General features: G+C 74.5%; 47 protein-coding genes and 2 pseudogenes (1 of these 49 cut by a window edge). 27 read left to right on the top strand and 22 right to left on the bottom strand.

Translation table 11 applies throughout. The annotated features are described in order from the left end of the window. Positions 1-174: the 5' portion of a sensor histidine kinase gene (locus OU787_RS27710; protein ID WP_268660989.1), read on the bottom strand. It extends 1083 nt beyond the left edge of the window; only the first 174 of its 1257 coding nucleotides appear in the window; the start codon lies at positions 172-174; its stop codon lies off the left edge, out of view. Positions 175-278: 104 nt separating this feature from the next. On the opposite strand from OU787_RS27710, the gene OU787_RS27705 reads away from it, so the two are divergent. Beyond that, positions 279-1448: a hypothetical protein gene (locus OU787_RS27705; protein WP_051818135.1), complete on the top strand. Its 1170-nt coding sequence runs from the start codon at positions 279-281 to the stop codon at positions 1446-1448. Positions 1449-1452: 4 nt separating this feature from the next. On the opposite strand, the gene OU787_RS27700 is transcribed toward OU787_RS27705, so the two are convergent. Beyond that, a complete protein-coding gene (locus OU787_RS27700) occupies positions 1453-1719 on the bottom strand; it encodes a hypothetical protein (RefSeq protein ID WP_030464335.1) in 267 nt (88 codons plus the stop codon). Between the two features lie 125 nt (positions 1720-1844). Here OU787_RS27700 and OU787_RS27695 point away from each other — a divergent pair, with 125 nt between their 5' ends. Beyond that, complete coding sequence (locus OU787_RS27695) at positions 1845-2276, top strand: hypothetical protein (RefSeq protein ID WP_268660988.1); 432 nt, start codon at positions 1845-1847, stop codon at positions 2274-2276. A gap of 89 nt (positions 2277-2365) precedes the next feature. Here the strand turns inward: OU787_RS27695 and OU787_RS27690 are convergent, their stop codons facing one another. Then, on the bottom strand, positions 2366-3148 hold the full coding sequence (locus OU787_RS27690; RefSeq protein ID WP_268660987.1) for a DeoR/GlpR family DNA-binding transcription regulator: 783 nt from the start codon (positions 3146-3148) through the stop codon (positions 2366-2368). Between the two features lie 188 nt (positions 3149-3336). Here OU787_RS27690 and galK point away from each other — a divergent pair, with 188 nt between their 5' ends. After that, on the top strand, positions 3337-4482 hold the full coding sequence (gene galK / locus OU787_RS27685) for a galactokinase (RefSeq protein ID WP_268660986.1): 1146 nt from the start codon (positions 3337-3339) through the stop codon (positions 4480-4482). A 160-nt stretch (positions 4483-4642) separates the two neighbouring features. Here the strand turns inward: galK and galT are convergent, their stop codons facing one another. From galT to OU787_RS27655, 6 genes are all read right to left on the bottom strand, one after another. After that, a complete protein-coding gene (gene galT / locus OU787_RS27680; RefSeq protein WP_268660985.1) occupies positions 4643-5725 on the bottom strand; it encodes a galactose-1-phosphate uridylyltransferase in 1083 nt (360 codons plus the stop codon). Between the two features lie 188 nt (positions 5726-5913). Then, positions 5914-7557, bottom strand: a complete 1644-nt coding sequence (gene pgm / locus OU787_RS27675) for a phosphoglucomutase (alpha-D-glucose-1,6-bisphosphate-dependent) (RefSeq protein WP_268660984.1) — start codon at positions 7555-7557, stop codon at positions 5914-5916. A gap of 188 nt (positions 7558-7745) precedes the next feature. Further along, positions 7746-8345, bottom strand: a complete 600-nt coding sequence (locus OU787_RS27670) for a hypothetical protein (protein WP_268660983.1) — start codon at positions 8343-8345, stop codon at positions 7746-7748. Next, positions 8338-9591 carry a hypothetical protein gene (locus OU787_RS27665; RefSeq protein ID WP_051818006.1) on the bottom strand — a complete coding sequence of 418 codons (1254 nt, stop codon included), beginning with the start codon at positions 9589-9591 and terminating at the stop codon, positions 8338-8340. The genes OU787_RS27670 and OU787_RS27665 overlap by 8 nt, the downstream gene beginning before the upstream one ends. Then, positions 9588-10325 carry an ATP-binding cassette domain-containing protein gene (locus tag OU787_RS27660; RefSeq protein ID WP_035957352.1) on the bottom strand — a complete coding sequence of 246 codons (738 nt, stop codon included), beginning with the start codon at positions 10323-10325 and terminating at the stop codon, positions 9588-9590. The genes OU787_RS27665 and OU787_RS27660 overlap by 4 nt, the downstream gene beginning before the upstream one ends. A 354-nt stretch (positions 10326-10679) precedes the next feature. Next, positions 10680-11471, bottom strand: coding sequence for a LysR family substrate-binding domain-containing protein (locus OU787_RS27655; RefSeq protein ID WP_268660982.1), 792 nt, complete (start codon positions 11469-11471; stop codon positions 10680-10682). Positions 11472-11585: 114 nt separating this feature from the next. Here OU787_RS27655 and OU787_RS27650 point away from each other — a divergent pair, with 114 nt between their 5' ends. Both OU787_RS27650 and OU787_RS27645 read left to right on the top strand, forming a co-directional pair. After that, entirely contained in the window at positions 11586-12026 is a 441-nt protein-coding gene (locus OU787_RS27650; RefSeq protein WP_268660981.1) for a DUF5997 family protein, read from the top strand. 182 nt (positions 12027-12208) lie between these two features. Continuing rightward, positions 12209-13774 carry an adenosine deaminase family protein gene (locus OU787_RS27645; RefSeq protein ID WP_442788568.1) on the top strand — a complete coding sequence of 522 codons (1566 nt, stop codon included), beginning with the start codon at positions 12209-12211 and terminating at the stop codon, positions 13772-13774. Positions 13775-13852: 78 nt separating this feature from the next. Here OU787_RS27645 and OU787_RS27640 read toward each other — a convergent pair whose 3' ends face one another. The 4 genes from OU787_RS27640 to OU787_RS27625 form a co-directional block, all read right to left on the bottom strand. After that, entirely contained in the window at positions 13853-16795 is a 2943-nt protein-coding gene (locus OU787_RS27640) for a tetratricopeptide repeat protein (RefSeq protein WP_268660979.1), read from the bottom strand. After that, entirely contained in the window at positions 16795-18684 is a 1890-nt protein-coding gene (locus tag OU787_RS27635) for an HSP90 family protein (RefSeq protein ID WP_268660978.1), read from the bottom strand. Before OU787_RS27635 ends, OU787_RS27640 begins: the two co-directional genes overlap by 1 nt. Positions 18685-18770: 86 nt before the next feature. Next, complete coding sequence (locus tag OU787_RS27630; RefSeq protein ID WP_268660977.1) at positions 18771-19763, bottom strand: hypothetical protein; 993 nt, start codon at positions 19761-19763, stop codon at positions 18771-18773. A 179-nt stretch (positions 19764-19942) separates the two neighbouring features. After that, complete coding sequence (locus OU787_RS27625; protein ID WP_268660976.1) at positions 19943-22342, bottom strand: tetratricopeptide repeat protein; 2400 nt, start codon at positions 22340-22342, stop codon at positions 19943-19945. A gap of 224 nt (positions 22343-22566) precedes the next feature. Here OU787_RS27625 and OU787_RS27620 point away from each other — a divergent pair, with 224 nt between their 5' ends. Beyond that, positions 22567-22950 (top strand): hypothetical protein, encoded by a 384-nt coding sequence (locus tag OU787_RS27620; RefSeq protein WP_157852450.1) that lies wholly within the window; start codon positions 22567-22569, stop codon positions 22948-22950. A 74-nt stretch (positions 22951-23024) separates the two neighbouring features. Here the strand turns inward: OU787_RS27620 and OU787_RS27615 are convergent, their stop codons facing one another. From OU787_RS27615 to OU787_RS27605, 3 genes are all read right to left on the bottom strand, one after another. After that, the gene (locus tag OU787_RS27615) at positions 23025-24404 is read right to left on the bottom strand and encodes an NAD(P)/FAD-dependent oxidoreductase (RefSeq protein ID WP_268660975.1); all 1380 of its coding nucleotides are present in this window, start codon (positions 24402-24404) and stop codon (positions 23025-23027) included. A gap of 118 nt (positions 24405-24522) precedes the next feature. Next, the gene (locus OU787_RS27610; RefSeq protein ID WP_268660974.1) at positions 24523-26163 is read right to left on the bottom strand and encodes an amidohydrolase; all 1641 of its coding nucleotides are present in this window, start codon (positions 26161-26163) and stop codon (positions 24523-24525) included. A 46-nt stretch (positions 26164-26209) separates the two neighbouring features. Then, complete coding sequence (locus tag OU787_RS27605) at positions 26210-27730, bottom strand: APC family permease (RefSeq protein WP_268661937.1); 1521 nt, start codon at positions 27728-27730, stop codon at positions 26210-26212. A 332-nt stretch (positions 27731-28062) separates the two neighbouring features. Here OU787_RS27605 and OU787_RS27600 point away from each other — a divergent pair, with 332 nt between their 5' ends. The 4 genes from OU787_RS27600 to OU787_RS27585 all read left to right on the top strand — a co-directional run bounded on the left by OU787_RS27600 (position 28063) and on the right by OU787_RS27585 (position 30958). Next, the gene (locus tag OU787_RS27600; RefSeq protein ID WP_030461845.1) at positions 28063-28761 is read left to right on the top strand and encodes a TetR/AcrR family transcriptional regulator; all 699 of its coding nucleotides are present in this window, start codon (positions 28063-28065) and stop codon (positions 28759-28761) included. Positions 28762-28942: 181 nt separating this feature from the next. Further along, positions 28943-29332: a VOC family protein gene (locus tag OU787_RS27595; RefSeq protein WP_268660973.1), complete on the top strand. Its 390-nt coding sequence runs from the start codon at positions 28943-28945 to the stop codon at positions 29330-29332. Between the two features lie 79 nt (positions 29333-29411). After that, on the top strand, positions 29412-30257 hold the full coding sequence (locus OU787_RS27590) for a hypothetical protein (protein ID WP_268660972.1): 846 nt from the start codon (positions 29412-29414) through the stop codon (positions 30255-30257). A 23-nt stretch (positions 30258-30280) separates the two neighbouring features. Next, complete coding sequence (locus OU787_RS27585; protein WP_268660971.1) at positions 30281-30958, top strand: hypothetical protein; 678 nt, start codon at positions 30281-30283, stop codon at positions 30956-30958. Positions 30959-30965: 7 nt separating this feature from the next. Here OU787_RS27585 and OU787_RS27580 read toward each other — a convergent pair whose 3' ends face one another. Continuing rightward, positions 30966-31838 (bottom strand): alpha/beta fold hydrolase, encoded by an 873-nt coding sequence (locus OU787_RS27580; RefSeq protein ID WP_268660970.1) that lies wholly within the window; start codon positions 31836-31838, stop codon positions 30966-30968. Positions 31839-31884: 46 nt separating this feature from the next. On the opposite strand from OU787_RS27580, the gene OU787_RS27575 reads away from it, so the two are divergent. The 4 genes and pseudogenes from OU787_RS27575 to OU787_RS27560 all read left to right on the top strand — a co-directional run bounded on the left by OU787_RS27575 (position 31885) and on the right by OU787_RS27560 (position 35326). Further along, positions 31885-32493 carry a TetR/AcrR family transcriptional regulator gene (locus OU787_RS27575; RefSeq protein ID WP_268660969.1) on the top strand — a complete coding sequence of 203 codons (609 nt, stop codon included), beginning with the start codon at positions 31885-31887 and terminating at the stop codon, positions 32491-32493. A gap of 150 nt (positions 32494-32643) precedes the next feature. Continuing rightward, the gene (locus tag OU787_RS27570) at positions 32644-33306 is read left to right on the top strand and encodes a hypothetical protein (protein WP_030461851.1); all 663 of its coding nucleotides are present in this window, start codon (positions 32644-32646) and stop codon (positions 33304-33306) included. Positions 33307-33346: 40 nt separating this feature from the next. Next, positions 33347-33877 (top strand): NUDIX hydrolase, encoded by a 531-nt coding sequence (locus OU787_RS27565; RefSeq protein WP_268660968.1) that lies wholly within the window; start codon positions 33347-33349, stop codon positions 33875-33877. Positions 33878-34205: 328 nt separating this feature from the next. Then, a pseudogene (locus OU787_RS27560) lies at positions 34206-35326 on the top strand (IS630 family transposase). Between the two features lie 22 nt (positions 35327-35348). On the opposite strand, the gene OU787_RS27555 reads toward OU787_RS27560, so the two are convergent. Both OU787_RS27555 and OU787_RS27550 read right to left on the bottom strand, forming a co-directional pair. Next, the gene (locus tag OU787_RS27555) at positions 35349-35780 is read right to left on the bottom strand and encodes a hypothetical protein (protein WP_268660967.1); all 432 of its coding nucleotides are present in this window, start codon (positions 35778-35780) and stop codon (positions 35349-35351) included. 177 nt (positions 35781-35957) lie between these two features. Further along, positions 35958-36722 (bottom strand): GNAT family N-acetyltransferase, encoded by a 765-nt coding sequence (locus tag OU787_RS27550; protein WP_268661936.1) that lies wholly within the window; start codon positions 36720-36722, stop codon positions 35958-35960. A gap of 219 nt (positions 36723-36941) precedes the next feature. Between OU787_RS27550 and OU787_RS27545 the strand changes: the two genes are divergently transcribed. Further along, the gene (locus OU787_RS27545; RefSeq protein WP_268660966.1) at positions 36942-37484 is read left to right on the top strand and encodes a hypothetical protein; all 543 of its coding nucleotides are present in this window, start codon (positions 36942-36944) and stop codon (positions 37482-37484) included. A gap of 125 nt (positions 37485-37609) precedes the next feature. Here OU787_RS27545 and OU787_RS27540 read toward each other — a convergent pair whose 3' ends face one another. Next, complete coding sequence (locus OU787_RS27540; RefSeq protein ID WP_268660965.1) at positions 37610-38839, bottom strand: hypothetical protein; 1230 nt, start codon at positions 38837-38839, stop codon at positions 37610-37612. A 554-nt stretch (positions 38840-39393) separates the two neighbouring features. Between OU787_RS27540 and OU787_RS27535 the strand changes: the two are divergent. The 12 genes and pseudogenes from OU787_RS27535 to OU787_RS27485 all read left to right on the top strand — a co-directional run. Continuing rightward, a pseudogene (locus OU787_RS27535) lies at positions 39394-40485 on the top strand (AMP-binding protein); the annotation flags it as partial. Positions 40486-40691: 206 nt separating this feature from the next. After that, complete coding sequence (locus tag OU787_RS34910) at positions 40692-40949, top strand: AMP-binding enzyme (RefSeq protein WP_442788656.1); 258 nt, start codon at positions 40692-40694, stop codon at positions 40947-40949. A gap of 346 nt (positions 40950-41295) precedes the next feature. After that, the gene (locus OU787_RS27530; RefSeq protein WP_268660963.1) at positions 41296-41583 is read left to right on the top strand and encodes a phosphopantetheine-binding protein; all 288 of its coding nucleotides are present in this window, start codon (positions 41296-41298) and stop codon (positions 41581-41583) included. Next, on the top strand, positions 41580-43103 hold the full coding sequence (locus tag OU787_RS27525; protein ID WP_268660962.1) for a flavin monoamine oxidase family protein: 1524 nt from the start codon (positions 41580-41582) through the stop codon (positions 43101-43103). The genes OU787_RS27530 and OU787_RS27525 overlap by 4 nt, the downstream gene beginning before the upstream one ends. Positions 43104-43208: 105 nt before the next feature. Further along, positions 43209-44978 (top strand): class I adenylate-forming enzyme family protein, encoded by a 1770-nt coding sequence (locus OU787_RS27520; protein WP_268660961.1) that lies wholly within the window; start codon positions 43209-43211, stop codon positions 44976-44978. Then, the gene (locus OU787_RS27515; RefSeq protein ID WP_268660960.1) at positions 44978-46402 is read left to right on the top strand and encodes a KamA family radical SAM protein; all 1425 of its coding nucleotides are present in this window, start codon (positions 44978-44980) and stop codon (positions 46400-46402) included. The genes OU787_RS27520 and OU787_RS27515 overlap by 1 nt, the downstream gene beginning before the upstream one ends. After that, positions 46399-47397, top strand: coding sequence for an ATP-grasp domain-containing protein (locus tag OU787_RS27510; RefSeq protein WP_268660959.1), 999 nt, complete (start codon positions 46399-46401; stop codon positions 47395-47397). Before OU787_RS27515 ends, OU787_RS27510 begins: the two co-directional genes overlap by 4 nt. Then, on the top strand, positions 47394-48611 hold the full coding sequence (locus tag OU787_RS27505; protein ID WP_268660958.1) for a phenylacetate--CoA ligase family protein: 1218 nt from the start codon (positions 47394-47396) through the stop codon (positions 48609-48611). Before OU787_RS27510 ends, OU787_RS27505 begins: the two co-directional genes overlap by 4 nt. 11 nt (positions 48612-48622) lie before the next feature. Further along, complete coding sequence (locus OU787_RS27500; protein ID WP_268660957.1) at positions 48623-49936, top strand: MFS transporter; 1314 nt, start codon at positions 48623-48625, stop codon at positions 49934-49936. After that, positions 49933-50772: an SDR family NAD(P)-dependent oxidoreductase gene (locus OU787_RS27495; RefSeq protein ID WP_268660956.1), complete on the top strand. Its 840-nt coding sequence runs from the start codon at positions 49933-49935 to the stop codon at positions 50770-50772. Before OU787_RS27500 ends, OU787_RS27495 begins: the two co-directional genes overlap by 4 nt. Positions 50773-50784: 12 nt before the next feature. Next, positions 50785-52047, top strand: a complete 1263-nt coding sequence (locus OU787_RS27490; RefSeq protein WP_268660955.1) for a phenylacetate--CoA ligase family protein — start codon at positions 50785-50787, stop codon at positions 52045-52047. 44 nt (positions 52048-52091) lie between these two features. Further along, on the top strand, positions 52092-52583 hold the full coding sequence (locus OU787_RS27485; RefSeq protein WP_268660954.1) for a DinB family protein: 492 nt from the start codon (positions 52092-52094) through the stop codon (positions 52581-52583). Between the two features lie 3 nt (positions 52584-52586). On the opposite strand, the gene OU787_RS27480 is transcribed toward OU787_RS27485, so the two are convergent. After that, the gene (locus tag OU787_RS27480; protein WP_327059428.1) at positions 52587-53297 is read right to left on the bottom strand and encodes a ferritin-like domain-containing protein; all 711 of its coding nucleotides are present in this window, start codon (positions 53295-53297) and stop codon (positions 52587-52589) included. A 186-nt stretch (positions 53298-53483) separates the two neighbouring features. After that, a complete protein-coding gene (locus tag OU787_RS27475; RefSeq protein WP_268660952.1) occupies positions 53484-57539 on the bottom strand; it encodes a bifunctional nitrate reductase/sulfite reductase flavoprotein subunit alpha in 4056 nt (1351 codons plus the stop codon). Between the last annotated feature and the right edge of the window lie 132 nt (positions 57540-57671).

The raw sequence follows: 57671 nt of genomic DNA, 5'->3' as shown, positions 1-57671 counted from the left end.
GACGCCGAGCACCGACAGCCCGACCCCGACCAGCAGCCCGGCCGCCAGCGCGACCAGCACCAGCGCCCCCTGCACCGCGCCCGTCACCAGCAGCGCCCACACCCGCCACGGCCACCACGACACCAGGAACCGCACCGGCCGCCGCCGCACCGCCGCCCACACCGCGACACCCATCCGTCCACCCCCTCCGCGCTCCCGACCCTATAACCGGTGGCAGGGCCGGGGGTTCATCCCCTACGGTGCGACCGCGATCGGATCACGAACGACCTGGAGGTCGGATGCGGGTGGCGGACTTCACCTCCTGGAAGCGGGAGTTCCCGCTGCGGTACCTGCTGGTGCGGGACGTCGGCGACGAACAGGACTGGCAGGCCGTCGAGTTGCTGGCGCGCTGCGCCGACGCCGAGGGCCTGTACCTGCCGCGCGAGTACTCGGACCGGACGGTGCTGGTGCTGGAGGGCTGCCCGGCCGACAGCCCGCTGGCGGTCACGGCCGCCGGGCCGGGCGGGCGGCAGTTGGGCGACCTGGAGCTGGAGGTGCTGGGCCGCAACGGCGACTGGCCGCCGCACGTGTTCGAGCTGATCGGCGTCTCGGTGGTCGCCGTGCGGCCGACGGCGGGCGCTCCCGGCCTGGTCGACCTGGTCCTGGGCACCGGCCTGCGCGACGACTGGGAGTACGGCCGCCCCCGTCCGCCCGCGCAGCCGTACTTCGAGGTCCGGTCGAAGGACCGGCGGATCACCGCACCGCTCACCCACTGCGGGAGCATCGGCGGCCTGTACGACCGGTACCCGCTCCCCCGGCCCGTGCAGTTGATCGGCTGCGAGCCGTCCCGCGCGCTGCTCGACGGCCTGGCGGCATCCGGTGGGAGGAACGACGGCTGGGGACAACTGGTCAGCCTCGACCGCTTCGGCGGCGTCCTGCGCACCGAGAACTTCCCGCTGCCGATCACGGAGGCCCGCCCCTCCGTCCTCGGCGGCGCGCTGCTGGACCTCACCTTCGAGGACGGTAGCCCCGATCGCCCCACCCCGGACTGCCGGAGGGTGCGCGAGCTCTGGTTCGAGGGGCCGCCGAGCGAGCCCGGCGGGTGGGTCGGGTTCGACACCCCGGGCCGCGACGAGTGGCTGGCCCTGTGCCGCCCCACCCTCCTGTCCGCTTCCCCGCGCGGCGGGGGCGAGCACCACCTCGACGGCCGGTACGCCACCGACGTTCCCGGCCTGCACCTGGCCCTCGGCGAGGCGCTGCTCGGTCCGGGAATGTCCCTGGGCTTCGACCTGTACTGGCTGCGCGAACGCCTGGACGGGGATGCCCCCCGCACCCTGGTCTGGCACGACGCCGGGACCGCCCGGCGCTCGCTCGCCCCGCACGTGGTCGGGAGCGACCCGGCGCACAGTTACTTCGACGCGGTGCTGGAGGTCCTGGCCGAGCGCGGAGTGACGGTCGTCCTGGACTGAACCGTCAGCTGCGGCTGCGGTTCTTCAGTTCCCGGTACTCGGCGATTCCGTCCACGAACCTGCAGGCTCCGGTCTCCACGTCGACCACGACCGGGAAGGCGCCTCCCAGGCGGCCCTCCCTCGCCAGGTACGAGACCACGTACGCGCCCTCGATCGTGATCTCCGGGTGGATGACCAGGTAGCAGTTCATGGATTCCCAGCCGGGGAACCGACGCTCGCAGAACTCCTCGGCGGAGGCGAGCGCTGCTGCGGAGTCGGGGATCCTCATCATTCGGGTGCTCCTTCGGAGTCTCGGAGCCGGGGCCCGCCCTCCGACGTCAGGAGCGTATCCCGGGACGACCGATCGGCTGCGGGCCGTCCTGGACCGGGTGGGCCGACGCCGGTGATGATGCCCGCGTGACGCACCACGACCTCCCCTGCGCTCCCCCGGCCGTGATCCCCGGTTACGACGGCGGGCCGTACCGGCGCCGGCCCGAGCTGCTGGGCGAGCACCTGTTCCGGGTGGGGCACCTGCACAACTGGTGCGCGGAGTTGGAGGAGGTGGAGGAGTTCGTCGACGAGGCGGAGGACCTGGCGGCCGGGCGGTTGCGGGCGGGGCTGCTGGGCGGGGAGCAGTGGCCGGTGTTCACGGTGCCGCTGGGTGGCGGGCACCTGCTGCACGTGGTGTACCGGGCGTTCGCCGAGGACGAGGGGATCGACTACCTGCTGCACCACCCGGAGTGGGCGGCGGCCGAGCCGCTGGCCGCCGCGCCCCGTCCGGGCCCAGGGGCCGTGCGGCGCGCCGCGCTGGCACCTGGGCCCGGAGGGGGCGCGGGTCAACGACGGTGAATACTCGCCGCGGCACGCCGACGCGCTGCCGGCCGTCCGGCAGCAGCGGATCACGGCGGCGCCGGCCGCCCGCTGAGGGGGCCGCCGGGTCAGACGAGCAGGAGGGCGCCGCAGGATTCGGTGAGGACGGTCTGGGCCTCGGCGGGGAGGGCCTGGTCGGTGATGAAGCAGTCGAGGTCGGTGAGGGCGGCGAAGCTGCTGAGGCCGACGACGCCCCACTTGGTGTGGTCGGCGATGGCGACGGTGCGGTGGGCGGAGGCGATCAGGGCGCGGTTGGTCTGGGCCTCGGCGAGGTTGGGGGTGGTGAGGCCGGCGCGTTCGCTGACGCCGTGGGCGCCGATGACCAGGAGGTCGACGTGCAGGGAGCGGATGGCCTGGTCGGCGAGCGGGCCGACCAGGGCGGCGGAGCGGGTGGGGGCGCCGCCGGTGAGCAGGAGGGCGGGGCCGTTGTCGCCGCGGGTGCGGACGAGTTCGGCGACCGGGAGGGAGTTGGTGACGATGGTGAGGCCCGGGACGTCGAGCAGGCGGGCGGCGACCGCGTAGGCGGTGGTGCCGGCCGAGACGGCGACCACGGTGCCCGGCTGGACCTGGGCGGCGGCGGCCTCGGCGAGGGCGGCCTTGGTCTCGGGCGCCAGGGCCGACTTGGTCTCGAAGGCCGGTTCGTCGGCGGCGGCGGTGCGGGCGACGGCCCCGCCGTAGACCTTGCGGACCGCGCCGGTGCGGGCGAGGGCGTCCAGGTCGCGGCGGACCGTCATGTCGGAGACCCCGAGCTGGTCGACCAGTTCGGCGACCTTGACCGCCCCGTCCCGGCGGACCAGGTCGAGGATCAGGGCCCGGCGCTGGTCGGCGAGCAGTCCGCCGTCGGTGGTCACTGTGGTCCTCCACGGGATGGTGGGAGCGGAAGAGCGGGAAAGCGAGCGTGGGAGCGGGAGAGCGAGCGGGACAGCGCCTCAGCATAGTTCGGCGGGGGCCGAACGGGGCCTGTTTGGATGTGGGGTTGTGTGTTTGAATGTGTTGACTATGCCACCCGCTCGTCCGTGAACGCCTGCTGGAGCACCCGATGACCACCGATACCGCCGCCGTTTTCGCCTCCGCCTTCGGCGACTCCCCCGACGGCGTCTGGGCCGCCCCCGGCCGGATCAACCTGATCGGCGAGCACACCGACTACAACGAGGGCTTCGTGCTGCCCGCCGCGCTCCCGCACGCCACCCGGGTCGCGGCCCGCCGCCGCTCCGACGGCCTGGTGCGGCTGGTCAGCGCGCAGGGCGACGGCGGGGTGGTGGAGTTCGCCCTGGACGGGCTGGCCCCCGGGTCGGTGCCCGGCTGGGCGGCGTACCCCGCCGGGGTGTTCTGGGCGCTGGCGGAGGCCGGGCACCCGGTGGGCGGGGCCGACCTGGCCTTCGCCTCGGACGTGCCGACCGGGGCCGGCCTGTCCTCGTCCGCCGCGCTGGAGTGCGCCACCGCCCTCGCCCTGGACGAGCTGTACGGCCTCGGCCTGGACGCCCCCGGCCGGGCGCTGCTCGCCCAGCGCGCCGAGAACGCCTACGTCGGGGTGCCGTGCGGCGCGCTCGACCAGATGGCGTCCAGCTGCTGCGTCGCGGGCCACGCCTACTTCCTGGACACCCGGACGCTCACCGGCCGCCAGGTGCCGCTGGACCTGCCCGCCGTCGGCCTGTCCCTGCTGGTGATCGACACCCGGGTCAAGCACGACCTCGGCGACGGCGCGTACGCGGACCTGCGGGCGGGCTGCGAGCGGGCCGCCGACCTGCTGGGGGTGCGGGCGCTGCGCGACGTCGAGGCCGAGGAGCTGGCCTCGGCGGAGGAGAAGCTGCCGGCCGAACTGCGCCCGCTGCTGCGGCACGTGGTGACGGAGGACCGGCGCGTGCTGGACGCCGTCGCGCTGCTGGACGCGGGCGACCCGCGGGCGCTGGGGCCGGTGCTGACCGCCGGGCACGCCTCGCTGCGCGACGACTACCGGGTCTCCTGCCCCGAGACGGACCTGGCGGTGGCCACCGCCAACGCGGCGGGCGCGCTGGGCGCCCGGATGATGGGCGGCGGCTTCGGCGGCTCGGTGCTCGTCCTGGTGGAGAGCGGGCGGCTGGCGGAGGTCGAGCAGGCCGTCCGGGAGGCGTTCGCGGCGGCCGGGTACGGCGCCCCGCACGCGTTCCCGGCGGTGCCCTCGCAGGGCGCGCACCGGGTGCAGTAGTCGGAGTAGCGGAGTAACGGCGAGAGCCCGTCCGGGAGGTTTCCCGGGCGGGCTCTCCGCCTGTCCGGCGGGCGGGAAGAGGCGGGGAAAGGGAGAACCCGCCCGGGGGGGTCGGGCGGGTTCTCGGCGCAGGGGGTGGGGCGTGGCGGGGGCGGGGGGATTACAGCTCGCGGAGGGTGCGGGCGGCGGTTTCGGGGTTGATGTCGTTCATGAAGGCGCCCATGCCGGATTCGGTGCCGGCCAGGTACTTGAGCTTGTCGCCGGTGCGGCGGAGGGTGAACAGCTCCAGGTGGAGGGCGAGTTCGGTGGGGGCGGGGCGGGGGGTCTGGTGCCAGGCGGCGATGTAGGGGGCGGGGACGGGGAAGAGGCGGTCGAAGCGGCGCAGCAGGTCGAGGTAGACGCGGGGGAACTCGGCGCGGGCGTCGGCGTCGAGGGTGGTGAGGTCGGCGGTGCGGCGGTTGGGGTAGAGGTGGACCTCGTAGGGCCAGCGGGCGGCGAACGGGACGAAGGCGGTCCAGTGCTCGCCGGCCAGGACGACCCGGGAGTCGGGCTTGCCGGCGGTGGCGCGTTCGGCGGCGAGGACGTCGTCGTAGAGGTTGCGGCCGGTGGCGGCGAGGTGGGCGGCGGCGCGGTCGAGGGCGAGGGCGGTGCGCGGGGTGGTGAACGGGAAGGCGTAGATCTGGCCGTGCGGGTGGCCGAGGGTGACGCCGATGTCGGCGCCGCGGTTCTCGAAGCAGTAGACCTGGCGGACGCCGGGGCGGGCGTACAGCTCGGCGGTGCGGTCGGTCCAGGCGTCCAGGACGAGGCGGGCGCGTTCTTCGGTGAGGTCGGCGAAGGCGGCGTCGTGGTCGGAGGTGAAGCAGACCACCTCGCAGCGGCCGGTGCCGGGGGTGAGCGCGTAGGGGCCGTCGGACCAGGGGGCGACGTGGGCGGTGGAGGAGTCGGCGAGGGACGGGAAGCGGTTCTCGAAGACCGCGACCTGGTAGTCGGCGGCCGGGATCTCGCTGAGCCGGCCGTCCCGGGACGGGCAGAGCGGGCACTCGTCGGCCGGCGGATGGTAGGTGCGGCCCTGGCGGTGCGCGGCGATGGTGACCGCGTCGCCGGTGAGCGGGTCGATCCGGACCTCGGAGGCGCTCGCGGCCGGTTCCAGCGGGCGCCGGTCGACGGCGTCGCGGGGGGTGGGCGCGGCGTCGTAGTAGATCAGTTCGCGGCCGTCGGCCAGTTCGGTCACCGTCTTGTGCACGGCGGCACACTCCTCATGGTTCACGTCGCGGCTCGGGGCAGGGCGGGCTGGGTGAGCCGACACAACGAACATCTTCGAACAGAGGGCATCACAATGCAACACCCCTCCGGTCCGACGGACCGGAGGGGTGGTGGCGCGGGGAGGCCGAACGGGCCTCGGCGGGGCCGATCGGGCCTCGGCGAGGACGATCAGGCCTTGGCGAGGACGTCGCCGACCAGCTCGCGGGCCTCGGACTGGACCTGGGCGAGGTGCTGTTCGCCGTGGAAGCTCTCGGCGTAGATCTTGTAGACGTCCTCGGTGCCGGAGGGGCGGGCGGCGAACCAGGCGTTCTCGGTGGTGACCTTGAGGCCGCCGATCGCGGCGCCGTTGCCGGGGGCGTGGGTGAGGACGGCGGTGATCGGCTCGCCGGCCAGGGTGTCGGCGGTGACCTGGGAGGCGTCCAGCGCGGCCAGGGCGGCCTTCTGCGCGCGGTCGGCGGGGGCGTCGACCCGGGCGTAGACCGGGTCGCCGTGCCGGGCGACCAGCTCGCGGTGCAGCGCGGAGGGGGTGCTGCCGGTGACGGCGGTGATCTCGGAGGCGAGCAGGGCCAGCAGGATGCCGTCCTTGTCGGTGGTCCACGGCGAGCCGTCGCGGCGCAGGAAGGACGCGCCGGCGGACTCCTCGCCGCCGAACGCGACGCTGCCGTTCAGCAGCCCGTCGACGAACCACTTGAAGCCGACCGGGACTTCGAGCAGCTCGCGGCCGAGCCCGGCGACCACCCGGTCGATCAGCGAGGAGGACACCAGGGTCTTGCCGACCGCCGCCGTCGCGGGCCAGCCCTCGCGGTGCCGGTACAGGTAGTCGATGGCGACGGCCAGGTAGTGGTTGGGGTTCATCAGCCCGCCGTCGGGGGTGACGATGCCGTGCCGGTCGGCGTCCGCGTCGTTGCCGGTGGCCAGCGCGTAGGCGTCGCGCTTGTCGATCAGCGAGGCCATCGCGTACGGGGAGGAGCAGTCCATCCGGATCTTGCCGTCCCAGTCCAGCGTCATGAAGCGCCAGGTCGGGTCGGTGAGCGGGTTGACCACGGTGAGGTCGAGGCGGTGGGTCTCGGCGATCCGGCCCCAGTAGGCGACCGAGGCGCCGCCGAGCGGGTCGGCGCCGATCCGCAGGCCGGCGTCCCGGACGGCGTCCAGGTTGAGGACGGCGGGCAGGTCGTCGACGTACGCGCCGAGGAAGTCGTAGCGGCCGGTGGTGTCGGCGGCCAGCGCCCGGGCGTACGGGACGCGGCGCACGCCCTCCAGGCCGGCCGCGAGCAGGGCGTTGGCGCGGCGCTCGATCCAGCCGGTGGCGGTGGAGTCGGCCGGGCCGCCGTGCGGCGGGTTGTACTTGAAGCCGCCGTCGGCGGGCGGGTTGTGCGAGGGCGTCACCACGATGCCGTCGGCGAGCGCAGCGGGGCGGGTGCGGTTGTGGGTGAGGATCGCGTGCGAGACGGCCGGGGTCGGCGTGTAGCCGTCCGCGGTGTCCAGCAGCACGGTGACGCCGTTGGCGGCCAGCACCTCCAGCGTGGTGGCGCGGGCCGGCTCGGACAGCGCGTGGGTGTCGATGCCGAGGAACAGCGGGCCGGTGGTGCCCTGCTCGGCCCGGTAGTCGCAGATCGCCTGCGCGGTGGCGGCGATGTGGTCCTCGTTGAAGGCGGTGCGCAGCGACGAGCCCCGGTGGCCGGAGGTGCCGAACGCGACCCGCTGGCCGACGTCCTCCGGATCGGGGTGCAGCGCGTAGTAGTCCGTCACCAGGCGGGCGACGTCGATCAGGTCCTGCGGCTGGGCCGGCTGGCCGGCCCGTGCGTGCACCATCGTGGTTCTTCCCCTCGGTCGGTACGGCAAGGATGCCCGTCGACCATCATGCGGGCCACACCGCCCCGGCGGTGGGAACGCCGGGGAGCGCGCGGGCGGCGGGACGCCGGCCGGGGCCTGAACCCCCGGACGGGGCGGCCTCTCCCCCGTTCACCGACGGCGGGTCAATTCCCGCCACCGCCACGGCGTCAGCCACCACGCCGCCGCGCCGAGGGCGAGTGCCGCGGCAGCCAGCAGGGCGTGCTGTGCCAGCCCTGCCAGGGCCAGTTCCACCAGCGCACCGCACCGGCCGCGTCCCAGCCCAGGTAGCTGAGCGGAAAGAGCGTCACGACCGGGAGCACCCAGACCTGTTGGCGGCCCCACAGCCGCCCGGACAGGACCGCGAGCCCCCACCAGATCAGCAGGGCCCGCCCCACCGCGACCGCGCTCGCCGGGCCCGCGACGACCGCCTCCGCGCCACCGGCCAGGCCCACCGCGCACGCCCCGGCAGCCAGCGGCTGGACGCGTTCGGCCCGCCGCAGCCGGGGGCCGCCCGCCGCCTCCCAGCCGTGCATGCCGCTGTGCAGCGACCCCGCCGCCAACGCGGCCCACGCCACGGCCAGCACCATCCGCAGCCGCAGCGTGCTGTCGCCGCCGTGGCCGCCGGGCAGCACGACCGCGACCGAGCCGAACCAGAGCTGGATCCCCGTCAGCGCCACCGCCCCGGCCGCCGCCCACCCGAGGCGGCGGGGCCGCGCGTACAGCGCCGCGTGCGAGGCCGCGTGCGACGCCGTCACCGGTTCAGCCACAGTCGCCGCCGTGCGGCAACCGCTGGTCCACCCAGGCGAGTTGGACGTCCTCGGGCTGGGCGACCAGCCGGCCGATCGCCGCCTGGTCCACCCCGGGCGGCCCGCCGTGGACGCTCGCCGGGACGCCGCCGCCCGCGACCCGGGCGATCAGCCAGGAGATCAGCTCCCAGTGCCCGCGCTCGGCGTCCCGGCAGGACGGCGGGATCGTGGCCTCGGCGGTCAGGATGCCGATGCTCGTCGCCGCCTCCCAGGTCTCGCCCTCCCGGAGGTAGAACCCGTTCCCGGAGTCGAGCGGCTTCCCGTCCAGGCCCTCCTCCAGGAACCGGGCCGGTACCTTGAACCGTCCCGCGGGCAGGGCCGCCACCCGGTCCGCCATCGCCTGCAGCGCGGGCAGGTACTGCCGGCTCTCCGGCCACACGCAGATCACCGGCGTCCCGGTGGTGCACAGCGGGCGGGCCGGCACCGGCCGCTGCACCAGCAGCGGCCCGGCGAGCGCCCACAGCGCCACCGCTCCGGCCAACGCCAGCACTGCGCCGACCGTGCCGAACGGGCGGCGGCGCCACTCCGGCCCGTACCCGCCGATCCGCACCTGCCGACCGGCGGCCACCGCGAGCCCGGCCAGCGCCAGCGCGGTGGCGGCCCGGGCGAGCAGCGGCCAGGGCGCGACCGTCCGGCTGGGGTACCCGGCCAGCACGGCGAGGCCGACGCCCGTTTCGGTGCCCTGCGGCACGAACCCGAACAGGCCGAGGAACACCAGGCATCCCAGCGTGCACACCACCGGTACCGCGAGCCGCGACCGCGTCCCGCGCCCCGCCAGGTGCCCCAGGGCCGTGCACCCGGTGATCAGCACCGCGCCCAGCAGCACGTAGCCGGGCCACCGGAAGGCCGGCCCGCCGTCCGGCACGGTCACCGCGGCCGCGGCCACCACCCCGACCGCGTACGCCGCCAGGCCGTACGTCAGCGCCGCCGCGAACTGCGCGGCTTCGATCCGCCACCCCGGTCGGGCCGCCGCGAACCCGGCCGGCACCCCGGCGCGGCGGTGGGAGGCCGCGGCCCAGGCCGCCGCGCCCGCCATCGCCGGGCCGAGGTAGAACGCCGGGATCTGCGCCGCCGCGCTCGCCTGCGACCACACGCCGATCCAGGACCGGCTGCGCCCGAACAACACCAGCAGCACCACCGCCACCAGCACCGGGAACACCCACCGCAGCGGCGAACGCCGCAGCTCCGTCCGGTACGCCCAGTTCATCGGCGCACCGCCGGCCGCCCGTCGAGGGCCCGCATGTAGCCGCGCTCCAGCGGGGTGTCGCCGGGGTCACTCTCCCGGGCCAGGGCGGCCAACTCCTCGGCGGTGCCCAGGAAGACGACCCGTCCCTCGTTCATCACCGCGACCTGGTCGCACACCGCGGCGACGTCCTCGACCAGGTGGGTGCTGAGCACCACCGCCGTCCCGCGCAGCGAACGGACCAGGGCGCGGAACTCCAGCCGCTGCGCCGGGTCCAGGCCGACGGTCGGCTCGTCCAGCAGCACCAGCCGGGGCTCGCCGACCAGCGCGGCGGCGATCCCGGCCCGGCGCAGCATGCCGCCGGACAGCGACTTCATCCGGGTCCGGGCCCGCTCGGCGAGTCCGACCGCCTCGACGGCCCGCCGGGCGGTGTCGGCGGCCTGTCCGGCGGGCACCTCGCGCAGCCAGGCGCAGTACCGGACGAACTCCTCCACCGTGTAGCCGGGGTGGTGGCCGAAGTCCTGCGGCAGGAAGCCGATCCGCCGCCGCGCGAGCCGCGCCGACCGCTCCGAGCCGATCCGCTCGCCGCACACCTCCAGCGCCCCGCCGAGCGGCGGCGCGACGGTGGCCAGCGTCCGCAGCAGGGTGCTCTTCCCCGCGCCGTTCGGCCCGAGCAGGCCCAGCACGCCCTCCCCGACCGCCAGGTCCAGCCCGTCGATCACCGTCCGGCCCCGATACCCCTGCACCAGACCAGCCACCCGCACTACCGGCTCCACGCCACGCCTTCCGGTCCGGGCCGTGCGGCGGCGCGCCGGTGCCGTCCCAGCCCGAGCAGCAGTCGTCGAGGGGCGCGCTCCGAGCGGCGCGCCGGCGGGCGGCCAGGTGTCCGGCACGGCCGCCGTGTCGGGAGCCTTCCGTACACCTCCGGTTCGGGCAAGGGCGGTCGGCGGCGGCCCGGGCCCGTTTCCTCCCGAAATCCGGCCCGCCGGCGCCGCCGGAGGTGACGGTGCGTCACCCGGGGCGGCGCTGCTCCGGCGTTCGGCCCGGTCGGTGACTGCGGAGCGCGATGTCACAGTCACGCAACAGACGCGCCCCGGCCGGGGGCGGGGCGGCTACTTCTTGCGGCCGCCGCCGCCGCGCTTGGGCTGGGCGGTGCGGCCGCCGGCGGTGCGCTGGCCCGGCTTGGGCCTGCCGGTGCGCTGCTGGGACTGGGGCTGGCCCTTGGGCTGCGGGCGGGCGGGCTTCTTGGCGGACGGGCGGCGCTGCTCCTCGGCGGCGGCGGTGCGGCCGCGGGAGCTGTTGGCGGTGCGGCCGCGGACGATGCCGATGAACTCCTCGACCAGGTCGGTGGTGGCGTCCTCCGGCCAGGCGAGGGCGACCTGGGACTGCGGGGCGTCGACCAGGGTGCGGTAGGTGAGGTCGCGGCGGTGGTGCAGCCGGGCGAGGGACTGCGGGACGGCCAGCACGCCGACGTTGGCGGCGACCAGTTCGATCGCGTCGCCGGTGGTGGCGGGGCGTTCGAAGGCCGGGCGGCCGGGCAGTTCGGGCCAGTCGAGGGTGTCGTCCTGCGGGTGGAAGACGACCTCCTCGGCGAGGTCGGCGGCGGTGACCTCCTCGGCGGCGGCCAGCCAGTGGTCCTTGGGGAAGACCACCACGGTGGTCTCGGTGTACAGCGGGATGGCGCTGAGCACCGTCCGGTCCACCGGCAGCCGGACCAGGCCGGCGTCCGCCCCGCCGGACAGCAGCAGGGCGCGGCCGTCGGCGGGGGCGTGCTGGAGCAGTTCGACCGGGACGTCCGGGAGCCGCTCCTCCCACACCCGCAGCCACTTGGTGGGCGTCACCCCCGGCACGTACACCAGGCGGAAGGGGGCGGGGGACTGCTCGGGCTGCTCGGTCTCGGTCACGGGTTCCAGGCTAGCGGGCCGCGGGGCGGGGTCGGCCCGGCGGCGGGCGGTGGCGGGGAGGCGGCGGGAGCGGCCGTGACCTGGGCAGGGGTGCGTTCCCTATACCCTTGTCGCATGACTACGCCCAAGCCCAAGACCTCCCAGACCATGAAGCCCGCGACCGCGGCCAAGAAGCTGGGGATCTACCTGGCGGCGACCCCCGCCGAGTTCCAGGCGGGCGTCGTCTCCCGCGACGAGCTCAACGCGATGCAGGCCGAGCCCCCGCAGTGGCTGGTCGACCTGCGCCGCAACGGTCCGCACCCGCGCCAGGTGGTGGCGGCCCGGCTCGGCGTCTCGGTCACCGGCCTCGGCCGCGCCGGGATCTCCGAGGCGCTGACCACCGAGCAGATCGACGCGCTGCGCGAGGAGGACCCGGAGTGGCTGCGCCGCGAGCGCGCCACCCAGGCCGAGGTGCGCAAGGAGGCGCAGCGGGTGAAGGACGCGGAGGCGAAGGCCGCGTCGGTGAAGGCCGCCCGGGAGGCGGGCAAGGCCGCGCACAAGTCCGGCCGGAAGTAGCACGGTCCGGAGGGGCGCGCCCGGAAGCAGCACGGTCCGGAGGAGCACGGTCGGAAGCAGTGCGGTCGGAAGTAGCACGATCCGATCGTTTCTGGGCCGTTTCCGCGCGGCGACACCCGTTCGGATGATGTGCGCACGACATGAACGGCTTTGCGGCGTACGGGAGCTGACGATCCGTCAGCATGGCGGGCATGACGTCGCTACGCCGTTCCGGCACCGCCGCACTCGTCGCCTGCGCGGCCCTGCTGCTGCCGCTCGCTCCCACTGCCCAAGCCGCCGACCGGGCCGGCTCCCGTCCGACCGAGGCCGCCGTCGCCGGCCTGCTGGACGGGATCCGGCAGGACCCGGCACGGCTGGACGCCTTCCTGCGGGCCATGCCCAAGGGCGGTGACCTGCACAACCACCTGTCCGGCGCGGTCACCACCGAACTGCTGATCAAGCTGGCCGCGCAGGACGACCTGTGCATCGACTCGGTGACCTTCACCTCGGCCACCGGCCCCTGCCAGGGCACCCTGCGCCCGGCCCAGGACGCGCTGGCCGAGGGCGAGTTCCGCACCCAGGTGATCCGGGCCTGGTCGATGCAGGACTTCACCCCCGGCACGGAGTCCGGCCACGACCACTTCTTCGCCACCTTCGGCAAGTTCGGCGAGGCCAGCTGGCGCCACCCCGGCACGATGATCGCCGAGGTCACCGACACCATGGCCGCCCAGCACCAGAGCTACCTGGAGACCATGCTGACCCCGGCCTCCGGCGGGGTCGCCGCGCTGGCCGCCAAGGTCGGCTTCGACCCGGACCTCGCGGCGCTGCGCCAGAAGCTGCTGGCCGGCGGCCAGATGCAGGCCCTGGTGGACAGCGCCCGCGCGGACCTGGACACCGCGATGGCCGAGTACCAGACCACCGAGCAGTGCGGCACCCCGCAGGCCCGGCCCGGCTGTTCGGTGACGGTGCGGATCCAGTCCCAGGCCTCCCGCGCCTCCACCCCGGCCCGGGTCTTCGCCCAGTTGCTGATCGGCATGGAACTCGCTTCCCAGGACGACCGGTTCGTCGCGGTGAACCTGGTCCAACCGGAGGACTACCAGTCCTCGCTGGACAACTACCAGCTCGAAATGCAGATGCTGGACTTCCTGCGCCCGCTCTACCCGAAGGCCCACATCAGCCTGCACGCGGGCGAGTTGGTGCCCGGCCTGGTCAAGCCGGAGGACCTGACCTTCCACATCCGGCAGGCCGTGCTGACCGGCCACGCCGAGCGGATCGGCCACGGCGTGGACGTCACCCACGAGGACGACGCGGCGGACCTGCTGCGCACCCTGGCCGAGCGCAAGGTGCTGGTCGAGGTGCCGCTGACCTCCAACGCGCAGATCCTCCAGGTGCAGGGGCAGCAGCACCCGTTCCCGCTGTACCGCAAGTACGGGGTGCCGACCGCGCTGGCCACCGACGACCCGGGGGTGGAGCGGATCGACATCACCCACGAGTACGTCCGCGCGGCGCAGACCTACCGGCTGAGCTACCAGGACCTGAAGGACCTGGCGCGCAACTCGCTGGAGTACGGCTTCGTCTCCGGCCGGAGCCTGTGGCGCGACCGGGACGGCTTCAAGCCGGTGCCGGAGTGCCAGGGCCGGGCCCTCGGGTCGGAGAACCCGACGCCGAAGTGCGCGGCGCTGCTGGCCTCCAGCCCGAAGGCGGCGCTGGAGTGGAAGCAGGAGGGGGCGTTCCGCACCTTCGAGACCTCGGTGCTGAACGTGAAGTAGTGCGTGGAGCAGGTGTGTTGACGGCCCGTCGGGGGTGCTCCCCCGGCGGGCCGCCGGTGTGCGGGGCGGTCGGTGGTGTCAGTGGCGGGTGAGGTGGGCGCGCAGTTCGGTGAGGGGCTGGGCGGCGTCCTCGGCGTCGGCGGCGCGGAACTCGGCGACGGCGGCGTCCAGCCGGGCCAGCGCGGCGTCCCGGCGGTCGAGGCGGTTGGCCTCCAGGATGGCGGCGACCCGGATCGACTCGGCCCGGCCGTGCTGGGCGCCGGGGCCGTAGGCGGCGAACGCGGCGATGGCGAGTTCCATCTCGGCGAGGGCCTCCTCGTCGCGGCGCAGGGCGCTCAGGGTGCGGGCCCGGGTGTCGTGCAGGGTGCCGTCGGGGCAGCCGCTGGAGAAGTCCTGGCCCTCGCGTTCGGCGGTGCGGGCCACTTCGGCGGCCTCGTCGAGCCGGGCCAGGGCCTGGTCGGCGGCCTCGGGGTGGTCGGGGCCGTGCCGGTCGGCGGTGTGCCGGGCCTGGCGCAGCAGCATGTCGAAGACCGCGTCGGCGTGCGGGGCGGTGCGGTGGCTGTCCAGGGCGCGCTGCCGGGCGAGGTCGGCGGCGGGCCACTGCTCGGCGGCGGCCAGGGCGGCGGCGGCCTCGGCGGCGACCATGGTGAGGATGTGCCGCTCCTCGAACCCGGCGACCTGGTCGGCGAGCAGCAGGTACTCCTCGGCGGCGGCCCGGGGTTCGTCGAGTTCGCGCAGGCCGCGGGCCAGGTTGAGCCGGGCCTGGGCCTGTTCGCGGACGTCGAGTTCGGTGAACGCCGGTTCCAGCAGCACGGATTCGAGGACGGCGACGCCGTCGTCGGCGCGGCCGGAGCCGCACAGCACCTGGCCGAGCATGATCCGCGCGGAGGCCGCGTCGTCGGCGTCGCCGTTGCGGTCGTAGCGGGCGGCTGCCTCGGTGAACGCCCTGGCCGCCTCGGCGGGGCGGTCCAGTCCGAGGTAGGTGCGGGCGAGGCCGTCGTGCACCCGGGCGGTGCCGGCCGAGCGGTCGCCGTACTGGGCGGCGGTCTCGGCGGCCTGCCGCAGGAAGCGTTCGGCGGCCGTCAAGTCGCCGGTGTACATGGCGAGTTCGCCGCGCTGGCCGTACACCTGGGCGAGCCGCCACGGGGCGCCGGCCCGGTCGACCAGCTGTTCGGCCTCGGTGATCAGCCGGTCGGCGGCGGCGAAGGCGTCGCTCTCGTCCCGGTGGCGGTCGGCCAGGAAGCGGGCCCGGGCGCCGAGCAGCCGGGCGTTGGCCTGGCGGTGCGGGAAGCCGTGGCGTTCGGCCTCGGTGTACAGCCGCTCCAGGGTGGCCTCGGCCTCGGCGAGGGCGGCCGGGTCCGGCCCGGGGCCGTCCGGGCCGCCCGCCTCGGCGGTGGCCTCGAAGAGCGCCCGCAGTTCGGCGTTGGCCTGCAGTTGCAGGACGGCGACCAGTTCGCGGCCGCCGTACGGGGTGCCGTCCTCGGCCAACTCGGCCAGCCGGCCGCAGAGTTCGCGGATCGCCGGGAGGTCGCCGGGGTGGTCGTCGGTGGGGCCGGCCAGCCGGGCCCGGCAGCCGAGGGCCCGGGCGGTCAGCCCGGCCTGCTCGAACAGGGCGGCGGCCGAGGTGTAGAGGGCGGTGGCCTCCTGGTCGGAGGTGTGGCTCTCGAAGGCGCGTTCCAGGGCGAGTTCGGCCCGGAGCTGGGCGAGCGAGCCGAGGCCGGACTGTTCGGCGTCCTCCGGGTGCCGGTGGTCGGGGGCCTCGATCAGGGCGCCGATCCGGTTCCAGTGCAGGATCGCATCGGGGTGGTTGGTGGTGCTCAACTCGCGGGCCTTATCCACGAGTTCGGCCAGGTCGGCGGGGGCGGCCGGGGTCGCGGCGGGGGCGGGCGCGGGCTGCGGGGCGGCCGGTGCGGGGCCGGTGGCGCGCAGGCCGAGCGGCAGCGGTTCGGCGAACAGCGGGGTGCGGGCCAGCCGGGCCCGGCGGGCGTCGCCGACCGCGGTGGTGCCGTTGCGGGCGTCGTAGCGGGCGGCCAGCGCATCGCCCTCGGTGCGCAGTTCGGCGAGCAGGGCGGCGGCGGTGCGGTGCGCGCCGGGCGGGCCGGCCACCGGGACGTCACCGTGGCCGTCCTCGACCAGCCGGGCGAGCAGCAGGTGGGCGCCGGTGAGGAAGTGCAGCCGGGAGAGCGGGTCGCCGTGCCGGTCGAACAGGTCGCGGTTCTCGGCCAGGATCTCCAGGCCGCGCGGCTCGTTGCGGGTGAGCGCGCAGAACTCCAGGTGCAGGCCGACCGCCTCGGCGGCGGCCGGGCGGCCGCGGGCCCACCGGTAGCCGGTCAGGTGCGCGGAGCGGGCCTCGTCGAGCCGGCCGGTGCGCAGCAGCGGCAGCAGCGCGAGGGCCCGGCTGGTGTGCGGCTCCTCGGAGCAGGAGCGCTCGCCGGAGAACACCGGCTGCCAGATCTCCAGGGCCCGTTCGTCCTCGCCGCGGGCGACGAAGTGCCGGGCCTGCTCGCGCAGTTCGCAGGCGTGGCAGTCGCTGTAGCGGGAGCGCCAGCGGCCGGCCCACAGTTCGAAGGCGTCCTGGACGCCCTCGCCGGTGTGGGCGGCGAGCCGGTACTGCTGGGCGTAGTAGGGCTGCAGGTCGTGGCCGCGCTCCAGGTAGTGGCGGCGCAGTTCGCCGTGCCAGCGGCGGACCGCCTCCAGCGGGACGTCGGGGACGCTCAGCAGCGCGGTGGCGACCCACTTGTAGCGCCAGTCGGTGGCGTGGTTCTCCCAGTCGCCGAAGCTGTCGGGGTGCTCGGTGCGGAGCTTGGCGATCCGGGCGAACACCACGGGCAGTTTGCGCCGCTCGGCGTCGTACTCGTACGCCTCGGTGAGTTCGAGCAGGGCGAAGGCGAGCAGCTCGGGGTCGTCGAACTGCTCGGCGGCGTCGACGAGTTCCTCGGCGGTGACGGTGCGGGTGCGGCCGTGGGGCAGTTCGTCGTTGGCGCGCAGGGCGGCGCGGACGGCGTCGATGGTGTCGAGCATCACGGCTCCTGGTGCGGCGTGGTCGGGCCGGTCTCCCCGGCGGGGGCTGCGGGGGCGGGCTCGTGGCCGAGCATGGCGTGGTCGAGCAGGGAGAGGAAGGAGCGGTTCAGCAGCGCGGACTCACTGGCCTTGAGCGGGCGCCGGGCGAGCAGCAGGGCCTGGCCGTAGAGCGCCTCGACGGTGGTGACGGCGAGGTCGCGGTGCCGGATCGCGGCGGCCCGGCGCACCAGCGGGTTGAGGTGGTTGAGCACGAGTTGGGCGCGGGGCGCGGAGCTGCCCAGCGAGCCGAGGATGTCGGCCCACAACCCGTCGGCCTGGTCGGCGAGTCGGGTGCGGGTGCGCTCGTGCCGGGCTTCGCGGTCGTCGAGCAGCAGGGCGGGGGCGCTGCTGGGGTGGAAGGTGCGCAGCGCGACGTCGCAGTCGAACCGGCCGAGGACCTCGCGGGCGGTGGCGAGGAACGCGGCGGCGGCGAGTTCGGTGGCCGGGTCGACGTTGTCGAGGTGCGCGGTGACGGTGGCCGGGTCGAGGTCGGCGACGGTGGTGCCGGTGCGGATCTCGGGGAGGCGGTGCACCAGGTCGCGGTCGTAGGTGTAGCCGCCGTTGATGACGCCGAGCCCCGCGGCGCCGGCGATCGGGGCGACCTGGCGGAACTCCTCGACGGTGCGGGTGACCAGCACGACCGGGTGGGCGCGGGCGAACTCGTCGAGCGTGACGTTGCCGTCGGTGGTCTCGAACGGCAGCCAGGGCAGCAGCATCCGCAGCAGCTGGTCGTCGTGCCGGGCCAGCGACTTGACGGCCAGGTGGTGCACGGACAGGAAGCGGTGCAGCAGGCCGGGGTCGCTGGCGGACAGGTCGGTCAGCCAGTCGCGGATCCGCAGGCCGAGCGCGTCGCGGACGGCGGCCAGCGTCTCGTCGGCGTACAGCGCCTCGCGGGAGGCGGTGGGGCGCAGCCGTTCGGCGTCGACCACGCAGCGCACGAAGAACGCCCACTCGGGGAGCAGTTCGTCGGCCTGGTCGGAGAGCAGCATGCCCTTGAGGTGCACCCGGTGCCCGGCCCGGCGGGACGGCGGGACGGCCTCGGGCAGCACGTAGGCGACGCCGCTGAGGCCGACCAGCGGCAGGTCCAGGTCGATGGTGTCGAGCGGGGTGAAGTCGAAGGTGTCGCGGCAGTGCTCGGTGAGCGCCTCGCGCCGGGCGGCCGGGTTGTCGTGGCGGGCGGCCCAGGGCGCGGGGGTCCGGTTGATCCGGGTGGGGTGCCCGGCGGCGTCGACCACGGTGACCTCGTGGCGCAGCAGGCTGCCGTAGTGGCGGGCGAGTTCGAGGACCCGGCGGGGCGCGGTCCACTCCTCGGCGTCGGGGCGCGGGGTGAGGGTGACGGTGGTGCCGGGCTCGGGGCGGGCGTCGGCGGGCAGGGTGGTGATGGTGTAGCGGCCGTCGGAGCGGCCGCGCCACTCGACCACCGGGGCGTCGGGGGTGCGGGCGGAGCGGGTGGTGACGGTGATCTCGTCGGCGACCACGAAGCAGGCCAGCAGGCCGATGCCGAACTGGCCGATGAACTCGCTCCGGGCGTCGGCGAGTTGCCCGGCGTCCAGGTCTCCTTCGGCGGTCCGCTTGGAGCTGCGGCCGATGGTGGCGAGGAAGGTGTGCACGTCGGCCTCGGTGAGGCCGACGCCGGTGTCGGAGACCGAGAAGACCTCGCCGGTGGTGACGGTGATCGCGGCGGGCGCGGCCGGGTCGAGGGCCTGCCGGGCGGTGATCGCGTCGACCGCGTTCTGCAGCAGTTCGCGCAGGTAGACGCGGGGGCTGGAGTACAGGTGGTGGGAGAGCAGGTCGACCAGGCCGCGCAGGTCCACCTGGAAGGTGTGCGCGCTGGGGTCGTTCGGGGTCACCGGGCTGGTCCTTCGGCTGGTTCGGGCGGGCGGGGACGGGGCGGCGCGGGGGCGGGGCGGGGCCTGCGGCGTTCGGGTGGCGGCGGTCAGTGGCCGGCGCACTGCAGACGAATGCGCTGGTACACCTCCACCGGGTCGCCCCAGTAGGCCCAGGGCAGTTCGGTCACCCGGTCGCCGAGTTCGCCGAGCAGCAGGTGCGCGGCGGCGGGCTGCCCGGAGAGCGCGAACGCCATGGCGAACTCGTTGTGGGCGACCGGCCAGTCCCGGCCGCGGACGTAGCCGGGGTGCCGGACCGAGCGGTCGGCGGCCTCGTGCAGCTGCGCGCGGACGTGCTCCTGCCCGATGTACGCGGCGTCCTCCTCGACCGGCAGCGACAGCCAGTGCTCGATGTGGGCGCGGGCGACCAGCTGGCCCATCGCGCTGCCCTCGGGGGCGGCGAGCATCGACGCCCGGGCGAAGGCGTGCATCTCCTCGTGCGAGCCCTGCCACTTCTCGCACAGCTGCTGCAGGCGCTGGCGGTGCGAGGGGACGTGGCCGGGGCTGCGGCGCAGCGCGGCCTCGAAGCGGTGGCGGGCGGAGTTCCGGTCGAGTGAGGCGCCGCGGCCGCTGATCTGCAGGAAGTACCAGGGGCCGAGCAGTCCGGGGTCGAGTTCGGCGGCCCGGAACAGGTGCTCCTCGGCGCTCTCCAGCCGTGCGTGGAACAGCTTCCACTGCTCCTCGCTCACGTGCTTGGCCCGGGCGCCGGTGCGGGCCTCCCAGGCCCAGCTGACGTGCCGGGCGCCCTGGGCGAGCTGCAGCAGCGGGTCGTCGGGGGCGGCCCGCAGGGCCTCGGCGAGCAGGGTCTCGGCGCCGGTGGTGTCGGCAACGGCCTCGACCATCAGGGTCAGGTCGTCCTGCCCGGCGGCGGTGTCGAGGACGCCCCGGGCGTCGTCCCAGGAGCCGGCCGCGACGGCGGCGCGCAGCCTGGTCAGGTCGGCGTCGCCGTGGGCCGGGTCGATGACCGGGCGCCGGGCGCCCGTCCCGGCCGACCGGTCCTCGCCGGTGTCGCGGCGGCCGAGCAGCCGTGCGAACAGTCCCATTCCCGGGTCCCCTCCGAAGTGCGATGCGTTCCCGCGGGGGCGCGTGGCACTCCCCGGATCGAGATTCCTATCACGTCCGTGCGACAGGTGTGCGAAGGGTTTTCCCGGCGTCCGACCGGGGCCTGCGGCGGAGCGGCCGCCGCAGCGGTCGCGGGACCTCCGACCCGTGCCACGAGCTGTCAGTGGACGGTGACCGTGAGCAGTCGGCGGGCTTCGGCCAGGTAGCGTTCGGCCGCCAACTCGTCGAATACGGCGACCGCTTCGCGCAGGCAGTCCCGGGCGGGCGCCGGGCGGCCCTGGCCGAGCAGGGACTTCGCCAGGCCGAGGAGCGCCTCCCCTTCCCCGAAACGGTCGCCGCTGCGGCGCGCGATCTCCCGGGCCCTGGTGTTGCAGGCGGCTGCTTCCTCGAACTGGCCCAGGTCGTGGTGCCGGGAACCGGTGAGGATGTACGCCAGGCCCAGACGGTAGCCGTCGCCGCGCGACTCGCGGATCGCCACCACCTGTTGCATCAGCTCCAGTGCGGCCGCGTTGCGGCCCAGCGCGGACTGGCAGGCCGCCATCGCGTTGAGGGCCGATGCCTCCCGGTCGGTGTTGCCCTGTTCCCGAGCCAGTTCCAGTGCCAGGGAAGCGTGTTCGAGACCGGTCCGGGGGCGGTCGGTACGGCTGTAGAAGATCACGAGGTTGTTGAGCACCGCGGCCTCCCCGTCCCGGTCCCCGAGCGCGCGGCGGGCAGCGAGGGCCTCGGTGAACATCTCCTCGGCTTCGCCGGTCCGGCCCAGCTCGGTGGCGGTCGCACCCAGCCGGTTCCGGAGCCACGCCTGTGCGGCGAGGTCGCCGGTGCGGAGGACCTCGGCCAGCGCGCCGGCCAGCAGGGCCTCGCACGCGGGCCAGTTCTGGTTCACGGCGCGCAGCACCGATGCGGCGGCCGGGATCCGCCAGGCCGCCGCGGGGTGACCGGCGGCCCGCGCGGCGGTCGCCGCCGCGAGGAGGTTCCCGTGCTCGGCCTCCAGCCAGGCGACGGCGGCCCCCCGGTCGACGAACTGCGTCACGGGCGGCCCGGGGTGGCGCGGGTCCGGGCCCGGTGTCCCGGGGTGGCGCGGGTCCGGGCCCGGTGTCCCGGGGCCGGACCGGGTGGGGGACGGCATGCCCAGCGAGGGCAGCAGTGCGGTCGCGGCGGCCTCGGCCGTCCCTCCGTACCAGTCCAGCAGTCGGCCCACCGCCCGTTCGCGGTCGCCCGCGGGCAGCCGGTCGACGGCCGTCTCCGACGCGTAGGCGCGCAGGATGTCGTGGAGTTCGAAACGCCCGGGCGCCAGTTGGAGCAGCAGGTACTCGTCGCAGAGCGCCTCCAGCGTGGCCCGCGCCGTCCCCACCGTGACACCGGCCAAGGCCGCCGCCGCCTCCGCGGTCACATCGGCCCCCGGCTGGATGCCCAGCAGCAGGAACAGCAGCCGGGCGGGCCGGGGCAGCGCCGCCAGGGACAGATCGAACACCGGGCGCAGCGAGCGCCGGCCGACCGTCATCGCGTCCAGACCGCCCCGGTCCAGGTACACCAGTAGGTCGGCGGCGGTCCAGGCCGGCCGGGCCTTCAGCCGGGCCCCGGCGATGGTCAGCGCCAGCGGGAGGTTGCCGCAGGCCCGGGCGACCCGCGCCGAGGCAGCGCGGTCGGCATCGATCCGCTCCCGGCCGGCGACGGCCGCCAGCAACTCGACCGCCTCGGCGTCCTCGAGGACGTCCAGCTGGTGGATCCGGGCGCCGTCCAGGCCCGCCAGGCTGCGCCTGCCGGTCACCAGCACCAGGCAACCGGGGTGGGCCGGGATCAGGTCCCGGACCTGCTCCTCGTCCGCGGCGTTGTCGAGGAGGAGGAGCGCCGCCCGGTCCTGCAGCCGGTCCCGGAACATCGCCGCCCGCTCGTCCGCACCGGACGGCACCGAAGCGGCCGGCACGCCCAGCTGGCGCAGGAACGACGCCAGTACCTCCGCGGGGTCGGCGGGCTCCCGTTCGGGGTCGAAGCCGTACAGGTTCACGTACAGCTGGACGTCCGCGAAGCGCCCGGCGCGGACCAGGAGGTGGGCGGCATGCACGGCGAGCCGGGTCTTGCCGACTCCGCCCATCCCCTCGATCGAGGAGATCACCACGGTGGCGGCCGGGGAGCCCGGCCGGGGAGCCGCGGCCAGCAGGTCCTGGAGTTCCCGTTCCCGGCCGGTGAACACCGCCAGGTCTGCCGGGAGTTGGTGCAGCACCCCGCTCGGGCCGCCGGACTTCGCCTCCCGATGCACCCGGACGCCGCTCGCCCGCCAGCGTCCGACCTCGTCCTCGCCCGCACCCAGCGCCCGCACCAGCGCCGTGACCAGGTCGAGGTCCAGTCGGCGGCGCCCCGGCTTGAAGACGTCCGCGAGCGTGGACGCCGACACCTCGCGGGCCGGCCGCAGCAACGGCCCGACCCGCCGGGCCAGCGAACGGTACGAGGGCATCCCCGCCCACGCCCGCAGTTCGCCCAACAGACCGACGAACTCGGCCAGATCGGCGGCGCCCGCCGGATCCGGCAGCTCGCCCCGCCGTTCCCCCGTGCCGACCGCCATGGCGCTCCCACCCCCGTGAACCCTCGCCCCGGCCGCTCCCGGCCGCCTCCGGATTCTAGAGGCGGCAGCGGCGCGTCCGGCAGGTTCCGAACCGTCGGTCGGGGCCGGCGTCCGCTGTACGGATTCGTCCGGGAAACGTGACCCCGGCCGACCCGGACAGCAGTCTGGGTGTGCCGCCGGTGTACCGGCGGGGAACCGAACTCTGTTCTCCAGGGGAGGAATTGATGGCTCGTTCGTTGAAGAAGGCCGCGGCGCTGACGGTCGGGACCGGTCTGCTGGCCGTCCTGGGCATGGCGGGAACCGCGCACGCGGGAACGACCGGCACGGTGACCCTCGAAGTGCCCGGCTGCAAGGGCGTGCTCTACCTGAGCGGCGGCGGATCGTCCAACTGGGCCACCGCCACGCTGCAGTCGAACTCCGGCCGCACCTGCTGGCTGACGTTCTGGGAGCGGAACACCTCGACGGGCGGCCAGGTCTCCCAGAGCCTCAGCGTCCAGAACAACTCGTCCGCCTCGACCGGCTCCTACTACCACGACGCCACGCACCAGGTCGCCATCTCGATCTCCAACGGGGTCGACCCCCAGAAGGGCAGCGCCTGGTACAACTAGGCGCCGCCGAACGGTGGTGTGACGTTCCGCCCGTTCCGGTCACTGGCCGGGGCGGGCGGCAGCCGTCGCGGGGGTCAGCCGCGGCCGGAGATGCGGTCGGCGAGGGTGGCGAGCGGGGAGGTGGCGGCGTGTTCGCGGCGGTCGGCGTGGCGGTAGACGGCGTAGAGGGCGTGGACGCCGAGCCAGCGGGCCGGTTCGGGTTCCCAGCGGCGGACGCGGTGGCCGACCCAGGGCAGGGCGGTGAGTGCGGTGTCGGTGCCGCGCCCGAGGTGACGGAGCGTCAGGTCGCGCAGGGTGCGGCCGGCCAGGTTGGTGGTGGCGACGCCGCTGCCGACGTAGCCGCCGGCGAAGCCGAGGCCGGTGGCGGGGTCGAGGTCGACGGTGGCGCACCAGTCGCGGGGGACGCCGAGCACGCCGGACCAGGCGTGGTCGATCCGGGCGTCGGCGGCGGCGGGGAACATCCGGGCCAGGACCTCCCGGAGTTGGGCGACCGTGCCGTCGGGGGTGGCGCCGTCCCGGTCGATCCGGGAGCCGTACCGGTAGGGGTGTCCGCGGCCGCCGAGGGCGATCCGGTCGTCGGCGGTGCGCTGGGCGTACATGTAGGCGTGCGCCTCGTCGCCGAGCACCTCGCGGTCCTGCCAGCCGATCGCCTCCCAGACCTCGGCGGGCAGCGGTTCGGTGGCGATCATCGAGGAGTTCATCGGCAGCCAACTGCGCTTCTGCCCGGCCAGTTCGGCGGTGAAGCCCTCGGTACAGCGGAGCACCGCGCGGGCCGTCACGGTGCCGTGCGCGGTGACGGCCCGGCCGGGGGCGATCGCGGTGACGGGCGTCGACTCGTACACCCGGACGCCGAGCCGGCGGACGGCGGCGGCCAGGCCGAGGACCAGTTTGGCGGGGTGCACCCGGGCGCCGCAGGGGCTCCAGGTGGCCCCCAGGGTGCCGGGCACGTAGAGGCGTTCGGCGGCCCCGGCGGCGTCCAGCAGGTGCACCTCGTCCGCGCCGAACGCCTGCTCGTGGGCGAACCGGGCCTTCAGACGGGCGAGTTGGGCAGGGGTGGTGGCGATCTCCAGGACGCCGCCGCGGTGCGCGTCGCAGTCGATGCCCTCGGCCGCGGCGGCCCGCAGGGTCTCCGACACCGTGTCGTTCATGGCGAGTTGGAGCCGACGGGCAGCGTCCTCGCCGTGCAGCCGGGCGTAGCGGCTGCGGCCGGCGATGCCGTTGTACAGCCAGCCGCCGTTCCGGCCGGAGGCCCCGTAGCCGCAGAACTCGGCTTCCAGCAGGGCGATTTCGAGGTCGGGTGCGGCCTGCTTGAGGTAGTAGGCCGTCCACAGCCCGGTGTAGCCGCCGCCGACCACGCAGACGTCGGCGTCGAGGTCGCCGTCCAGCGGGGCGCCGCGCTCGGGCAGGCCGGTGGCCGCGTACCAGAAGGAGACGCCGCCGTTGACGGTGGTCATGGTGCTGTGCCCTGCTTCCGGGAGGAGTGCGTGGGGGGACGCTAACCGGCCGGTCCGGGCCCGGGCAACGGACACCCTGCCAGGCCAGCCGGCCCGGTCCTGACAGGGTGTCCGGGGGTCACTCGGCGACGTGCACAGCGGTACCGCCGACGTAGGTGCGCAGGACGCGGGTCTCGGCGATCTCCTCGGCGGGTGCCGCGAACGGGTCGCGGTCCAGCACGACCAGGTCGGCGAGGTTGCCGGGGCGCAGCACGCCGGTGTCGTCGAGGCCGTTGAGGTGGGCGGTGCCGGCGGTGTAGGCGGCGAGGGCGGTGGCCAGGTCGAGGCGCTGCCCGGGCAGGAAGACGGGGGTGTCGGGGGCGGCGCCGGGTTCGCGGCGGTTGACGGCGACGTGCAGGCCGTCGATCGGGACGGGGCTGGAGACCGGCCAGTCGCTGCCCGCGGCGAGGGTGGCGCCGGTGCGCTGCAGGGTGCCGAACGGGTACTGCCAGGCGGCGCGTTCGGGGCCGAGGAAGGGGATGGTGAGCTGGTCCATCTGGGGTTCGTGGGCGGCCCACAGCGGCTGGATGTTGGCGATCGCGCCGAGGGCGGCGAACCGGGCCAGGTCGTCGGGGTGGACGACCTGGAGGTGGGCCAGGTGGTGGCGGTTGCCGCGGCGGCCGTTGGCGGCGATCGCGGCCTCGACCGCGTCCAGCGCCTCGCGGACGGCGCGGTCGCCGAGGGCGTGGAAGTGGACCTGGAAGTCGAGCGCGTCCAGGGCGGTGACGTGCCGCTTCAGCGCCTCCGGGTCGACGAAGCTGAGGCCGCTGTTGCCGGTGGCGCAGCCGCAGCCGTCCAGGTAGGGGGCGGTGAGGGCGGCGGTGAAGTTCTCCGCGATGCCGTCCTGCATGATCTTGACCGAGCCGGCCCGGAACCGGCCGTGGCTGAACTTCGCGCGGCGGGCGACGAGTTCGGGGATCTGTTCGGCGCCGCGTTCGCGGTCCCACCACAGGGCGCCGACCACCCGGGCGGTGAGGGTGCCGTCCTGGGCGGCGGCCAGGTAGGCGTCGGACGGGTCCGGGTTGCCGCCGAACTCGCCGAGCAGGGCGTCCTGCCAGGCGGTGATGCCGAGCGAGTGCAGCATCGCCTGGGCGCGCAGCAGGCCGTCGAGGCGGTCGGCGGCGGTGGGGGCGGGGGCGTGCCGGCCGACCAGGCCGACGGCGCCCTCCTGGAGCATGCCGCTGGGGGTGCCGTCGGGTTCGCGCTCGATCCGGCCGTCGGCGGGGTCGGGGGTGTCGCGGGTGAGTCCGGCGGCCTCCAGGGCGCGGGTGTTGGCCCAGGCGCCGTGGTGGTCGCGGTTGGCGAGCAGGACCGGGCGGTCGGGGACGACGGAGTCGAGCAGCTGCCGGGTGGGCAGGCCGCCGTCGAAGCTCTCCAGCGACCAGCCGCCGCCGGTGATCCACTCCCGCTCGGGGTGGGCGGCGGCGTACTCGGCGATCCGGGCCAGGTAGTCGGCGGTGGTGACGGTGCCGGTGAGGTCGCAGGCGGCCATTTCGAGGCCGCCGTAGACGGCGTGCACGTGGGCGTCCTGGAAACCGGCGACCAGCAACTTGCCGTGCAGGTCGACGACTTCGGTGTCCGGACCGATCAACTCCCGTACCTCGTCGTGGCCCACGGCGGTGATCCGCTCGCCGGTGACGGCCAGCGCGGTCGCCCGGGTGCGGGCGGCGTCGCCGGTGTGGATCGGCCCTCCGGTGAGGACCAGGTCGGCACGGTTCATGGGTGGTGCTCCGTTCTCGGTGCGTGGTACGGGAGTTGATGGTGCGTCAGTTGTCCGCGGCGGCCGCGGGGCCGGCCGGGGCGGGTGACGGGCCTGGTGACGGGTCGGGTGACTGAGCGGGCGACTGGCCGGGTGACGGGGCGAGGGCCCGATCGGGGGTGCCGGTGAAGTACGGCGAGCGGCGGACCCAGCGCGACCAGGCGGCGGCGAGCAGGCCGGAGCCGATCATCAGGACCGGCACGGTCAGCTCGAACCAGCCGTTGTCGGCGGCGAGTTCGAAGTGGTCGGTGCCGTCGTAGAACGTCCAGGCCAGGTAGCCGCCGACCAGTAGCAGCACGATCGCGCCCAGCAGCGGCGCGACCACCGCCCGGAGGCCCTCGGCGAGGTCCTCGCGCAGCAGGTGCCGGAAGCGCACCGCGGAGGCGATCGCCACCAGCGCGTAGTAGAGCGCGACGACGATGCCGATGGCGTTGACGGTCGCCGAGATCAGCTCGGTCACGGTCGGGATGACCAGCGACAGGCCGGCCAGCGCCAGCGAGATCCCGGTGATCAGCCAGGTACCGGTGGCGGGGGTGCGGTAGCGCGGGTGCAGCCGGGTCCAGACCCGGCCGAGGGTGCCGTCGCGGCCCATCGCGTAGGTGCCGCGGGCGGTGGGGATGACCGCGGCCTGCAGCGAGGCGGCGGCCGAGAAGGTCAGCGCGACCAGTGGCAGCGCGGCCAGCGGCTGGTCGGCGAGCTTCTCCGCGAAGTAGGCCAGCCCGGTGGCCCCGTTGTCGGCCAACTCGCCGATCGGCAGCACCCGTTGGAAGGCCGTACCGGCGAACAGGAACAGCCCGAGCATCAGCAGCAGCGACAGGAACCCGCCCCGGGTGGCGTCCTTCGGGTCGTGCACCTCCTCGCCGACGCTGAACACCGACTCGAAGCCCCAGTAGCAGAACACCGCCAGCACCATGCCCTGGGCGAGCGCCGCCGCCGACGGGATCTCGAACGGGTCGTACCAGGACAGGCTGAACGGCTGGTCGCCCGCGAACAGGCCGTAGCCGCAGAACGCGAGCAGCACCGCGTACTCGAAGACCAGCAGGTACTTCTGCAGCCTGGCCGCCAGGTCCAGGCCGCGCACCGCCACCACCGTCGCGGTGAGCAGCACCAGCATGCCGATCAGCGTGCACTGCAGGCTGGAGTCCGGGTCCAGCGCCACCCCGGGCAGCGAGCGCAGCCCGGCCTTCCCGGCCAGCTGGATGATCGCCGAGCCGGTGACGGTGGTGGTGTACGCCATGAAGACCACGGTGGTGACGATGTTGACCCAGCCGGTCAGGAAGCCCAGCCACGGGTGCAGCGCCTTGCCGACCCAGCGGTAGGAGCTGCCCGCGTCCGGTTCGACCCGGTTGAGCCGCCCGTAGCCCGCGGCGATGCCGAGCACCGGGAGGAACGCCAGCAGCATGATGGCCGGCAGGTGCAGGCCGACCACGCCCGCCATCAGGCCCAGTCCGATGCCGATCGAGGTGGTAGCCGCCGTGCTGGACGCGGCGATCACCACCACCGCGCCGACACCGACCGACCTGCGCATCGCGTCCGGGCCGTTGCTGCCGCTGCCGCTGCCGTTTCCGTTGTTGCCGTTGCCGTTGCCGGGGTTGCCGTTGCCGTTGCCGGGGTTGCCGCCGTCGGGAACGGGGCCCCGGTCCTTGACCGTCGTTGCCAAAGGATCACCACCGAGGGAGTCGTGGGGGACGGGGAGCGGGCGTCCGCAGCGGGGCGGACGTCCGAAACGGGGGGTGCGCCGGATGGGGGGCGCGGGGGGATCGCGGCGGGGAAGCGCCGGTAGGGACGCCATGAAACCGGGGGCCGCCGCAACACGTCAATGCTGTTGTCGTAAGGGCGGGTGCCCTAGGATCCCGGCCCATGACCGACCGAGTCGTCCCCGAGGCCGAACGCCGCCGCCGGCGCCCCACCAAGCACGGCACCGTGCTCTCCGAGCAGGTCATCGTCGACACCGCGCTGCGCCTGGTCGGGGAGCACGGCGCCCAGGCGTTCACCGTCCGCCGCCTGGGCCTCGCGCTCGGCGCCGACCCCAGTGCGATCTACCGCTACTTCCACAGCGCCGACGACCTGCTGCTGGCCGTGGCCGACGAGCTCATCGGCCTCGGCCTGCACGGCTGGCGGCCCACCGGCGACTGGCGCGCCGACCTGCGCGAGGTCGGCCTGCGCATCCACGCCCACTCGCTCGCCCACCCGCAGGCCGCCGTCCTCGCCGCCTACCGCACCACCGGCCGGGCCAACGAGATCCGCGCCATCGAGACCATGCTCGGCATCCTGCGCGAGGCGGGCTTCCCCGACCCCGACGCGGTCGGCCTCTACCACGCCTTCATCGACCAGGCCCTGGGCTTCGCCGTCCTCGACTCCGCCGCGCTCGCCCTGCCCGCCACCGCCCAGCACGCCGACCACGGCGTCTGGGACACCGCCTACCGCGACCTCTCCCCCGCCACCCACCCGCACATCGCCGCCACCGCCGACCTGCTGGCCGCCGACATGCGCCGCAGCGCCTACCCGCTCGCCCTCGACCTCCTGCTCGACGCCCTCGCGGCCCGACTGCCGTCCTGACCCCGGCCGACTGCCGTCCTGACCCCGGCCGGCTGCCGTCCTGACCCGGGCCGACCCGCTCCGGTTCGGGGGCGGCCTCGGCCGGAATGTCGTACCTGGGCGGTATGTTCGGCCGGACGGCGCCACCGGGCGGTGGTGCCGCGGCCGCGTTCCGACCCTTCCGTTCCCGCAGGAGATCCGCATGCGCATCCACCTCACCTCGGTCTTCGTCGAGGACCAGGCCGCGGCACTGGCCTTCTACACCGGGGTGCTGGGCTTCGTGAAGAAGCACGACGTGCCGCTCGGCGGGGGCGCCCGGTGGCTGACGGTGGTCTCTCCCGAGCAGCCGGACGGCACCGAGCTGCTGCTGGAGCCCTCGGGTCACCGGGCGGTGCCGCCGTACAAGGCGGCGCTGCGGGAGGACGGGATTCCGGCGGCCTCGTTCGCGGTGGACAACGTGGCCGCCGAGTACGAGCGGCTGCGCGGCCTGGGCGTGGTGTTCACCCAGGAGCCGTTGGCGACGGGGCCGGTGACGACGGCGGTCTTCGCCGACACCTGCGGGAACCTGATCCAGCTCGTGCACGCCCCGTAGGGGCAGACGGGGGACGGTAGGCGGGGCGGGGCGGCCGGCGGGGCGGCTGTCCGGGGAGTTCTCCGCTACCCTCCCCTCCATGATCATCGAGGGGGTGCGCCCGGGCGGCGCGAGTTGGTGGGGGATCTTCGCGGAGCGGGCGGTGGCCCGCGGGCCGCTGGTGCTGCTGGTGGTGGCGGTCGGGGCGGTGCTGCAACTCGCCGCCGGGGTGGTGGTGGCGGGCCTGGTCCCGGCGTTCTGGCTGCTGCGGCTGCTGTCCGTCGCGGTTGCGACGCTGCTGGTGTCGTTCGAGTACGGGGTGGCGCTGCGGCTGCTGGCCTTCCGGCCGGGCCTGGGGTCCGCGCTGCGGGTGCCGCCGCGGCAGCTCGGGCTGATGGCGGGCTGGTCGGTGCTGCTCTCGGTGCCGACCCTGGTCGACCTGTGCGCGGCCTTCCGCCCCGACCTGTACTTCGACCTGCTCCGCGGGCCGTTGCGCTGGCCGCTGCTGGCCCTGGGGGCGTTCGGGGGTGCGTTGGCGGCGGCGCTGCCGGCCGCGGTCTTCGTGGCGGGCGGCGGGCTGCAGGCCGCCTGGCGGCTGCTGTCCAGCGGTTGGGCGACGGCGCTGCGGCTGTGCGCGATCGCGCTGTTCGGGTGCGTGGCCGGGCTGCTGGTGCAGCAGTGGTCCGTCGAGGCGTTGTGGCGGAGCCGGTCGCTGGCGGCCATGTTCGCGGTGGACGCGCTGGCGGCGCCGGTGCACCTGCTGGTCCTGCTGCTGCTGTTCGCCACCTACCGCCGCTCCCCCGCCGCCGTCGGACCGGACGGGTCGGACGGGTCGGATGGCGGGCCGGACGGTGGGCCGGAGGACGGATCGGCGGACGGGGCAGCGGGCGGGACGGCCGGCGCGGGGTCGGCGTACCCGCCGGTGGACGCGGCGTTCGGGCGGTGAGGGCGGTCGGGTAGCGTCGGGGCGTGGTCGACGACGGTGCGTGGCGGGGTCCGGTGTGGTGGGCGGTGGTCCGGGAGCGGGCGGCCGCCTGCTGGTGGCAACTGCTGCTGGTGAACCTGGTGTTCGCGGTCGCCGGGAACGTGCTGGCCTCCGTGGTCGGCCGGTCCGGGGCCGCGCCCGAGGCCGCGGCGGTGCTGCTGTTCGCGGCCGGGGCGGCGCTGTCGGCCTGGCGCTGGTCCGCCCAACTGCGGCTGCTGACCGGGCAGTCGGACCTGCCCGCGGCGTTCCGCGCCGAACGGGGGCCGGTGCTGCGGCTTGCCCTGCTGGGCGCCGCGGTGGACCTGCCCGGGCTGGCCTGGCTGCTGTCCGTGCTGCTGCCCGGCGGGTACGACCTGCTGGTGCGACCGGTGCTGCCGCTGCTCGACCCGGTCGCGCTGTACCTGCTGGCGGTGGCCGCGCTGCTGCCGATGGCGGTCCTGCTGGAGGGCCGCGACCTGCGCCGCTCCTGGCAACTGCTGCACGGCAGTTGGCGCTCCACCGTGCGGATCGGCCTGGTGGTGCTGGCACACGCCGCACTGAACCGGGCGCTGCCCGGCCCGCTCCCGGGCCTGGTGCTGGAGGCGGCCTTCGCGGTGCTGCTGTTCGGGTGCTACCGGGTCTCCGTGGATGCGGACAATTCCCTTGCGCGGGATACTTCCTGACGGTCAGTCAGGAATTTTCCAGGATGCGTTCGGCGACCAGTCCGGGCCGGTCCATCGGCAGTGAGTGACCGGCGCCCGGAACGACCTCGACCCGGGCGGCCGGCAGGACCCGTCCGATCCGTTCGGCGACGGCCCGGGCGTCGTGCAGGGCGCTGCGGGCGCCGAACAGGAACAGGGCCGACGAGCCGCCGATCCGGCGCAGTTCCCCGTCGGTGAGCACGGGCGGGACGGGCAGGGCCCGCCGGAAGCCCAGGGCCGCCCGGCCCAGTCCCATCAACTCCTCTTCCAGCACGGCGCTGTTGCCGACCGCGCGGGCCAGCCGGGGGCGCAGCGCGCGGGGCGCGGAGGCGGCCAGGCCGCCCGCGATCAGCCAGGCGTAGAAGCGGGGGCCGAAGCCGTTGAAGCCGGCCGGGTCGAGCAGGGTGAGCGCGCCGGACCGGCCGGGGTGGTGCAGCCGGTGCTGGAGGGCGACCCAGCCGCCGTAGGAGCAGCCGACCAGGTGGGCGTCGGCGAGGTCGAGCCCGGCGAGCACCTGCTCCAGCCAGCGGGCGGCGTCCCGGCCGTCGGCGATCGGTGCGCTCTGGGTGCTGGCGCCGGGTTCGCCGACCGGGTCGACGGCGAACACCCGGTGGTGACGGGCGAGCCGGTCGAGCTGGTGGTGCCACATCAGGGCGTTGCCGCCGGAGCCGGGGAGCAGCACGATCGAGCGTCCGGTGGCGGCGTCCGCGTCAAGTCCGGCCTGCAGGACGCGGGTGGTGCCGTAGGCGGTGGGCAGGTCGTGCGGGGTGTGCGGTCCGGGCCACAGGGCGGCCAGGGCGCGGTCGTAGGCGGCCCGGAAGCGGTCGGCGGAGCGGGGGTTCTTGAACGCGCTGATTCGCATGGTACATCTGTATCACGGCATGATACGGGTGTACCAGGGAGGCTCGATGAACACCAAGGCCGAGCACGAGGAGCGCCGCCGGCAGATCGCCGAGGCACTGCTCCGGATCGCCGACACCCAGGGGCTGCAGTCCGCCAGCATGCGCGCCGTCGCCACCGAGGCCGGCGTCTCGCTGCGCCTCGTCCAGTACTACTTCCACACCAAGGAGGGTCTGCTGCTGGACGCACTGGCCCGCCTCGGCACCCAGCTCCAGGAGCGGATGGCCCGCTGGATCACCGCCGCCGGACACCCGCCCACCCCGCGGGCACTGGTCACCGCCGTGCTCTCCTGCATCCTGCCCACCGACGCCGAGAGCCGCCGGATCGCCCGCACCTACACCGCGTACTACACGCTGGTGCTCAACGACCCCGAACTGCTGGCCAAGCACGGCACCGGACAGGCCGACCTGCTGGAGGGCTTCCTGGCCAAGCAGTTGCTCGCCGCCCGGGAGTCCGGCGCGATCGCCGCCACCCGCGACCCGGCGATCACCGCCGCCGGACTGGCCGCCATGGTCAACGGCCTTGGCCAGAGCGTCCTGGGCGGCCAACGCACCGGCGAGCAGGCCCTCTCCGTCCTCACCCACCACCTGGACGAGCTCTTCGGCCCTGCCGCCTGACCGCCCGCGCCCGGCTCCTTCCGCCCGGCCGCCGGCGCCAGCACCCGCGGTGGCACCCGCGACGGCACCCCCGGCGGTCGGTGTCGCGGTGGATTGGTATGTTCTCGGAGCGTCACTACCGACAGCCGTCTCACGGGGGATCCAACCAGTATGCGCATCCGTCAACTCACCGCCGCAGCAGCCCTGCTGACCGTCGCCCTGGCCGTCACCGGCTGCGACCCGGAGGGCACCTCGGACGGCGGCCCCACCACCGCCGCCGCGACCGGCACCCCGGGCGGTTCCGCCGCGAGCGGTGCCGCCTCGCCGACCGGCGCCGCGTCCAAGCCGGCCGCCGGGTCCTCCAAGACGGCCGCCGCGCCGGCCGGCGGGCAGACCGTCAGCGCCGCCGACGAGACCGCGTTCGAGAAGGCCAGCATCGACGTCAACGGCTGCGCCGCCTTCTACAAGACCCACAAGGTCATGGTGGTCGAGAACGCGGCCCCCGGGCAGCTCAAGGCCACCCAGGCGAAGGTCACCTGCGACAAGTACGGACGGCAGCTGGACCTCGGCGGCGGCGTCTCCTCCTACTACAAGTTCGCCTCCGGTGCCTCCGTCACCATGTTCACGAAGGGTCTCAACCCCTCCGGGACGTACCCGCGCTACGAGGCCCGGAAGACCACCTTCGACGACTACGCCAAGCTCCACCAGCCCTGCTTCGACACCTCGAAGCCGGACGACCACCCGGCCGACCTGTGCGGGAACCTCTTCATCTACGAGACCGACGCCGGCGGCCTGATCACCTCGATGCACGAGACCTGGGAGATCGTCGACTGACGCCCGCACCGGCTCCGGCTCCGGCCGGTAGGGTCGCCCCGTGACCCCACCCGCCGGAGCCACCCCGCCCGCCGTCCGGTACACCTCGCGCCTCCTGCTGCTCGACCACCGGGACCGGCTGCTGCTGCTCTGCGCCCGCGACCCGCGGCCGGCCGGCGGGCGCTGGTGGTTCACCGTCGGCGGCGGCGTGGACGAGGGCGAGGACGCGTTGGCCGCCGCCGTCCGGGAGTTGCGCGAGGAGACCTCGCTCGACCTGCCCGCCGAACGGCTCGGCCCGGTGGTCTGGACCCGGCGCACCGACTTCACCTTCGACGGCCGCCCCTTCCGCCAGTGGGAGGAGTACCGCCTGCTGCGCCTGACCCCCGCCGAGACCGCCGCCGTCCGGGTCGACCCGGTCGAAGCCAGGTTCGGCCACCACTGGTGGACCGTCCGGGAGTTGGCCACCACCGACGCCACCGTCCGCCCGCACGACCTGGCCGCCCACCTCACCACCCTGCTGCGCGAGGGGCCCGGCCCGGTTCCGCTGCACCTCGGCGACGTGAACGACGACGAGGACCGGGCCGGGCGCTGAAAGTCGGTCTTGCACTGTGGATGACCACGGATCACGGATCACGGATCGTGGGTCGGGGAGATCCCACGGACAGAAGGAGCTGCCGGGCGGCGTGGCCACCGAGCCCGAAAACCACGGGCCGGGAAGGTCTCGCGGCGGATTCACCATGCAGTTGCGCTCGGCGGTGCCGTGCTTGGCCAGCAGCCCAGGTCGATCGTGATCACGGCAGGACAGGACAGGACAGGGCGGCGATTCGCCGCAGTTCTAGTGCTCCGACCGGGAACGTTTACCGGGTTGGCGGGGCCGGAACCGGTTGGATGAGACGGACATCCAACGGGTTGGGGGCGGGGTGGCGGAGCCGGTCAAGGCCAGGAGGCTGACCGACCAGGAGGGCCGGCAGTTACAGCGGATCGTGCATCGGGGCAGCACCAACACGGTGCGCTATCGACGGGCGATGATGCTGCTGCCCTCGACCGGCGGGAACCGGGTGCCGGTGATCGCCCAACTGGTGCAAGCGGACGAGGACACCGTGCGGGATGTGATCCACCGGTTCAACGAGATGGGGCTGGCCTGCCTGGACCCTCAGTGGGCGGGAGGCCGTCCCCGCCTGCTCAACCCTGACGACGAGGACTTCGTCGGCCAGACGGCCACCCCCGCCCGGCCAAGCCCGGGCAGCCATTCACCCGCTGGTCGATCCGGAAACTGCTCGCCTACCTGCGCCGGGTCCACCGCCGGGTGATCCGCATCGGCCGCGGGGCCCTGCGCTGCCTGCTCGCCCGACGCGGCGTCACCTTCCAACGCACCAAGACCTGGAAGGAATCCACCGACCCGGACCGTGACGCCAAACTCGGCCGGATCGAGCACGTCCTCGACCGGTTCCCGGACCGGACATTCGCCTTCGACGAGTTCGGCCCACTCGGCATACGCCCCACCGCCGGCAACTGCTGGGCCAGGCAGGGCCGACCCGACCGACTGCCGGCCACCTACCACCGAACCCACGGCGTGACCTACTTCCACGGCTGCTACTCCATCGGCGACGACACCCTCTGGGGCGTCAACCGGCACCGCAAAGGAACCGCGAACACCCTGGCCGCACTCCACTCGATCCGAGCCGCCCGCCCGGACCGCGCGCCGGTCTACGTGATCCTGGACAACCTCTCCGCCCACAACGGCAAGAAGATCCGCCGCTGGGCCCGCGACAACAACGTCCACCTCTGCTTCACCCCGACCAGCGCCTCCTGGGCGAACCCGATCGAGGCGCACTTCGGGCCGCTGCGGCAGTTCACCCTCACGAACTCCAACCACCCCAACCACACGGTCCAGACCCGCGCCCTGCACGCCTACCTGCGCTGGCGCAACGCCAACGCCCGCCACCCCGACGTCCTCGACGCCCAACGCCGCGAACGTGCCCGAATCCGCAGCGAGAAGGGCCTCCGCTGGGGAGGAAGGCCGCTGACCGAAGCGGCGTGAACGGCCGCTTCGGCGGGGTCGCTCACCCGGTGGAGCCGTCAAACATCTCGAAGCCCGTCTCCACAGTGCCGCGAAAGGCCAGCGCCTCGCGGTCAAGACCGAGGGCGCCGAGAAGGATGTCCAGCGCCACTTCCACGTCGTCCGCCGAGCGGCTCACCCAGACGAACGTGTTGGGGACAACCGCTCCTTCGATCCTGCTCAGGGCAAAGTCGACCCGCTCGACGCGGAACATGGCGACGTCGACATATCCGAGGTCTTCCCAGCCTCGTTCGAGGGTCAGACGCAACCGTGTCGCAAGTGCTTCCAGTGGCGGCTTCAGCCCGGCCACCAACTGGAAGGAGCTGGCAGCGAACTCCCACATGCTCTGCTGGAACGCGGGATTGCGCTTCCCACCTTGGTACGACGGAGCGATCTCCCACTCCGGCTCAGGCCCCGGAACCTCGATCTCCGCCATGCCGACCTCCCCGCCCGAACACCACCACTACATTCGGCGATCACCGTAGCTCACGGCCCAGATCAGCCCTCACCCGGTGAACGTATGCGGTCAGAGCACTAGCCCGTGCCCGGGAGGATCCGCGTACCCCGCAGCGGACCGGGCCGGACGGCGGGCGGCTCGTGGGGTGCCGGTCGTTCAGGGGGTGACGGCGTGTTCGACGAACTGGCCGCAGGAGCGGAACCCCAGGCGGCGGTAGACCGGTTCTCCGTCGGTCGACGCCTGGAGGACGGCGATGCGCCGGCCCCGCTCCCGGGCTGCGCGAAGTGCGGCCAGCGTGATGGCGCCGCCGTAGCCGCGTCGGCGGTGGGCGGCCAGGGTGGAGATGTTGTAGATGCCGGCGACTTCCGCGTGGTGGAACACTTCGGCGGAGCAGACCGGGCGGTTCTCCAGGTAGCCCACCAGGTACCGGGCCGGGCAGGTCTCGGCCAGCGCCTGCGGGGCGGCCCGGGCGAAGAACTCGCGGACGGTTTCGGCGGGTGGATTCCAGTTCGCGGCGAGGACCGTCGCGTAGTCGGCGAGCTGCTCGGGCGTGGTCACCGGCCGGATGTCCAGTCCCGGGACATCGGCGGGCGGCAGGGCGTCGTCCAGTTCGGCCCACATCGCCGTCTCCCGTTCGGACTCCGGCAGGCCGGCCGCCGTCAGGCGGGCCGTGAGGTCCGCCGGTGTCGAGGCGGGACCCACCCACCAGGAGAAACCGCGCCCGGTACCGGCCAGCGCCCCGACCGTCTCGGTGATGCGGGCCGTGGCGTCGGCCTCGGTGAAGCGGGCCGCGGCGACGATGTTGAACGTGTCGTCGTCCAGGCCGCTGTCCGCGACCAGGACGTCGTCTGTCGCTGTGACGGTCGCACCGGGCATCCTCCGGTGCAGGTGACAGGCGTGTTCCGCCAGGTTCTGCTCCATCCTGTCCGCCAAGTCGGCTTCATCCGAGAAATGATCGTTCATGGTGGTTGATCCCAGCACGACCAGCTGGGAATTGCACGCCGTTTTCGGCAGCGTCACGCCGGTGAGCAGCACTTCCGACACCCGTCCTGGTACCGCGTCAGGCAACGTTCGCCCTGGCCGGTAGGCGGCCGGCCCCGTAGGCTGCACGGCGGTTCGCGCATGCATGCAGGGGGCGTTGTGGCAGTCATGTTCACGTTGGTGGTCAACTTCGGGGACGACCTCGAGGCTGCTCGGGTGGCCGCCGCGACCGCAGCGGGATGGCCGCCGCTCAAGGCTGGACACCATCGCATCCCGCTGCATCCCGCGACGATCACCTCGGAATCCTCGGAGTACTCGGAGTCCGTGGTGTACGCGCAGCTTTCCGTCCTGCCGGTTGCGGTGGGTTTCGGCGCGGCGCCGGACCGGAGGTTGCCGCGGATCGGACTGACGTCGGAAGAGCTCACCGAGCTGGGCCGCGGCCTCTACGGCCTGCTCGCGGAGTTCGACGGGTACCTGGCGGCCATGGTCGGATGGGACCCGGACTCGCTGATCGACACGGAGTATCTGCGAGCGGATCTGGCTGACGAGCTCGCGAACGGAGTCCCTGGCGGCCTGGTGGTGTCGGAGCAGCTCCACCGCGATCTCGGGGCGGGACGCCACTTCGCCCCGTTCGCTCCGGGCTTCGTGTGGATTCCGTGGCGGGGCGTGGAGCCCTCCACTCTCACCGTCGACAAGCCGTGACCGAAGTCCGGCTCGGGTGACGTTGCTCGGCGGTCGGTGGTCGGTGGTCGGTGGTCGGTGGTCGGATGGGGCGCGTAGTCGTCACGGACGGTCTGATGTGGTGTCAGGAACCGTCCGGCCGGGCGTCAGCCGAGTGGTTTCCGGTATGCCCGGCCCGGGCGGTCGGTGAGGGCGAGGAGGAGGGTGGCGGTGGCGGGGAGGGTGGCCATGGCGCGGAGGAGGGCGGTTTCGGGGTAGGTGTCGTGGTGGAGGTGGAGGGCGAGGTAGGCGGTGGCGAGGGCAGCGGGGGTGGCGAGGAGGAGGGGGCGGGCGGCTCGGCGGGGGTGGGGGTGGTGGAGGGCGGCGAGGGCGGTCAGGAGGGCTGCGGCGGCGGCGAGTCGGGGATGCGCGAAGCCGAGGCCGTAGCGGACGGCGAGGGCGGGGACCAGGAACAGGGCGAGGGTGCGGCCGAGCAGGGTGGCGAGGGCGGTGGTGCCGGGGCCGGTCCGGGCGGTGGGCGGGCGGCGGTCGCGGGTGGTGGCGGTGAGGACCGCGAGGGCGAGGGCGGCCTCGGGGAGGCGGGCGGGCAGGTGGCGGAGGTTGTAGAGCAGGGCGGTGTCGTAGACGACCATCACCAGGGTGCCGACGGCCCACAGTTCGGCGGTGAAGCGGAGCAGTCCGAGGGTGTCCGTCCGGCGTTCGGGGCCGGGTGCGCGGCGGGCGGCGCGGAGCAGCAGCGGTGTGGTGAGCAGGGCGGAGAGCACCCGGATCGTCACGTCCTGGACGGTCCACGGGTTGTGCAGTCCCCATTCGACGGCGCCGAACACCAGGGTGTAGGAGGTGGCGGCCGCGGCCAGCAGCGCGGGTGAGCCGAGGGTGGCGCGCAGCAGGGCGGGGCTGAGGCGGTGCAGCACCGTCGCGTAGGCGGTCAGGACGAAGGGCAGTTCGAGGAACGCTTGGACCCGCAGCACCGTCGGCGCGAACAGCCGGGGGGCGGGCAGGTGGGCGGCCAGCGCCCGGATCGCCGGGTGGCCGGTCGGTTCGGCGAACCAGCCGGGCGGCAGGTAGCGGGTGACGTACCCGGCGTCGCCGCCGTGCGTCCGCACCAGGTAGGCGGAGCAGAGCAGTTGGTTGAGGTAGAGCAGTCCGGTCACCGCGGCCAGCAGGATTTCCGGCCGCACGCCCCTGCCGGAGGCCGGTGCCCGGTCGGGGGTCGGTGCCCGGTCGGGACCGGAGGTGCGGTCGGAACCGGAGGTGCGGGCGGCGGTCGGGACGCGGTCCGCGGTCGGGGTGCGCAGGGCCCGGGGGGCGAGCAGCAGGGCGGCGGCGGTCGAGCCGAGGACGGCGGCGTCGACCAGCAGCGCGGTGGTCGTCATCCGGGAGATGGTACTGCCGTCGGTCACGGCGCGTCACCGCGGGCGGGGGCGGGCGGAACGGCGGTGGAGGAACGGGTTCCGGGGGCGGGGGGCGGATGGGTTCCGGGGCGAGGGGGCGGTGGTTTCGGGGATTGCGTCCGGCCCCGGGAATGCGAGGGCTGGTCTTTACCCGGGAAAAGTAGGTTCGGACACCAAGCACACTCTGTCGGCCGGGGCGGCTATCGCCCGCGCGGGCCCTTCCGCCGCGTTCCGGGCGGCTTCCGGGGAGCCGGCGGGCGGCCCGCGGAACGGGGCGTCGATTCGCTGACGCACGGTCACCCGCCGGGCCCGGCCGGGGTGGTGGCGGGGCGGGGCGGGTGGCCACGGGTCTGCACCGGGCCGGTTCCGGTGATCACGGAACGTGATCAATGGGCGGGTGGCGGGCGTTCACGAGTCGGGCACGGATTCCTCGAACGGTCCGCCCAGCAACCATTGTGGGGCCGGATGGCGCGGGGTAGAGTCCCGGTTCGCCGAAGCACGGACGGGTCACCTCCGGGCATTTTCTTGGAGCGCTCATGTCAAAGAAAGGCGGCGTCAACAGACCGGGTCCCGACCTGTTCGACGCGTTCGCGGAAACCGCTCTCCGATGGCCCGAACGGGTCGCGCTCGATTCTCCCGGAAGCACCCTCAGCTACCGTCAACTCGCCCTGTCCGCAAGCAGGTTGGCGGATGCGCTGGGTGACCGGCCGGGACCGGTGGCGGTGTCCGCCCGGCACGCGCCGGAGACCGTGACCGCGCTGCTGGGCATCCTCGCGGCGGGCGGCACGTACGTCCCGCTGGACCCGTCCTTCCCGGTGGAGCGGCAGCGGGCGATGGCGTCCGCAGCCGGGTGCACCGCGCTGGTGGGGGCGGCCGGGCAGGCCGCCGCGCTCGGGCTGCCGCACCTCGAACCGGTGGGCGGGGCGGGCGAGTTACCGACGGGAGCCGATGCGGAGCGGTCCCGGCCGCCGGTGGCCGTCGGGCCGGACGATCCCGCCTACCTGCTGTTCACCTCGGGGTCGACGGGGCGGCCGAAGCCGGTGCTGACGCCGCGCGGGGCGATCTCGGCGGTGGCCGGGTCGCTGCGCGCACTGTTCGACGTACGTCCCGAGGACCGGGTGCTGCAGTTCGCCTCGCTGAACTGGGACACCTGCTTCGAGGAGATCCTGCCGGCCCTGACCGCCGGGGCCCGGCTGGTGTTCGACCCGGAGGCGCACTCGGCCTCCTTCCCCCGGCTGCTGCGGGCGGTGGAGCGGCGCGGCGTCACCGTCCTGGACCTGCCCACCGCGTTCTGGCACGAACTGGTGCTGCACCTCGCGGAGGACGGCCCGGACGCCGAACTGCCCGCCTGCCTGCGGCTGGTGGTGATCGGCGGCGAGGCCGCCGACCCGGCCCGGCTGGCGGACTGGAGCCGGCTGGCGGACAGCGGGCGGATCCGGCTGCTGAACACCTACGGCTGCACCGAGACCACCCTGATCACCCACGCGGTGGACCTGCTCGGCCCCGACACCCCGGAGCCGGGCCGCCGCTGGGACCCGGCCGAGCGCGCGCCGATCGGCCGCGCCCTGCCGCACGTCGAGGAACTGCTCACCGCCGAGGGCGAGTTGCTGATCGGCGGCGCCGCGCTGGCGACCGGCTACCCCGGGCTGCCGGAGACCACCGCGGAGCGCTTCACCGAGCGGGCCGGCCGGCGCTGGTTCCGCACCGGCGACCGGGTCTCCCGGGACCCGGACGGGCTGCTGACCCACCGCGGCCGGATCGACCACGAGGTGAAGATCCGCGGCATCCGGGTCGACCCGGCCGAGGTGGAGGCCGCGCTGGGCGCCCACCCCGGGTGGGGCTGGCGGCCGTCACCGCGACCACCCTGGCCGGCCGCACCGCGCTGGTCGCCTACGTCGTCCCGCGCGCCGGGGCCGCCGACCCGGCGCCGCCGACCGCCGAGGAACTCCTGCGCCACCTGCGGGAGTCGCTGCCCGCGCACCTCGTCCCGAGCCGGCTCGCGGTCGTCCCCGAGCTGGCCCGCACCGCCGGCGGCAAGATCGACCGCGCCGCCTCGCACCGCCTGCACGCCGGGGCCGCCGCACCGGCCTGAGCCGCCCCACCTGAGCCGCCCCGGCCCGAGCCGCTCCGGCCCGAGCCGCTCCGACTGAAACACCCTGGCTGAAACACCCCGCTCGAACCGTCCCGCCGGAGCCCGCCGCCTTTCCCCGCGGCGAGCCCGGCAGCCGGTAACCGGCAACCGGCAACCGGCAACCGGCAGCACCGCTGTCCCGCCGTACCGCGCACCACCTCGCGCACCCACCGCACCGTCGCACCGCGCACCACCGCACCGCGTACCGCTGCACTCCGCACCACCCGACCACGCACAGCACCGCGCACCACGCACCGCTGGCACCACCGGACCACGCGCACCCCGCACCGGTCGAAGGAGACCCCTGATGAGCCTCGACATGCCCGCCGTCACGCCCGCCGCCCCGCCGTCCCCCTCCGGCGCGGAGCTGCTCGACTCGCTGACGGCGGTGTTCCGCCGCGTCCTGGAGCTGGCCGAGGTGCCCGCGGACGGCAACTTCTTCCTGCTGGGCGGGGATTCGCTGGTCGCCACCCGGGTGCTGAGCGCGGTGGCCCGCACCCACGGGGTCGAACTGACCTTCGAGGAGTTCCTCGCCGACCCGACCCCGGCGGGCCTGGCCGGCCGCGTCAGCACGGCCCGCGCGGCCGCCCGGTGAGCGCCGCCGCGCTCACCCCGTCCCGGCCCGCCGCCCCGCGTTCGGCCCTGGTGGTCGGCGCCGGCCTGGCCGGGCTGACCGCCGCCGTGGAGCTGGCCGAGCACGGGGTGCGGGTGACGGTGCTGGAGGCCCGGGAGCGGGTCGGCGGGCGGGCCCGGGGCATCGAGGTGGCGCCCGGGCGGTGGATCGACGCGGGCGCCGCGTACCTGGGCGACCGGCACACCGAGCTGCACGCCCTGCTGGCCGCCTGCGACCTGAAGACCGCGCCGACCGAGATGGCCGGGGCCAGCCGGTTCGCGCTGCGGGACGGCGACGGCGACGGCGCGACCGCCGACGGGCGGTTCCCGCCGCTGAACGCGGTCGCCCTAGGCGACCTGTTCGAGCGGCTGGAGGAGCTGGCCGCGGCCGTCCGCCCGGACGCGCCCTGGCTGACCCCGGACGCCGAGCGGCTCGACGCGCTGACCGCCGCCGACTGGGCCGAGCGCGAACTCGCGCACCCCGACGCCAAGTTGTTCTTCCCGCTGTTCCTCGGCGAGATGATGGCCGCCGACCCGGCGAAGGTCTCCGTCCTGCACATGGCGTTCTACCTGCGCTCCGGCGGCGGCCTGCGCTACCTGAACGCCTTCGCGGGCGGCGCCCAGCAGGACCGGGTCGCGGGCGGCGCGCACCGGCTGTGCGAACGGCTGGCCCGGCGGCTGCTGGACGCCGGCGGGGTGCTGCGCACCGGCGAGCCCGCGCTGGCCGTCGAGCAGTCCGATGCGGAGGTCACCGTCCGTACCCCGGAAGGGAGTTACCGGGCGGAGGCGGCCGTGGTGGCGGTGCCGCCGCTGCTCGCGGACGCGATCGGGTACCGGCCCGGGCTGCCGGTGCCGCGGGCCGCGTCGCGGACCGAGCGGGGCTGCGCGGTGAAGCTGAGCCTGGTCTTCCCGGAGCCGGTGTGGCGGGCGCACGGTCTGTCCGGCTGGTCGGTGAACGCGGCCGGCCCGCTGCTGTCCACGGTGGACGACACCCCGCCGGAGGGCTCGCCGGGCGTGCTGACCGGCTTCGTCACCGGCGCGGAGGCGCACCGCTACGCCGCGCTGGAACCCGGCGAGCAGCGGGCGGCGGCGCTGGCCCAGGCCCGGCGGCTGTTCCCGATGCTGCCCGAGCCGATCGGCTTCCACCTCACCGACTGGGTCAACGAGCCGTGGAGCCGGGGCTGTTACGCCGCGCTGTTCGGCCCCGGCGACTGGACGGCGCTCGGGCCGACGCTGACCGCCCCGCACGGCCGGGTGCGGTTCGCGGGCACCGAGACCAGCACCGAGTTCTTCGGCCTGCTGGAGGGCGCGGTCCGCTCGGGCCGCCGGGCGGCCGCCGACCTGCTCGCCGCCGGGCCGAACGCCGCCGGGCCGACTTCCGCCGCGCCGAGCGCCACCGACCCGAGCGCCACCGGGCCGAATTCCGCCGCGCCGAGCGCCACCGACCCGAGCGCCACCGGCCCGAACTCCACCGACCCGAACGCCGCCCCGCCCGGCAACTGACGAACCGTCAGATCCCTTCGCTTTCAATCATTTCGGGCTTCTTCCCGGACCGGTGTCCGCTCCACGGGGGCGGGCCCGGCGACCAGTCCTGCTTGGAGACCTCCCATGAGCGACCAGACGCCCCTCGCCCCGCTGCCCGTCCGGGAGCGGTTCATGACCGACCCGGACCTCGGGGCGGGGAACTTCCTCGACCGGGCGATCGAGGCGAACCCGAACTGCGCGGTGCCGTACGCGTTCTCCCACCGGCTCGACCACCGCGGGCAGGTGGTGCTGGTCGGGCACAGCCTGCTGGACCTGGCGGCGCTGCGCGACCGGTACGCGGCCTGGTACCACGCGATGGGGGTGCGGCCGGGCGAGCCGGTGGGCGTGGTGGTGGCGGAGGGGCTGGAGCCGCTGCTGCACTTCTTCGCGCTGACCGCGCTGGGCGCCGTCCCCGCGCTGGTCAACGACGCGATGCGGCCGGACGTGATGGTCCGCTACCTGGACCACGTCGGCGTGGTCGGGGTGGTCGCGGACGACACCACCCGGCTGTCCGCGGCGTACCGGCAGGACCCGCGCCGCCGGCCCCGGTTCCTGGCGCTGACCGCCGAGGTGCAGGCGTCCGACCCGGCCGTGGCGGCGCTGCCGGAGCAGTACCCGTACCGGCACGCGCCCGAGGACGTGGTGGCGCTGATCCACTCCTCGGGGACGACCGGCACCCCGAAGTCGACGATCCTGGCGCACCGGCAGTTCTGGGAGGGCAAGCAGCCGCGGATGGTGCGCTTCCCGGCCGAGCCGTCCGACCGGCTGATGTCGCTGATGCCGCACACCCACGCGGGCGGCCTGAGCTACTTCCTGACCACCACCCTGCTGGGCCTGCCGACGGTGGTGATGGCGGGCTGGCGGCGCTCGGTGGTGGAGCCGGTGATGGAGGCGTTCCAGCCGACCATGGTGGCCTCCTTCCCGCGCACCTTCGTCGAGTTGGCGACCGGCGAGCTGCCGGTGCGGGGCGCGGCCCGGGTGCACTCCTGGTTCAACACCGGCGACAGCGCGCACTACGGGCACGTCCGGCGGCTGGTGCAACTCGGCGAGCGCCCGGCCGGGTTGGTCAGGCCGTGGCTGCTGCCGCAGGAGAAGGAGGGGCAACCGGCCCTGCCCGGTTCGCAGTTCGTGGACGGGCTGGGCTCCTCCGAGATGGGCATGGCGCTGTTCGGGCAGGTCACCTCGCCGGAGACGGCGCGTGCCGACCGCTGCGTGGGCAAGCCGTCCGAGGTGGTGGAGCGGGCCGCCGTGCTGGACGAGGACGGCGTCGAAGTCCCGGACGGGACACCCGGGTTGCTGGCGGTGCGGGCGCCCTCGATCACGCCGGGGTACTGGAACAACGAGCGGCTGACGGCGAGCTTCCACCGGTCCGGGTACTGGCTGACCGGCGACGTCGCCTACCGGGACGCCGAAGGCCGGTTCTTCCACCTGGACCGGACGGTGGACGTGATCGACACCCTGGACGGGCCGGTGTACAGCCTGCCGCTGGAGGAGGTGCTGCTCGCCGACTGCGCCGAACTGGTGCGGGACTGCTCGGTGGTGGGCGTCCCGCACCCGGCCGGCGGGCAGCGGCCGGTGGCCGTGGTGCTGCTCCAGGAGGGGGCGCACGTCACCGACGAGGCAGGGCTGTTGGCGGCCGCCAACGCCGAACTCGGCCGGGCCGGACTGGCGGAGCTGGCCGCGCTGCGGGTGGCCCGCACCGAGGCGGAGTTCCCGCTCGGCCCGACCGGCAAGGTGCTCAAGCGCGAGCTGCGCACCCGGCACGCCGGCCTGCTCACCGGCCCGGCCACCGGTACGGCCACTGCCCCGACCGCCGCCCCGGCCGCCGTCCCGGCCGCCCCGAGAGCCTCCTGATGGGGCGCCGGTACACCCCGCAGCCGTACCAGTACGTGCGGCAGCCGCTGGTCGAACCGGACTGGCGGCGGCTGCCGGGCTGGCGGGAGGTGACGGCCGCGCAGTGGCGGGACGCGCAGTGGCAGCGCTCGCACTGCGTGCAGGGCGAGCGGCAGCTGCGGCAGGTGTTCGGGCCGCTGCTGACCGACCGGTTCTACGACGAACTCGCGGCCGACCAGCGGGAGTTCGCGACCATGTCGGTGCTGGTGCCGCCGCAGATGCTGAACACCATGGCGGTCGGGGCGCCGCTGGTGCCGGCCGCGTTCACCGAGGCGTTCCTGGCCGACCCGGTGCGGCGCTACATGCTGCCGGTGCGCTCGGACCGGCAGCCGGCCTGGCCCAGCCACCCGCTGGCGGCCCGGGACTCGCTGCACGAGGCGCAGATGTGGGTGGTGGAGGGGCTGACCCACCGCTACCCGACCAAGGTGCTGGCCGAGCTGCTCTCCACCTGCCCGCAGTACTGCGGGCACTGCACCCGGATGGACCTGGTCGGCCGCTCCACCCCGCAGGTCGCCAAGGCCCGGCTGGTGCTGCGTCCGGCCGACCGCGAGGAGCAGATGCTCGACTACCTCAAGCGCACCCCGTCGGTGCGGGACGTGGTGGTCTCCGGCGGCGACCTGGCGAACGTGCCGTGGCCGCGGCTGGAGGCGTTCCTGCTGCGGCTGCTGGAGCTGGGTTCGGTGCGGGACGTCCGGCTGGCCAGCAAGGCGGTGGTCGGCCTGCCGCAGCACTGGCTGCAGCCGAAGGTGCTGGCCGGGATGGAGCGGGTGGCCCGGCTGGCGGCCCGGCGCTCGGTCAACCTGGCGGTGCACACCCACGCCAACCACGCGGCGTCGGTGACCCCGCTGGTCGCGGAGGCGGCCCGCGGGCTGCTGGACGCGGGCGTGCGGGACGTGCGCAACCAGGGCGTGCTGATGCGCGGCGTGAACGACAGTCCGGAGGCGCTGCTCGACCTGTGCTTCGCGCTGCAGGGCGAGGCCAACGTCCTGCCCTACTACTTCTACCTGTGCGACGTGATCCCCAACGCCGAGCACTGGCGGCTGCCGCTGGCCGCCGCGCAGCGCCTGCAGGAGGCGATCCTCGGCTACCTGCCGGGCTACGCGACGCCCCGGCTGGTGGCGGACGTGCCGCACGTCGGCAAGCGCTGGGTGCACCAGGCGGTGGGCTACGACCGGGTGCGCGGCATCTCGTGGTGGACCAAGAACTACCGCACCGGGCTCGAACTGCGCGGCGGCGAGGGGGCGTTCGGCCCGGACGGGCTGGGCCGCCGGTACCCGTACGTCGACCCGGTGGACACCCTGCCGCCGGAGGGCCGGGCCTGGTGGGCCGAACGGGCCGGTGCCGCGGGGAACTTCGACCTGAGTGAGCTGGAGGAGAGCGAGTGAGCGAGCAGCGGGCGCCGTTGCGCCGGATGTGCTGGATCTTCCCGGACCGGGAGTCGAGCCGGTCCGGGGCGATGTGGAAGCACTACTTCTGGGACATGTACGCGGAGATCGCCGCCGAGCTGGGCCTGGCGTGGACGATGCACGCGCCGGAGGCGGTGACGGTGGACGGCACCGACCCGGCGCGGCCGCGGGTGTACGTGGACGGCGAGCGGGTGACGCCGCAGGACACCCTGTTCATCACGGCGCTGTACTCGCTGCCGTACCAGTCGATGGACGTGTTCAACCAGTTGACGCTCTGCACGGTGCTGGAGCAGGCCGGGTTCTACCTGCCGTTCCCGGCGCAGGTGTCGCTGCTGGGCAACGACAAGCTGGCGACGGTGCTGTTCCTGGCCGACTCGCCGGTGCCGGCCGTCCCGTCGGTGCGGATCGGCTCCGGGCGGGACGTCTCCAAGCACCAGTACGAGGCGGCGCTGGACGGCCTGTCCTTCCCGGCGATCGTGAAGCCGTCCGGCTGGTGCGGCGGCGGCGGGATCTGCCTGGCCCGCTCCCGGGAGGACGTGCGCGGCCTGGCCAGCCTGGCGCAGGGCGGCGACACCGTGCTGGTGGCGCAGCCGTACCTGGGGGACGGCACGGTCGACTACCGGGTGTACGTGGTCGACGGGCGCCCGTACGCGGCGCTGCGGCGCACCCCGGAGGCGGGCTCGCCGGTGGCGAACGCCAGCCGCGGCGGGTCGATGGAGTTCTGCCCCGTACCGCCCGAACTGGCCGACGCCACGGCCTACTTCGCCAAGAAGCTGCCGATCCCGTTCTTCTGCGTGGACTTCCTGCACGACGGGGAGCGGTTCTGGTTCTCCGAGCTGGAGCCGGACGGGGTGATCGCCCCGGACCTGGACGACCCGGCCCGGCCGGTGCAGCGGGAGGTGACCCGGGCCCGGTTCGCCGCCTACCGGGACGCGCACGCGGCGTTCCTCGCGGACGGGGGCGTGCGGCGATGACCTTCTCGCTCACCGAGGAGCAGGCGGCGGACGGCCTGGCGGTGGCCCGCCGGACGCTGGAACTGCTGCGCGGCGTACCGGAGTTCGGCGACCGGTACGCCTCCTGTCCGGCGCCGCGCACGCTGGCGGAGCTGGCCGCGCTGCCGCCGCTGGCCAAGGACGACCTGAACACCGCGCTGGCGCACCTGGAGCCGGCCGCCGAGCACGGCGCGACCTGGCTGTTCCAGAGCGGCGGCTCGACCGGGGCGCCGAAGGTCGGCTACGCGCCGACCGGGTTCTACATGGCGAAGGTGTTCGAGCACTGGCGGCCGCTGGAGCGGGACGACGTGTTCGTCAACGCCTGGGGCGCGGGCCGGATGTGGGGCGCGCACTTCCTGGCGGCGGGCCTGGCCGACCTGTCCGGCTGCCGGGTGATCGCGCTCGGGTCGGTGACGGCCGAGGAGTACCCGCAGTGGCTGGGCTTCCTGGCCGACCGGAAGGTCACCGCGATCGGCGGGACCCCGAGCGTGCTGCGGCTGTGGTTCGCGCACGCCCGCGCCGCCGGGATCGAACTGCCGTCGCTGCGCAAGGTGTTGTGGCTGGGCGAGGCGTGGCAGCCGCAGCTGGAGGAGGATCTGGCGGCGGTCGCGCCGAAGGCCCGCCGGCACGGCATGTTCGGCTCCACCGAGACCTGGGTGGTGGGCTCCAACTCCCCCGACTGCCCGGCCGACACCTTCCACCCGTTCCCGCACCAGCTGGTGCACGTCGGCGACGGCGGGCTGCTGGACTTCACCTCGCTCGACCCGGCGATGCTCAACCCGGTGCTGCGCTACCGTACCGGCGACGCGGGCGAGTTGGCGCCCTGCCCGTGCGGGCGGCCGGGCCCGGCGATGCGGGTGCTGGGCCGCCGGGACAACGTGGTGCAGGTCCGCGGGCTGGGCCTGCACGTGGACGAGCTGCTGGCGCGGGTCGAGCGCGAGCCGGGCGTCAGCCGGGCCCAGGTGCTGGTCACCGAGCGGGGCGGCCGGGCGCAGTCGGTGGACGTCCTGGTGCTCGGCGCGCTGCCGCCGGACCGCGCCGAGGCGCTGCGGCGCGAACTGCTGTCCGCCACCTTCACGTTGAGCACCGCCTTCGTGCACGACCCGGAGCAGGTGCGGGTGCGGGTGGTGGACGCGCTGGTCAGCAACGAGCGCACCGGGAAGACCGCGGGCTTCGTGGTCCGGGAGGAAGCGTGAAACGAGGGCTGGTGAAACTGCGCAAGCCCGAGCAGCTGGGCCGGGGCTTCAACCTGTTCTGGTTCGGCAAGTCGGTCTCCAACGTCGGCGACCGGGTGACGGTGTTCGTCGTCCCGACCCTGATGATCTTCGTGCTGCACGCCTCCGCGTTCCAGGTCGGCATCGTCGCCATGGCCCAGTACCTGGGCATTCCGCTGCTCGGCCCGGTGGCGGGCGTCCTGGTGGACCGCTGGGACAAGCGGCGCACCCTGATCGCCTGCGACCTGGTGCGGCTGGCGGCGGTCGCGGCGATCCCGGTCGCGTACTGGCTGGACCTCCTCTCCACGCCGCTGCTGTTCTGCTGCGTGGCGGCGGTCTCCGGGGCGACGATCTTCTTCAACGTCGGCTACCTGGTGGCCGTCCCGGCGGTGGTCGAGCAGCCGCACCTGGTGCGCGCCTACTCCCGGCTGGAGGGCAGCGGCTCGGTCGCCGAGGTCTCCGGGCCGTCGATCGCCGCCGCCCTGTACGGGGCGCTCGGCGCGGCCTCGCTGCTGGTGGACGCCGCCAGCTACCTGGTCTCGGCGGCCTGCTTCCGCTGGATGCGGCCCTGGGGGCAGCCCACCGTCGCCCAGGGCTCGGTGTGGCAGCGGCTCACCCTCGGCTTCCGGCTGAACTGGCAGGACCCGGTGCTGCGCCGGGTGGTGCTGGCCGCCGTCACGCTCAACTCCGGCGGCCCGGTGTTCGTCACCGTGATGCCGGTGCTCGCCTACCGGGGCCTGGGCGTCACCGTCGGCGTGTACGGCGCCGCGATGTCCGCGGGCGCGGTCGGCGCTCTGCTGGGCGCGCTGGTCGCCCCGCGGATCGGCGAACGGCTCGGCATCGGACGGACGCTGGCCTGGGCGCTGCTGCTGCACTGCCTGGTCGGCCTGGGCGTGCTGGCCGCGCCCGCGCTGCCCGCCGGGCCGGTGATCGCCGTCACCATGGGCTGCTACGGCTTCTTCATGTCCTGCATCAACGTGTGCTCGGCGCCCGCCCGGCAGTCCCGGATGTCCGCGCAGCACCAGGGCGTCATGCACGCCGCGTTCCGCACCGCCACCTGGGGCGTCATCCCGCTCGCCGCGCTGGCCGGCGGCCTCGCCGTCTCGCTGCTCACCGGCCCGCTCGGCGTGCTGGACGCGGCCCGCTGGACCATGGTCGGCGGCACCCTGCTCGCCGCCTGCTCCTTCCTGCCCGCGCTCGGCATCCAGTCCCGGATGGACGCCGGCCTGCCGAAGGCCGTGGACCTGGTCGGCGATCCGGCCGCCCTGGTCGACGGCGCCACCGAACCTGCGGAGGCCGCGAAGTGACGGTCCGTCAACGCGTGCTGATCACCGGCTGCTCCTCCGGCATCGGGCTGGCCACCGCGGCCGCCGCGAGCCGGGCCGGGTGGGAGGTGGTGGCGACGGTGCGCGACCCGGAGCGGGCCGACGCGCTGCGGGAGGCCGCGCCCGGGGCCGAGGTGCGGCGGCTGGACGTCACCGACGAGGAGTCGGTGGCGGCCTGCTTCGCCGGGATCGACCGGCTCGACGCGCTGGTCAACAACGCCGGGATCTCCAACTTCGACCCGACGCTGGAGATGTCCACCAGTGCGGCGCTGCGCGCCAACCTGGAGGTCAACTTCTTCGGCACCGTCGCCGTCTCGCGCGCCGCGATGCCGCTGCTGCGCGCCTCCGGCGGGCGGCTGCTGACCATCGGCAGCGTGCACGGCGTGGTCGGCCAGCCCTTCAACGAGGCGTACTGCGCGGCCAAGTTCGCCGTCGAGGGCTTCATGGAGTCGCTCGCCCCGGTCGCCGCCGCGCACGGCGTGCGGGTCTCGGTGCTGGTGCCCGGCTACGTCCCCGACACCCGGTTCGGCATCTTCCCGGACGTCAACCGCCGTACCGTGCAGGCCGCTTCGGGCCCGTACGCGGACACCTTCGCCGCCTACGGCGACCGGATCGGCGCGCACTGGGCCGGCGCCGGGCAGCCCGCCGCGGAGGTCGCCGCGGCGGTGCTGCGCGCGCTGGCCGAGGAGCGGCCGCCGTTCCGGATCCCGACCGGGCCGTGGGCGGCGGCCTACCTGGACGCCAAGCTCGCCGACCGCGACGGCGCCGCCGTCCAGCGGCTCGCCCACGACTGGATCGGCCTGACCCCCCTGCCCTGAGGAGCAACCACCGTGCCCGCACTGCCCCTTCACGCGCTCGTCGACCACGCCCGGCGCCACTCGCCGTTCTACGCCGAGCTGTACCGCGACGTTCCCGCCGTCGTCACCTCGCTCACCCAGCTGCCCGTCATCGACCACGTCGCGTTCTGGTCCGCCAACCGGTGGCCGGACAACCGGCTGCTGACCGGGCCGCTGACCGACGCCGCCGTCTACAAGTCCGGCGGCACCACCGGCGCGCCCAAGTTCTCGCCGTGGACCCGCTCCGAACACGTCGACTCGGTCAGCGCGTTCGGCGCCGGACTGGTCGACGCCGGGCTCAAGCCCGGGCAGAAGGTCGCCAACCTGTTCCGGGCCGGCGAGTTCTACAGCGGCTTCCTGTTCATCGAGGGCGCCCTGCACCACGCGCCGATCGACAACGTCCGGCTGCCGGTGGCCACCGCGCCCGACGAGTACGTCGCCGACCTGGTCCACTCCTTCGGCGTGGACGTGCTGGCGGGCGAGCCGATGAAGCTGTCCGCCGTCGCCGAGACCCTGCTCAAGCAGGAACGGCCCGCCCCGCAGGTCGAGTTGATCCTGTTCGGCGGCGACATCCTGTTCAACGACCTGCGGCCGCTGCTGCGTTCGGCCTTCCCCAACGCCGCGCTCTCCTCGATCGGCTACGCCTCGGTGGACGCCGGCCTGGTCGCCGGACCGGTGCCCGCCGGGGACGACCTGCGCGTCCACCGGGCCTTCCCGAACCGCACCGTGGTCGAACTCGTCGACGACACCACCGGCGAGCCGATCACCGAACCCGGCGTCCCCGGCCGGGTCGTGGTCACCAACCTGTTCCGCACCCTGGTCCCGATCCTGCGCTACCCGGCGGGCGACCGCGCCGAGTGGACCGACGCCTCCTGCACCACCTTCCGCCTGCTCGGCCGCTCCACCGAGGGCGCCCGGATCGGCATCGTCACCATGCCCACCGAGGACGTCCGCGACGTCCTGCTCGCCCACGACCCCGACCACCGCATCACCGGCCTGCAGTTCGTCCAGCGCCGCTGGGACGGCCGCGACGGCCTGCTCATCCGCCTCGGCCACACCACCCCCGCCCCGCCGCCCGCCGCCCTCACCGAGACCCTCCGGCAGGCCGTCCTCGACGCCCGGCCCGCGTACGTCTCCGAGACCGCGATCGGCGCGATCCACCCCCTGCAACTGGAGTGGGTCCCGCGCTCCGCACTCGTCACCAACCCCAGCACCGGCAAACTCCGCCAGGTCATCGACGAACGCCCCGCGCACTGATCCCGGGCCCCGCCTCCGGCCACCCGGGTTGGCATGATGGTCCGATGAGCGACCTTCAGCGCACCGAGCCCTCCCGGGTGGCCGACGACCGCGCCTCCCTGACCGAGTTCCTCCAGTACCAGCGCGAGACGCTGGCGATGAAGTGCGCCGGGCTGACCGCCGAACAGCTCCGGCAGCGGGCCGTGCCGCCCTCCGACCTCTCCCTGCTCGGCCTGGTCCGGCACCTCGCCGAGGTCGAACGCAGCTGGTTCCGCAACGTCGTCAACGGCGACGGGGCACCCGCGCACTGGCCCGGCGACGCCGCCTTCGACGTGGACGCCGCCGACCCCGACGAGGCCTTCCGCACCTGGCACGAGGAGTGCGCCCGCTCCCGCGCCACCGTCAACGACGCCGCCTCCCTCGACACCCCCGTCCACTGGCGCGAGGAGGTCTTCACCCTCCGCTACGTCGTCACCCACATGATCGAGGAGTACGCCCGCCACAACGGCCACGCCGACCTGCTGCGCGAACGCATCGACGGCACCACCGGGGAGTAGGCCCTACTCGGGGAGCGGCTCCGCCGGTGCCCGTCCGTCCCGGGCCGTCAGCTGCGCGCCGACCGACCAGGCGTGGCGGGTGACGGCCAGCAGGAAGCGGCCCCGGGAGACCCGGACGGCGTGCAGGGCGGGGCCGTGGTCGACGGCGACGAACAGGGCGCCGGCCAGGGCCAGCAGCAGCCAGGTCAGGTGGGCGAACGGGCGGGCCACCGGGCCGAGTTCGGCGAAGGACTGGTGCAGCCGGCGGACGTGGAACGGGATGTGGCGCCGCTCGTCGTACAGGATCCGGTCGGTGACCTCGCGGGCCAGCGGGTCGGCCAGGCCGTCCCGCAGGCTGCGGTAGTACTCGACGGCGACCAGCTCGGCCACCATCAGCACCATCAACTCGGTGCGCAGGCCCAGCAGTCGGCGCACCCGGACGAAGATCCCGTCGCTCCAGTGCCCGTCCAGCAGCGGGACGCCGGCCGCGCCCAGCAGTTCGGCCAGCAGCCGCGCGTGGTTGCGCTCCTCGTCGACGAACAGCCGCACCGCCGCCGAGTACTCCGGGTCCCCCGCCCGGTCGGCCTTGGCCCGCAGGTTGGCCCCGTCCCCGTCCTCCCCCACCTGGAACTTCTGCAGGCTCCGCGCCACCACCGCGGGCAGTTCGACCCCGTGCTCCCACTCCGGGTCCGCGATCCACTCCCGCCGCGCCCGCTCCGCCTCGAACTCCGCCACCCACCCACCGAACCCGCTTCCGGGCATGGCTCCGCCCCCGCTCTCGTGCATGGTGCCGCGCCCGCCGCACCGACGGCGTGCGGGCGTACCGGGATGAACGCCACGGCTCGGTGGCGCACGACCAGTACGCTACCGCACTCCTGAACGCGTTCAAATAGCCGCGCCGGCCTCTCCCGGCCTCGCGGCTCAGTACACGTCGCGGACGTAGCGCTTCTCGGCGGCGAGGGACTTGACGTAGGCGGCGGCGTCGGCGGGGGTGAGGTTGCCGTGGGTGGTGGCGATGGTGTGGAGGGTGCGGTCGACGTCCTTGGCCATCCGGGAGGCGTCGCCGCAGACGTAGAGGTGGGCGCCGTCCTGGAGCCAGGACCAGAGGTGGTGGCCGTTCTCGCGCATCCGGTCCTGGACGTAGACCTTGGCGCGCTGGTCGCGGGAGAAGGCGGTGTTGAGGCGGGTGAGGGTGCCGTCGGCGAGGTGGGTGCTGAGTTCGTCGCGGTAGTAGAAGTCGGTGGCCTGGTGCTGCTCGCCGAAGAAGAGCCAGTTGGCGGCGCGGTGGCCGCGGGCGCGGCGGTCCTCGAGGAAGCCGAGGAAGGGGGCGACGCCGGTGCCGGGGCCGACCATGATCATGGGGATGTCGGGGTCGGCGGGCGGGCGGAAGTGCGGGGAGCGCTGGAGGTGGACGGGGACGGTGGCGCCGAGGTCGGCGTCGGCCAGGTGGGTGGAGCAGACGCCGCCGCGGGGCAGGCCCTTGAGGTTGTCCCAGCGGACCACCGAGACGGTGAGGGAGAGCAGGTGGGGGTCGGTGAGCGGGCTGGAGCAGATCGAGTACTGGCGGGGCTGGAGCCGGCCGAACACCTCGGCCCACTCCTGGGCGTCGGCCCGGACGCCGAACTCGGCGGCCACGTCGACGGCCTGCCGCCCCCACGTCCAGCCGGCCAGCACGTCGGTGCTGTCGGCGCGCAGCAGGGCGCGCAACTCGCGGTCGTCGCGGGTGCGTTCGGCGGTGAAGCGGAGCAGTTTGGGGGTGATCCGGGTGATGTCGAGGTGGCGGGTGAGGGCCTCGCGCAGCGGGAGTTCGCCGGGGCCGGGGAGGGTGACGGTGCTGTCGCCGGGCCTGCCGATGACGGCGAGCCACTCGTCGACCAGGGCGGGCGGGTTGACGGGGTGGACGGCCAGCGAGTCGCCGACGGCGTAGTCGAGGGGGAGGTCGAGGTCCCGGGTGTCGAAGGTGAAGCGGCGCACCTCCTTGCCGGAACCGGCCCCGGAGAGCAGCCGGTTGCCGACCAGCCGGGCCGGGACGGTGCTGCGGCGGGCGGTGGCGGCGGGCGGGGGCGGCGGCGGGGGCGGGACGGGGCGGGTGAGGGCGGCCAGGACGCCGTCCAGCCAGGTCCCGGCGGGGCCCTCGTAGTCGGGGTCGCAGTCGGTGCGGGGGGCCAGGCGCTGGGCGCCGAGTTCGGCGAGCCGGGCGTCCAGGCGGCGGCCGTGGCCGCAGAAGTCCTGGTAGTTGGGGTCGCCGAGGGCGAGGACGGCGTAGCGGCGGCCGTCCAGGCGGACGGGTTCGCCGGTGGTGAGGGCGTCCCAGAACGCGGCGCCGTTGTCGGGGGCCTCGCCGTCGCCGTAGGTGGAGGTGATCAGCAGCAGGTCGGCGTCGGCGGGGAGGGCGGCCGGGTCGGTGTCGGCCATGGCGTGCAGGGCGGCGGGGTGGCCGGCGGCGGTGAGGCGGGCGGCGGCGGCCGCGGCGAACTCCTCGGCGTTGCCGGTCTGCGAGGCCCACAGGACCAGCAGTTGCCGGGTCGCGGCGGAGGCGGGGGCGGCGGCGCCGGCGGCGCGCGAGTACAGGCCGGCCAGCGCGCCGTTGACCCACTGGGCGTGCACGGGGTCGAACGGGGCGTCGGCCGGGAGCACCGGCACGCCGGGCCGGCCGATCGGGATGGCGGCCAGGAACCCGGCCAGGTACCGGCGTTCGTCCTCGCCGAGGACGGGCGGGGGCGCGGTGTCCAGCCCGAAGACGGCCGCGGTGACGGGGGCGGTGTCGAAGGCGGGGAGGGGCGCGGGGTCGGCGGGCGCGGCGGTGGTCACCGCGGTCAACGAGACGGCGCAGTACTTGAGTTCGGGCTGGAAGGAGAGCGGGTCGACGGCGTCGGAGGTGACGGCGTTGATCGACAGGTCCTCGCCGAACAGGTCGTTCCAGTGGAACGGGGCGAAGCAACTCCCGCGCTGCACCCGGTCGGTGAGCACGGCGGGCAGCACGGCCCGGCCGCGCCGGGAGGCGATCTCGACGCCGTCGCCCGCGCCGATGCCGAGCGCGGCGGCGTCCTCGGGGTGGATCTCGACGAACGGCGACGGGTTGAGCTTGGCGAGTTTGGCGACCTTGGCGGTCTTGGTGAGGGTGTGCCACTGGTGCGGGAGGCGGCCGGTGTTCAGCACGAACGGGTGCTCGTCGTCCGGGAGTTCGGCCGGGTCGAGGTGCGGGCGGGGGTGGAAGACGGCCCGGCCGTCGGGGGTGGGGAAGTGCGGGGTGCCGTCGGGGAGCAGGTAGCGGATCGGGTTGCGGTCGGGCCCGTCGGGGTCGGCGGCGGGCCACTGGACGGGGGTGTCGCGCAGCCGCGGGTAGGAGGCGCCGCGCAGGTCCCAGCCGGTGGCGGGGTTGTACGCCTGCTTGAGCTCCTCGAAGACCTGCTCGGCGTCGGTGAAGTCGAAGCCCTCCGCGTAGCCCATGGCGCGGGCGACCTCGGCGATGATCCGCCAGTCCGGGAGGGCTTCGCCGGGCGGGTCGGCGGCGGGGCGGGCCAGGGTGAGGTTGCGTTCGCTGTTGATCAGCACGCCCTCGGTCTCGGTCCACAGCGCGGCCGGGAGGACGACGTCGGCGTAGGCGTTGGTCTCGGTGTCGGCGAACACGTCCTGGGTGATGACGAGTTCGGCCTTCTCCAGGCCGGCTATGACGGTGCTCCGGTTGCCGACCGAGGCGACCGGGTTGGTGCAGATGATCCAGCAGGCCCTGATCTCGCCGTCGGCGAGCTTCTCGAACATCTCGACGGTGCCCTTGCCGACGCCGTCGGCGCGCAGCGTGCCGGGCGGCAGCTGCCACAGCCGCTCGGTGAACTCCCGGTCGGCGGCGGACTGGACGGTGCGCTGGCCGGGCAGGCCGGGTCCCATGTAGCCCATCTCGCGGCCGCCCATCGCGTTGGGCTGGCCGGTCAGCGAGAACGGGCCGCTGCCGGGGCGGCAGATGGTGCCGGTGGCCAGGTGCAGGTTGACCAGGGCGTTGGTGTTCCAGGTGCCGTGCGTGGACTGGTTCAGCCCCATCGTCCACAGGCTGGTGAACTCCCCCGCCTCGCCGATGAGTTCGGCGGCCTTGCGGAGGTCGGCCTCGGCCAGGCCGGTGATCTCGGCGACCTTGGCCGGCGGGTAGTCGGCGAGGAAGTCGGGCATCGCCGCCCAGCCCTCGGTGTGCCGCTCGATGAACGCCTCGTCGAGGTGCCCGTCCGCGTGCAGCAGGTGCAGCAGGCCGTTCAGCAGCGCCAGGTCGGTGCCGGGCTTCAGCTGCAGGAACAGGTCGGCCTTGGCGGCGGTGGCGGTGCGCCGCGGGTCGACCACGATCAGCTTGGCGCCCGCCTTGACCCGGTCCATCATCCGCAGGAAAAGGATCGGGTGGCAGTCGGCGGCGTTGGAGCCGATCACCAGGAACACGTCCGCCAGGTCGAGGTCCCGGTAGGAGCCGGGCGGGCCGTCCGCGCCCAGCGACAGCTTGTAGCCGGTGCCGGCACTGGCCATGCACAGCCGGGAGTTGGACTCGATCCGGTTGGTGCGCAGGTACCCCTTGGCGAGCTTGTTCGCCAGGTACTGGGCCTCCAGGCTCATCTGCCCCGACACGTACAGCGCGACCGCGTCCGGCCCGTGCTCGTCCACGATCGCCCGCAGCCGCCGCCCGGTGTCGGCGATCGCCCCGGCTACCGGCGCCGGCACCGGCTCCCCGCCGCGGACCGGGCGCACCAGCGCGGTGGACAGCCGGCCGGGCGCGGCCAGCATGTCCGCGGTGGTCGCGCCCTTGGTGCAGAGCCGGCCGCGGTTGGCCGGGTGGTCCGGGTCCCCGGAGACCTTCCGCACGGTGCGGCGGCCGTCCGGGCCGGTACCGACGTCCAGGAGCAGGCCGCAGCCCACCCCGCAGTAGGAGCAGACCGACCTGACCTGTTCGGTCCCCGGTCGCTGCGGCTTCGCTGCATCCTGCGCCACCTGTCCGGCCACGGGAACCCTTCCGTTCGACCTGCACCTGCCTGCGGCGACTGTAGGAAGAGCGCATTTCGCGGCTGTCTCCGCGGCGCACGGCCGACGGTTACACCGCCCGCACAGCGGATCGGACCCGCCGGTGAGGCACCG

It is taken from the genome of Kitasatospora sp. YST-16 (genome assembly GCF_026802215.1).
Taxonomy (GTDB): domain Bacteria; phylum Actinomycetota; class Actinomycetes; order Streptomycetales; family Streptomycetaceae; genus Kitasatospora; species Kitasatospora cineracea.
Note: the sequence above shows the minus strand (reverse complement) of the source record. Positions and strands in the feature narration are given on the sequence as shown.

Bases quoted from the DNA above. Each gene is read 5' to 3' on its own strand.
- OU787_RS27520 (WP_268660961.1), top strand. From the start codon at position 43,209: ATGAGCGACCAGACGCCCCTCGCCCCGCTGCCCGTCCGGGAGCGGTTC.
- OU787_RS27590 (WP_268660972.1), top strand. From the start codon at position 29,412: ATGATCATCGAGGGGGTGCGCCCGGGCGGCGCGAGTTGGTGGGGGATC.
- OU787_RS27570 (WP_030461851.1), top strand. From the start codon at position 32,644: ATGCGCATCCGTCAACTCACCGCCGCAGCAGCCCTGCTGACCGTCGCC.
- OU787_RS27620 (WP_157852450.1), top strand. From the start codon at position 22,567: ATGGCTCGTTCGTTGAAGAAGGCCGCGGCGCTGACGGTCGGGACCGGT.
- OU787_RS27530 (WP_268660963.1), top strand. From the start codon at position 41,296: ATGAGCCTCGACATGCCCGCCGTCACGCCCGCCGCCCCGCCGTCCCCC.
- OU787_RS27700 (WP_030464335.1), bottom strand. From the start codon at position 1,719: ATGATGAGGATCCCCGACTCCGCAGCAGCGCTCGCCTCCGCCGAGGAG.
- OU787_RS27705 (WP_051818135.1), top strand. From the start codon at position 279: ATGCGGGTGGCGGACTTCACCTCCTGGAAGCGGGAGTTCCCGCTGCGG.
- OU787_RS27650 (WP_268660981.1), top strand. From the start codon at position 11,586: ATGACTACGCCCAAGCCCAAGACCTCCCAGACCATGAAGCCCGCGACC.
- OU787_RS27580 (WP_268660970.1), bottom strand. From the start codon at position 31,838: ATGCGAATCAGCGCGTTCAAGAACCCCCGCTCCGCCGACCGCTTCCGG.
- pgm (WP_268660984.1), bottom strand. From the start codon at position 7,557: ATGGTGCACGCACGGGCCGGCCAGCCGGCCCAGCCGCAGGACCTGATC.
- OU787_RS27640 (WP_268660979.1), bottom strand. From the start codon at position 16,795: ATGCTCGACACCATCGACGCCGTCCGCGCCGCCCTGCGCGCCAACGAC.
- OU787_RS27505 (WP_268660958.1), top strand. From the start codon at position 47,394: ATGACCTTCTCGCTCACCGAGGAGCAGGCGGCGGACGGCCTGGCGGTG.
- OU787_RS27615 (WP_268660975.1), bottom strand. From the start codon at position 24,404: ATGACCACCGTCAACGGCGGCGTCTCCTTCTGGTACGCGGCCACCGGC.
- galK (WP_268660986.1), top strand. From the start codon at position 3,337: ATGACCACCGATACCGCCGCCGTTTTCGCCTCCGCCTTCGGCGACTCC.
- OU787_RS27665 (WP_051818006.1), bottom strand. From the start codon at position 9,591: ATGAACTGGGCGTACCGGACGGAGCTGCGGCGTTCGCCGCTGCGGTGG.
- OU787_RS27540 (WP_268660965.1), bottom strand. From the start codon at position 38,839: ATGACGACCACCGCGCTGCTGGTCGACGCCGCCGTCCTCGGCTCGACC.
- OU787_RS27605 (WP_268661937.1), bottom strand. From the start codon at position 27,730: ATGCGCAGGTCGGTCGGTGTCGGCGCGGTGGTGGTGATCGCCGCGTCC.
- OU787_RS27600 (WP_030461845.1), top strand. From the start codon at position 28,063: ATGACCGACCGAGTCGTCCCCGAGGCCGAACGCCGCCGCCGGCGCCCC.
- OU787_RS27595 (WP_268660973.1), top strand. From the start codon at position 28,943: ATGCGCATCCACCTCACCTCGGTCTTCGTCGAGGACCAGGCCGCGGCA.
- OU787_RS27515 (WP_268660960.1), top strand. From the start codon at position 44,978: ATGGGGCGCCGGTACACCCCGCAGCCGTACCAGTACGTGCGGCAGCCG.
- OU787_RS27575 (WP_268660969.1), top strand. From the start codon at position 31,885: ATGAACACCAAGGCCGAGCACGAGGAGCGCCGCCGGCAGATCGCCGAG.
- OU787_RS27645 (WP_442788568.1), top strand. From the start codon at position 12,209: ATGGCGGGCATGACGTCGCTACGCCGTTCCGGCACCGCCGCACTCGTC.
- OU787_RS27485 (WP_268660954.1), top strand. From the start codon at position 52,092: ATGAGCGACCTTCAGCGCACCGAGCCCTCCCGGGTGGCCGACGACCGC.
- OU787_RS27610 (WP_268660974.1), bottom strand. From the start codon at position 26,163: ATGAACCGTGCCGACCTGGTCCTCACCGGAGGGCCGATCCACACCGGC.
- OU787_RS27550 (WP_268661936.1), bottom strand. From the start codon at position 36,722: ATGGAGCAGAACCTGGCGGAACACGCCTGTCACCTGCACCGGAGGATG.
- OU787_RS27555 (WP_268660967.1), bottom strand. From the start codon at position 35,780: ATGGCGGAGATCGAGGTTCCGGGGCCTGAGCCGGAGTGGGAGATCGCT.
- OU787_RS27630 (WP_268660977.1), bottom strand. From the start codon at position 19,763: ATGGGACTGTTCGCACGGCTGCTCGGCCGCCGCGACACCGGCGAGGAC.
- OU787_RS27625 (WP_268660976.1), bottom strand. From the start codon at position 22,342: ATGGCGGTCGGCACGGGGGAACGGCGGGGCGAGCTGCCGGATCCGGCG.